Annotated in this window: 46 protein-coding genes (1 of these 46 only partly in view); 23 read left to right on the top strand and 23 right to left on the bottom strand. The window is 66.3% G+C overall.

Features of this window, described 5'->3' with window-relative positions; translation table 11 throughout:
- The 4 genes from U1H99_RS30260 to U1H99_RS28865 form a co-directional block, all read right to left on the bottom strand.
- Positions 1-156 (bottom strand): YMGG-like glycine zipper-containing protein (locus U1H99_RS30260; RefSeq protein ID WP_510980334.1); only part of this gene is annotated, 156 nt, incomplete at its 3' end.
- A 131-nt stretch (positions 157-287) separates the two neighbouring features.
- The gene (locus U1H99_RS28875; RefSeq protein WP_105378160.1) at positions 288-434 is read right to left on the bottom strand and encodes a lmo0937 family membrane protein; all 147 of its coding nucleotides are present in this window, start codon (positions 432-434) and stop codon (positions 288-290) included.
- A gap of 91 nt (positions 435-525) precedes the next feature.
- Positions 526-744 carry a hypothetical protein gene (locus tag U1H99_RS28870; protein ID WP_323144722.1) on the bottom strand — a complete coding sequence of 73 codons (219 nt, stop codon included), beginning with the start codon at positions 742-744 and terminating at the stop codon, positions 526-528.
- A 208-nt stretch (positions 745-952) separates the two neighbouring features.
- On the bottom strand, positions 953-1,756 hold the full coding sequence (locus U1H99_RS28865) for a glycine zipper 2TM domain-containing protein (RefSeq protein WP_323144723.1): 804 nt from the start codon (positions 1,754-1,756) through the stop codon (positions 953-955).
- 213 nt (positions 1,757-1,969) lie between these two features.
- Between U1H99_RS28865 and U1H99_RS28860 the strand changes: the two genes are divergently transcribed.
- The gene (locus U1H99_RS28860) at positions 1,970-2,701 is read left to right on the top strand and encodes a Crp/Fnr family transcriptional regulator (protein WP_323144724.1); all 732 of its coding nucleotides are present in this window, start codon (positions 1,970-1,972) and stop codon (positions 2,699-2,701) included.
- A 131-nt stretch (positions 2,702-2,832) separates the two neighbouring features.
- On the opposite strand, the gene U1H99_RS28855 is transcribed toward U1H99_RS28860, so the two are convergent.
- The 3 genes from U1H99_RS28855 to U1H99_RS28845 form a co-directional block, all read right to left on the bottom strand.
- On the bottom strand, positions 2,833-3,054 hold the full coding sequence (locus U1H99_RS28855) for a YMGG-like glycine zipper-containing protein (RefSeq protein WP_141828806.1): 222 nt from the start codon (positions 3,052-3,054) through the stop codon (positions 2,833-2,835).
- 29 nt (positions 3,055-3,083) lie between these two features.
- A complete protein-coding gene (locus U1H99_RS28850) occupies positions 3,084-3,398 on the bottom strand; it encodes a BON domain-containing protein (RefSeq protein ID WP_323144725.1) in 315 nt (104 codons plus the stop codon).
- 264 nt (positions 3,399-3,662) lie between these two features.
- Positions 3,663-5,732, bottom strand: coding sequence for an AsmA family protein (locus tag U1H99_RS28845; protein ID WP_323144726.1), 2,070 nt, complete (start codon positions 5,730-5,732; stop codon positions 3,663-3,665).
- Positions 5,733-5,914: 182 nt separating this feature from the next.
- On the opposite strand from U1H99_RS28845, the gene U1H99_RS28840 reads away from it, so the two are divergent.
- The 6 genes from U1H99_RS28840 (at position 5,915) to U1H99_RS28815 (ending at position 9,063) form a co-directional block, all read left to right on the top strand.
- Positions 5,915-6,313 (top strand): DUF4398 domain-containing protein, encoded by a 399-nt coding sequence (locus tag U1H99_RS28840; RefSeq protein WP_255517274.1) that lies wholly within the window; start codon positions 5,915-5,917, stop codon positions 6,311-6,313.
- Between the two features lie 31 nt (positions 6,314-6,344).
- Positions 6,345-7,268 (top strand): OmpA family protein, encoded by a 924-nt coding sequence (locus U1H99_RS28835; RefSeq protein ID WP_323144727.1) that lies wholly within the window; start codon positions 6,345-6,347, stop codon positions 7,266-7,268.
- A 64-nt stretch (positions 7,269-7,332) separates the two neighbouring features.
- Positions 7,333-7,869, top strand: a complete 537-nt coding sequence (locus U1H99_RS28830) for a ferritin-like domain-containing protein (RefSeq protein WP_141828809.1) — start codon at positions 7,333-7,335, stop codon at positions 7,867-7,869.
- Between the two features lie 44 nt (positions 7,870-7,913).
- Complete coding sequence (locus U1H99_RS28825; RefSeq protein ID WP_141828810.1) at positions 7,914-8,252, top strand: ElaB/YgaM/YqjD family protein; 339 nt, start codon at positions 7,914-7,916, stop codon at positions 8,250-8,252.
- Between the two features lie 21 nt (positions 8,253-8,273).
- Complete coding sequence (locus U1H99_RS28820) at positions 8,274-8,660, top strand: phage holin family protein (protein WP_141828811.1); 387 nt, start codon at positions 8,274-8,276, stop codon at positions 8,658-8,660.
- Positions 8,661-8,688: 28 nt separating this feature from the next.
- Positions 8,689-9,063: a hypothetical protein gene (locus U1H99_RS28815; RefSeq protein WP_323144728.1), complete on the top strand. Its 375-nt coding sequence runs from the start codon at positions 8,689-8,691 to the stop codon at positions 9,061-9,063.
- Positions 9,064-9,293: 230 nt separating this feature from the next.
- Here the strand turns inward: U1H99_RS28815 and U1H99_RS28810 are convergent, their stop codons facing one another.
- Both U1H99_RS28810 and U1H99_RS28805 read right to left on the bottom strand, forming a co-directional pair.
- Complete coding sequence (locus tag U1H99_RS28810; protein WP_323144729.1) at positions 9,294-9,674, bottom strand: hypothetical protein; 381 nt, start codon at positions 9,672-9,674, stop codon at positions 9,294-9,296.
- 91 nt (positions 9,675-9,765) lie between these two features.
- Entirely contained in the window at positions 9,766-10,233 is a 468-nt protein-coding gene (locus tag U1H99_RS28805; RefSeq protein ID WP_323144730.1) for an outer membrane lipoprotein, read from the bottom strand.
- Between the two features lie 214 nt (positions 10,234-10,447).
- On the opposite strand from U1H99_RS28805, the gene U1H99_RS28800 reads away from it, so the two are divergent.
- From U1H99_RS28800 to U1H99_RS28790, 3 genes are all read left to right on the top strand, one after another.
- A complete protein-coding gene (locus U1H99_RS28800; RefSeq protein WP_323144731.1) occupies positions 10,448-10,996 on the top strand; it encodes a hypothetical protein in 549 nt (182 codons plus the stop codon).
- A 91-nt stretch (positions 10,997-11,087) separates the two neighbouring features.
- On the top strand, positions 11,088-11,402 hold the full coding sequence (locus U1H99_RS28795; protein ID WP_323144732.1) for a BON domain-containing protein: 315 nt from the start codon (positions 11,088-11,090) through the stop codon (positions 11,400-11,402).
- A 47-nt stretch (positions 11,403-11,449) separates the two neighbouring features.
- The gene (locus tag U1H99_RS28790) at positions 11,450-12,742 is read left to right on the top strand and encodes an AI-2E family transporter (RefSeq protein ID WP_323144733.1); all 1,293 of its coding nucleotides are present in this window, start codon (positions 11,450-11,452) and stop codon (positions 12,740-12,742) included.
- Between the two features lie 15 nt (positions 12,743-12,757).
- Here U1H99_RS28790 and U1H99_RS28785 read toward each other — a convergent pair whose 3' ends face one another.
- From U1H99_RS28785 to U1H99_RS28770, 4 genes are all read right to left on the bottom strand, one after another.
- Positions 12,758-12,892 (bottom strand): hypothetical protein, encoded by a 135-nt coding sequence (locus U1H99_RS28785; RefSeq protein ID WP_323144734.1) that lies wholly within the window; start codon positions 12,890-12,892, stop codon positions 12,758-12,760.
- Between the two features lie 167 nt (positions 12,893-13,059).
- Positions 13,060-13,275 (bottom strand): hypothetical protein, encoded by a 216-nt coding sequence (locus U1H99_RS28780; RefSeq protein WP_323144735.1) that lies wholly within the window; start codon positions 13,273-13,275, stop codon positions 13,060-13,062.
- Between the two features lie 241 nt (positions 13,276-13,516).
- Positions 13,517-14,536, bottom strand: a complete 1,020-nt coding sequence (locus tag U1H99_RS28775) for a YihY/virulence factor BrkB family protein (RefSeq protein ID WP_323144736.1) — start codon at positions 14,534-14,536, stop codon at positions 13,517-13,519.
- Between the two features lie 98 nt (positions 14,537-14,634).
- Positions 14,635-15,666, bottom strand: a complete 1,032-nt coding sequence (locus tag U1H99_RS28770; RefSeq protein ID WP_323144737.1) for an OmpA family protein — start codon at positions 15,664-15,666, stop codon at positions 14,635-14,637.
- A gap of 601 nt (positions 15,667-16,267) precedes the next feature.
- On the opposite strand from U1H99_RS28770, the gene U1H99_RS28765 reads away from it, so the two are divergent.
- From U1H99_RS28765 to phbB, 5 genes are all read left to right on the top strand, one after another.
- The gene (locus U1H99_RS28765; protein ID WP_141828820.1) at positions 16,268-16,876 is read left to right on the top strand and encodes a winged helix-turn-helix domain-containing protein; all 609 of its coding nucleotides are present in this window, start codon (positions 16,268-16,270) and stop codon (positions 16,874-16,876) included.
- Positions 16,877-17,032: 156 nt separating this feature from the next.
- Complete coding sequence (locus U1H99_RS28760) at positions 17,033-17,839, top strand: glutathione peroxidase (protein WP_323144738.1); 807 nt, start codon at positions 17,033-17,035, stop codon at positions 17,837-17,839.
- Positions 17,836-18,708, top strand: coding sequence for a M90 family metallopeptidase (locus U1H99_RS28755; protein WP_323144739.1), 873 nt, complete (start codon positions 17,836-17,838; stop codon positions 18,706-18,708). Before U1H99_RS28760 ends, U1H99_RS28755 begins: the two co-directional genes overlap by 4 nt.
- A 137-nt stretch (positions 18,709-18,845) precedes the next feature.
- Positions 18,846-19,400, top strand: coding sequence for a hypothetical protein (locus U1H99_RS28750; RefSeq protein WP_323144740.1), 555 nt, complete (start codon positions 18,846-18,848; stop codon positions 19,398-19,400).
- 158 nt (positions 19,401-19,558) lie between these two features.
- The gene (gene phbB / locus U1H99_RS28745) at positions 19,559-20,302 is read left to right on the top strand and encodes an acetoacetyl-CoA reductase (protein ID WP_323144741.1); all 744 of its coding nucleotides are present in this window, start codon (positions 19,559-19,561) and stop codon (positions 20,300-20,302) included.
- A 105-nt stretch (positions 20,303-20,407) separates the two neighbouring features.
- Here phbB and U1H99_RS28740 read toward each other — a convergent pair whose 3' ends face one another.
- The 7 genes from U1H99_RS28740 to U1H99_RS28710 form a co-directional block, all read right to left on the bottom strand.
- Positions 20,408-20,764 carry a TraR/DksA family transcriptional regulator gene (locus U1H99_RS28740; RefSeq protein ID WP_323144742.1) on the bottom strand — a complete coding sequence of 119 codons (357 nt, stop codon included), beginning with the start codon at positions 20,762-20,764 and terminating at the stop codon, positions 20,408-20,410.
- A gap of 95 nt (positions 20,765-20,859) precedes the next feature.
- On the bottom strand, positions 20,860-21,471 hold the full coding sequence (locus U1H99_RS28735) for a hypothetical protein (protein WP_323144743.1): 612 nt from the start codon (positions 21,469-21,471) through the stop codon (positions 20,860-20,862).
- Positions 21,472-21,495: 24 nt separating this feature from the next.
- The gene (locus U1H99_RS28730; RefSeq protein WP_323144744.1) at positions 21,496-22,362 is read right to left on the bottom strand and encodes a hypothetical protein; all 867 of its coding nucleotides are present in this window, start codon (positions 22,360-22,362) and stop codon (positions 21,496-21,498) included.
- An 85-nt stretch (positions 22,363-22,447) separates the two neighbouring features.
- Positions 22,448-23,224: a 2-oxo-tetronate isomerase gene (gene otnI, locus U1H99_RS28725; RefSeq protein ID WP_323144745.1), complete on the bottom strand. Its 777-nt coding sequence runs from the start codon at positions 23,222-23,224 to the stop codon at positions 22,448-22,450.
- An 81-nt stretch (positions 23,225-23,305) separates the two neighbouring features.
- Positions 23,306-23,743 carry a MarR family winged helix-turn-helix transcriptional regulator gene (locus U1H99_RS28720; RefSeq protein ID WP_323144746.1) on the bottom strand — a complete coding sequence of 146 codons (438 nt, stop codon included), beginning with the start codon at positions 23,741-23,743 and terminating at the stop codon, positions 23,306-23,308.
- A gap of 292 nt (positions 23,744-24,035) precedes the next feature.
- A complete protein-coding gene (locus tag U1H99_RS28715; RefSeq protein WP_323144747.1) occupies positions 24,036-25,514 on the bottom strand; it encodes a DEAD/DEAH box helicase in 1,479 nt (492 codons plus the stop codon).
- 342 nt (positions 25,515-25,856) lie between these two features.
- A complete protein-coding gene (locus U1H99_RS28710) occupies positions 25,857-26,636 on the bottom strand; it encodes an inositol monophosphatase family protein (protein WP_323144814.1) in 780 nt (259 codons plus the stop codon).
- 181 nt (positions 26,637-26,817) lie between these two features.
- Between U1H99_RS28710 and U1H99_RS28705 the strand changes: the two genes are divergently transcribed.
- The 5 genes from U1H99_RS28705 to U1H99_RS28685 all read left to right on the top strand — a co-directional run bounded on the left by U1H99_RS28705 (position 26,818) and on the right by U1H99_RS28685 (position 31,265).
- The gene (locus tag U1H99_RS28705; RefSeq protein WP_323144748.1) at positions 26,818-27,576 is read left to right on the top strand and encodes an RNA methyltransferase; all 759 of its coding nucleotides are present in this window, start codon (positions 26,818-26,820) and stop codon (positions 27,574-27,576) included.
- 223 nt (positions 27,577-27,799) lie between these two features.
- Complete coding sequence (locus U1H99_RS28700) at positions 27,800-28,750, top strand: esterase/lipase family protein (RefSeq protein ID WP_323144749.1); 951 nt, start codon at positions 27,800-27,802, stop codon at positions 28,748-28,750.
- A gap of 35 nt (positions 28,751-28,785) precedes the next feature.
- Positions 28,786-29,487, top strand: a complete 702-nt coding sequence (locus U1H99_RS28695) for a TetR/AcrR family transcriptional regulator (RefSeq protein WP_323144750.1) — start codon at positions 28,786-28,788, stop codon at positions 29,485-29,487.
- A 9-nt stretch (positions 29,488-29,496) separates the two neighbouring features.
- Positions 29,497-30,060, top strand: a complete 564-nt coding sequence (locus U1H99_RS28690; protein WP_323144751.1) for an LOG family protein — start codon at positions 29,497-29,499, stop codon at positions 30,058-30,060.
- Positions 30,061-30,428: 368 nt separating this feature from the next.
- Positions 30,429-31,265 carry a DeoR/GlpR family DNA-binding transcription regulator gene (locus U1H99_RS28685; protein WP_323144752.1) on the top strand — a complete coding sequence of 279 codons (837 nt, stop codon included), beginning with the start codon at positions 30,429-30,431 and terminating at the stop codon, positions 31,263-31,265.
- On the opposite strand, the gene U1H99_RS28680 is transcribed toward U1H99_RS28685, so the two are convergent.
- On the bottom strand, positions 31,214-33,379 hold the full coding sequence (locus tag U1H99_RS28680) for a hypothetical protein (protein WP_323144753.1): 2,166 nt from the start codon (positions 33,377-33,379) through the stop codon (positions 31,214-31,216). The two genes, U1H99_RS28685 and U1H99_RS28680, sit on opposite strands and share 52 nt — an antisense overlap.
- Before the next feature lie 196 nt (positions 33,380-33,575).
- Here U1H99_RS28680 and U1H99_RS28675 point away from each other — a divergent pair, with 196 nt between their 5' ends.
- From U1H99_RS28675 to U1H99_RS28665, 3 genes are read left to right on the top strand one after another with little or no spacing between them, the layout of a single operon-like run.
- Positions 33,576-36,731, top strand: coding sequence for a TonB-dependent receptor domain-containing protein (locus U1H99_RS28675; protein WP_323144754.1), 3,156 nt, complete (start codon positions 33,576-33,578; stop codon positions 36,729-36,731).
- Entirely contained in the window at positions 36,731-38,278 is a 1,548-nt protein-coding gene (locus tag U1H99_RS28670; protein WP_323144755.1) for a glycoside hydrolase family 28 protein, read from the top strand. Before U1H99_RS28675 ends, U1H99_RS28670 begins: the two co-directional genes overlap by 1 nt.
- On the top strand, positions 38,275-39,930 hold the full coding sequence (locus U1H99_RS28665) for a glycoside hydrolase family 43 protein (RefSeq protein ID WP_323144756.1): 1,656 nt from the start codon (positions 38,275-38,277) through the stop codon (positions 39,928-39,930). Before U1H99_RS28670 ends, U1H99_RS28665 begins: the two co-directional genes overlap by 4 nt.
- Here the strand turns inward: U1H99_RS28665 and U1H99_RS28660 are convergent.
- Complete coding sequence (locus U1H99_RS28660) at positions 39,927-41,036, bottom strand: diguanylate cyclase (protein ID WP_323144757.1); 1,110 nt, start codon at positions 41,034-41,036, stop codon at positions 39,927-39,929. The genes U1H99_RS28665 and U1H99_RS28660 overlap by 4 nt on opposite strands.
- Positions 41,037-41,041: 5 nt before the next feature.
- Positions 41,042-42,932, bottom strand: partial view of a bifunctional diguanylate cyclase/phosphodiesterase gene (locus U1H99_RS28655; RefSeq protein WP_323144758.1) — the 3' portion only. The gene runs 812 nt beyond the window's last position; the window shows 1,891 of its 2,703 coding nt (coding positions 813-2,703); its start codon lies off the right edge, out of view — the gene reads right to left on this strand; the stop codon is at positions 41,042-41,044.

Raw genomic sequence — 42,932 nt, 5'->3', positions numbered from 1 at the left:
GCCGCCCGTGGTGGCGCCGAGCAGGGCGCCCAGTCCGGCACCGACGCCGGCGCCGGTTGCGGTGCCGCGCTGGGTGGCGTTCATGTCTGCGCAGCCGGAGGCGGCCACGGCGAAAGCGGTCGCGCACAGCGTCGACCGGATGAAAGTGATGTTCATCGTCGTTCTCCCAAAAAAAACATCCGTTTCGTGGTCACACTCTCGTTAGGGAGCCGTGATCGCGAAACGGATCGCAGGTAATGCGGGTCAGGCGGATGCCTGGCGTAATGAGTCGGGCTAGATGCCTCAGGCTAGATGCCTCGGCCACTGATCAGGCGCACCAGGATCATGATGACGGCGACGACCAGCAGGATGTGGATGAAACCACCGACGGTGTACGAAGTGACCAGACCGAGCAGCCACAGGATGATGAGAATGACGGCGATAGTGTAGAGCATGATAGTGTCCTCTTTTGATTGAACCGGCGCTGCGTGTGCCGTGAAATCAGTATCCGATCATTGCTGGCTACGCTCCGTTCGATGCCGTACATTACGCCAGATTTTTTTGTTCTTTTCGCAATCCCGGGATCCAGCCCATGAAGCCCATCAGGCCGACGCAACCGATGAGGCAAGTCAGCAGGCCGCCGCCGATCAGGAAGATGACATCCTGGGGCGCGAGCTCGCCGCCGGCCTGAGGCGCGCTTGCCAGGCCAAAACCCGTCAATAAAAGTCCCCAAAGGATGATACCGATCCATGCAAGGCTGTTCATGATGTGCTTCCTTTCCGTTGGTATCCGTCATTGTCTTTCGACGTGAAAGGATTCTTATATGCAATTAAAAACAGGTCCGTGCGCTGGCACACATTGCGAAAAAGAAAACGATTTGCCGCAAGGCAAATCGTTTTTCCAGGTGTTGGAGGCCGCTTCCCGCAACGCCGAAAGGGCCGGAATACGCCTATTCCAGAGGATGCATGACGGCTCAGGCCGCGCGCAGCGAACCCTTCACGATGCGCACGCGGTCGCCGTTGCGCCAGCGCGGGGCGCTCTGCTGGTGGAAGGTACGCAGGGTGCCGTCATCCAGGCGCACCCGGATCTCGAAGCTCTGGGTCGCCTTCATGTTGCCTTCGACCTGGTTGCCGACCACGGCGCCGCCGACTGCACCGGCAACCGTGGCCAGCTGCCGTCCGTGCCCGCCGCCGACCTGATTGCCGAGCAGGCCGCCCAGGATCGCGCCGCCGGCTGCGCCGACGCCGCTGGCGCGCGCACGCGTGCTGATGGTGCGCACCGACTCGACGTTGCCGCAGGTGCCACACCAGCGTGCGCCGGTATCGGCCTCGGCCGTGCGTACGGGCGTGGCCTCACGCACCGGTTCGGCGGGCGCTGACGGGTAGGCCGTGGCGGCGCCCGACACGGTCGCGCCCTGGCTGCCGCTGGCGCCGTACTGGACGCTGCCGGCAGGGTAGGCCGGCGCTGCCGGCGCGGCGGCCAGTGCCTGCACCGGCACGCCAGTTGCCGGCGCTAACGGCTGCGGCGGCATCGCTTGCGGGGCTGCCAGCGCCGGTGGCGGCGGGGCGTAGGCCGGCTGTGTCTCTTGCTGCAGGCCGGCCGTCAGCGCGGCGCGGTCGGTGTCGCTGAGCTGGTTGCGGCTGCTGCCTTTCGAGGCGGGCAACCAGCCCATGATGGCGGCGGTACCCACCGCGCAGAACAGGATCACCGCCAGGGCGGCGGCGATCAGGAGAGGGTGCTGGCGCGGCGTGGCCGGCCGTGGCTGGTGTGGGTTCATAAAGGTTCCTCAAAATATGGTGTTCAGTCCGGTTCCTCGATTGTCCTTGTCAACAACACCAGGTTCCGTGCGTCACCGTACATACTTCGCCCTGCACAGCCAGTACGCTGGTAACAAGTTGTTAGTTAACCTTAGTGCCTGGCGTATGTACTTGATTTTTAAAATGTTCTTGGTATTGATGCTGCGCCATTGCTGCCCAACCGTGAGGGTCCGATGAATTCTCCTGCTCCACCAGTGGTTGCCGAGCACAACGCCAATCTGCTGCTGGCCGCGCTCCCACTGGAGGAGCTGGACCGCATGCTGCCGGCGCTCGACCACGTCCAGGTGGAAGTCGGCGCCGTCCTGTGCGAACCGGGCGATCCGATTCGCCACATCTACTTTCCGCACGATTGCCTGATCTCGCTGATGGCCGTGGCTGAAGGGCGCATGACGCTCGAGGTCGGCCAAGTGGGGCGCGAAGGCATGCTCGGCGCCACTGTCGCGCTCGGCCACGACGTGACCCAGGTCCGCGCCGTGGTCCAGCGCGCCGGCAGCGCCAGCCGCATCGACGCTGCCCACCTGCGCGACGAATTCGCGCGCAATCCGTCGCTGCAGCGCGTGCTGTACCGCTATACCGATTCGCTGCTGGCCCAGGCGATCCAGATCGCTGTCTGCAGCCGTTACCACGTGCTCGAAGCACGGCTCGCGCGTTCGCTGCTGGTTACGCGCGACCGCCTGCACTCCGACCGCTTCCACCTGACCCATGAATTCCTGGCGCACGCGCTCGGGGTGCGCCGCGTCGGCGTCACCAAGGCCGCCAGCGCGCTGCAGCAGCACGGGCTGATCAACTACAGCCGCGGCAATATCGAGATCCTCGATCCCGCCGGCCTGGCGGCGGCGGCCTGCACCTGCTACGAAATCGTGCGCGAAGCCGGCGCCAGCATCGGTGCGCCGGCATTCGCCTGATCCCGCACATCCGTTTTTCCTGCCGTTGCCGGCGCTTGCTCACATAACAAAAACAAAAGCCCCATAACAAAAAGCCCCGCGTCTAGCGGGGCTTTTTGTAAATGTGGCTGGCAGGATATATGGCTGGCCGATCAGTGCGTGGTCTTGACCTGGTTGCCGATCACGCCGCCGACGGCTGCGCCACCCACGGTACCGACGGCGCTGCCACCGGTCAGGACGCCACCGATCACGGCGCCGGCGCCAGCGCCGACAGCGGTGTTCTTGTCATTTTGCGACATGCCGGCGCAGCCGGTCAGGCCGAATGCGACGGTGGCGATCGAAGCGGTAGCGATGATGTGTTTGATGGCTTTCATGATGTTCTCCTTTGATGAGGTTTTACTGCTTATTTGAGACGCAGGTCGTTCTTGACCGACTTGACGCCCTTCACGGTACGGGCCACCGATGCGGCGGTCGCCACATCGTTGGCCTGGCCGACGAAGCCGCTCAGCTGGACTACGCCCTGATAGGTTTCGACGTTGATCTCGGTCGATTTCAGGCGCGAATCCGCGAGGATGGCGGCCTTGACGTTGGTCGTCAGGCTGGCGTCGTCGATGTACTGGCCAACGCTTTCACGCTTGCCGCCGTCGCTGGCGCAGCCGGTCACCATGCCAAGCAGGAGGGCGGTTGCCAGGGTCGCGGTGGTACCGAAATGCTTCATGATGGAGTCCTTGAATTATTGTTTATGCGAGTTATTGTTCGTTCTTGCGGAGGCAGCGACGGGACATTCCCGCCGCACCACCATGACTGCAGAATAGTGCTCTTTTGACTACCGCTCTGTACGTCAAATAACACTCGGACGCACGGCAAGCCTGCTGCGCGTTGCGCTGACGGTCTGCGATGCTCACCGTACCTCCGTACAGTTGCGCTTCGCGACCGCCAGCGCTGCTGCTCGCTACGGTTTGCCGAGCGCATGTCCAACATGTCAGCGCTTGGCCGTCTTGCCCGGCGGCGGCGCTTCCGGCTTGGCACGCGCCTTGGCCAGCAGCGAGGAGCACGGGCTGTCGTGGCCTGGTCCAGTGTTGATCAGCGGCAGCAGGGCGGCGGCCGGTGCCGCGATCACTGCGAGCGCGGCCGCGGCGCCACCCTTGAGCGCCAGCACCTTCTTGTCGAGCGACAGGTCAGGCTTCTTGAAGGTGCCTTTGACGTAGAACGGCGTACGCAGGGTGAACAGGCGCAGTCCCTTGGTCTCGGGTTTCACGCGCAGGTTCATCTGCTCGTTGTTCAGGTTGACCCAGCCGTCGATGTCGACGATTGCTTCCTCGGTGTCGAGCACGAAGGTGCGCGTCTGCGCCACGCCGTTGGTCACGGCGAGGTCCGAGGCCAGGCAGTTCAGCTGCACCTGCTTGTCGCCGAACAGCTTGGTGATGATGACGTTGCCGACGTTCAGGCCGGCCTCTTCGAGCAGCAGCTTGCTGACCACGCCCTGGCTCACCAGGCCCTTCACTTCGCCGTTCGACTTGGCCAGCATCTCGGCGACGGAATCGCCGGTCGCGCTGAGCTTGGTCTCGGCATAGATGTCGCCGGCCGTGGCCTGCTGGATCTTCTCGACCGCCGGGAACAGCTGCTTGATCTTGATCTGGCGCGCGGTGGCGTCGAGCGTGGCCTTGATGGCGTCGCCCTTGGCGTTGCCGCCGCTGCTGCCGTCGAGCTTGATATGCGAGGTCACGCTGCCGCCGGCGAAATTGAAGTTCAGCGGGTTCAGGGTCAGCACCCCGTTGTTCATCACCAGGTGGGTGTTGAGCTTGCTGAGCGGCAGGTTGGCGGTCTTGATGATGCGGTCCGCCGAGAACTTGACGTCGGCGTCCAGCGCCTTCCATTTTTCAGTGTGGAATTTCTCGACCGGTAGCGCCTTGCCTTCCGGCTGGACGTCGGCCACGCCGCGCTTCTTCTTGTCGGCGTTGGAGTCGGCGCCGACCAGCGGACCCAGGTCCTCGAAGCGCAGCTGGTGCGACACCACGGTGGCGGTCAGCTTGTTGCGCGGTTTCTGGGCCGCGAAGCTGAGGGTGCCGCCGATGTCGGACTGGCCGACCTTGCCCTTGAACTTGTCGTAGGTCCAGCGGCTCTTGCCTTCCTCGCCGATCGAGCCGGTCAGGTGGCCCTCGGTCGAGAATGCCGGGGTCTCCGGCAGCACCACGCCGGTGAGGGCGTACAGGCGCGCCATGCTGGGGCCGGCCAGCTTCAGGTTGAGGTCGAGACCGGACAGCTTGGCCGGGCGCGTGACCGTGCCTTCCAGCGCGACGCGATAGGGGCCGCCATGCATGTCGGCCTGGACCGGGAAGGGCGCGTCCTGGTCCTGCAGCGACAGCACCGCGCCGGCCTTGCCGCCACCGCCGACCGGAACGTCGTTATAGGTGCCGCGCAGCTTCCAGCCGATGCCGTAGGTCGGATCGTTGTTCAGGGTATCGATGTCGGCCGTGACGTCGGCCTTGGTTATCGCATCCAGCACGTGGACCTGGCCACGCGACAGCACCAGGCGCTCGAGGTCGAGCTTCCACTTCGATTCCTTCTCTTCATGCTTGTAGACCCAGTTGTAGTGGGTTGCATCGGTGCGCAGCAGCTCGACACGCGGGCCGTCGAAGCGCAGCACCGGGATGTTGATGGTGTGCTTCAGGAGGGCAAATGGATTGAGGGAAAACGAAAACTGGCGCACGCTGGCCATGTCGCGCTGCGGCAGGCCGGCCGGGTTGCCGACGTGGACGTCATTGGCATACAGGTGCGGCCAGGGGATGTAGTCGCGCCAGGTGCGCTGGTTCGGGATGATGCTCTCCGACGGCCGCTCCCAGTGCACGGTCAGGTCGCCGACGATGGCGAAGGGGCGGTCGATGGCTTCGCTAACCTTGGCGTTGAGCCAGGGCTTGGCGCGGTTCCAGTCGAAGGTGAGCAGGATGATGATGGCGATGATCGGCAGGGCGATCAGGATACCGACGATGCTGAGGGTGATCTTCAGCGGGCGCGACATGTGTCTGGCCGGCTTGGTCTGCTGGTCTGTCATGGCTGTCCTCTATACGAGATGTTAGCCGCAGATTAACGTAAAGGTTTATCCGTCAATGTGCGGTGGCACACCGTGAGAGGGGGAACTGCTGGGTAAGCGGTGGGCAATGTGCGCCAGCGAACCGAAAGCGTCTATTAATAGGGTTATAACGTTACCAACACAGAAAGCTTGAACAGGAGGACATGATGCCAAAACAATCGATGAATCCGCTGCAGGTGCTGCTGCGGGTCGGCGCTGCCGCCGCCGTATTGTCGCTGGCTGCCTGCGCCAGCGAGGAAAGGACCCCGGCCACGGCCGCTGTCGCGGTGTCGCACAACGCCGTCGACAACGCGGTCTCGGCCGGCGCGCCGGAACTGGCGCCGCAGGAAATCAACGCGGCGCGCGACAAGATGATGCGTGCCAACCAGGCGCTGGCCGCCAAGGATTACAAGCTGGCACGCGAGCTGGCGGTGCAGGCCCAGGCCGACGCCAAGCTGGCCCAGAGCAAGGCCGCCTCGGCCAAGGCCACGGCCGCCGCCGACGCACTCAACCAGGACTTGCGCGTGCTGCGCCAGGAAGTCGACCGCGCCAATTCGCAATAAGAAAAACAGCACCGATAGAAAGGGATAGCACATGAAAGCGCATTTCACGAAGTCGCTGATGCTCGCCGGCAGCGTATTCCTCGCCGCCTGCAGCTCGGTGCCGACCACTACGCCCACCCTGGACGAGGCGCGCGCCGACTTCGTCGCCGCCAACAACAACCCGCAGGTGTCGAGCTACGCGCCGAACGAATTCCGCCAGGCCACCGACGCGCTCGACCGCGCCAACCAGGCCGCCGCCAAGCGCGAGAGCCTGGACACCATCGACCGCCTGGCCTACGTGGCCAAGCAGCGCATCGCCACCGCCCAGGAAGTGGCGAAGGCCAAGACCGCCGAAGCCGAGATCGCCAACGCCAGCCGCGAACGCGATCGCGTACAGCTGGAAGCCCGCACCGCCGAGGCCGAACGTGCCAAGCGCGACGCCGCTGCTGCCCAGGCCCAACTTGCCACCGCCCAGGCCCAGGCCGCCGATGCCCAGGCACAGGCCCAGGCGGCGCAGCAGCAGGCCGCCCAGCTGGCCGAGCGTTCGGCCCGCCTGGAAGCCATCCTGGTCGAGCTGCATGCCCAGAAGACCGACCGCGGCATGGTCGTGACCATCGGCGACGTCCTGTTCGGCACCGACCGTGCCGAACTGAATGCGAACGGCGTCGCCACGGTGCGCAAATTGGCCGAGGTCATGGCGCAGAACCCGGACCGCACGGTCCTGGTCGAAGGATTTACCGACAGCACCGGCGGCTCGGCCCATAACAAGGACCTGTCCGAGCGCCGCGCGGCGTCCGTGGCGCAGGCCCTGACCGGCCTGGGCGTGCCGCGCGAACGCGTGGCCACGCGCGGCTACGGCGAGGCCTACCCGGTCGCCGCCAACGACACGGCGGGCAACCGCCAGCTCAACCGCCGCGTGGAAATCGTGCTGTCGAACCAAGGCGCGGCGATTCCGCCGCGCGCAGCGCAACGTTGAACTGCGCGCTGAACCGCGCGCTGAACCGTCTTAACCCAAGCAAAAGAAATAAGGAAGAGTCATCATGAACGAAACGAATTCCAACCTCGGCCACGGCTTCGACGTCGCTGAGATCCGCCGTGCCGCCGCCAACCTCGAAGACGGCGCGGTCACCGACGGCTACGCCGCCGACCGCGAGGCCGTGATCTCGATGCTGAACGCCGCGCTTGCCACCGAACTGCTGTGCGTGCTGCGCTACAAGCGCCACTACTTCACCGTCAGCGGCCCGAACACCGGCCACATCAAGGCCGAGTTCCTCGAGCACGCCCAGCAGGAGCAGGACCACGCCGACCGTATCGCCGAGCGCATCGTCCAGCTGAACGGTTCGCCGAACTTCAACCCGGCCACGCTGACCCAGCGCAGCCACGCCGAATACGACGATTCCGACGACGTGCAAGCAATGATCCGCGCCGACCTGATCGCCGAGCGCGTCGCCATCGAATCCTATCGCCAGATGATCCAGGCGATCGGCGACAAGGACCCGACCACCAAGCTGATGCTGACGGAAATCCTTGCCACCGAAGAAGAGCACGCGGACGACATGAGCGACCTGCTGGCCTGAACCAGAATCGATTACAAACCACCCACCAACAACAGGAGTAGAACATGCTGAACAATATCCGCGCCACTGCCAACGAAGCCGCCGTCAACAGCAAGCTGGACGATGCCAACACCGACGTGAAAGCCCTGGTCAAGGACGCGCAGTCGCTCCTGACCGCCGCCGCTGCCCTGACCGGCACCAAGGCCGACGATCTGCGCGAGCGCGGCATGGCGCTGCTGGATTCCGCGCTGGGCAAGGCTGGCAAGTACCAGGATCAAGCCGTCGTCAAGAGCAAGGAACTGGCGAAGACAGCCGATGTCTATGTCAAGGATAACCCGTGGCGTACCGTCGCCGTGGCGGCCGGTGTCGGCCTGCTGGTCGGCGTTGCATTAGGACGTAAATAATAGCGGACGGGGGCAGCAGCCATGGATAACCAAGAAAACGTCGTGCACAGCCCCGGCCTGCTGGGTGGCATCACCGCGCTGGCCAAGAACGTGGTGGGGCTGTTGGTCTCGCGTGCGGAACTGGCCGCGCTCGAAATGGCCGAGGTGCGCAACCACCTGATCGAACTGGTCGCCATCTTCGCGGTGGCGGTCATGGCGACCTGGTTCGCGCTGGCCTACGGCACTGCGACGATCGTGGCGCTGGCCTGGGACGAAATGGGCTGGAAGATCCTGCTGGTCATGTTCATCGTGTTCGTCGTCCTGACCGCCGTGCTGGTCATGAAGGGGATCTCGATGCTGAAACAGGGCAAGCTGACTTTCCCGGAAACCATGAAGGAACTGCGGAACGACCGCGACATGTTGCTGTAAAGCGCTGATGTAAAAGGAGAGTGTTCCCATGCAAGCAAAAGACTACCACGTCAGCCCCGGCCACAACGGTTCTCCCGAAGAGCGCAAGCGCGCGTTGCTGCGCGACGGCGAGTTCTACCGCGCGGGCGTGGCCCACGCGCGTGCCCAGATCACGCATTCGGCCCGTCCGGAAGTGATGTTCCACTCAGTGCTGGACCACGCGACCTGGGTGCTGCGTACCCGCGCCGATGCGCTGCTGAAGCCGACCGGCACCAGTGTGTCGGTGCTGGCGCCGTACGCGCTGACCGCGATCAGCTTCATCCGCAAGCGCAAGCTCGGCAAGCAGGCACTCGGCGCCGGCCTGCTGGTTGGCGCGATCGGATGGTATTTGCAGCGCAAACGCGCGCAGCAAGTGTCATACTGAGGTATGCTGATCCCGTAGCGCGCACTTTGCAGCTTCTTTCCGGCTGCAGGGTACGCGCAGCCGCCGGGCCGATGCGTCGGTCCGGCGCCGCAGTTTATGGCAAGGCATGACACGCACGACAAGGTGTGGGGCCATGCCGCAATGCATATGGTGGGGCTTGAGCGGCGCCGCAATCTCCGATTGGGCGCCGTCTTTTTGTCTGCCGCTTGCGTGCCCGGGCGCCCGTGCGCTTACCGCACGCCGGGTTCGGCGGTCGCCGGCGTGGTCGTCACGCTGGTGGTGCTGGTGTCGCCGACGGTGGTGGTCCTGGTCGTCGTCACGCTGCCCATGCCACCCGCGGCCTGTACCTGGGCCGGTGCCGCCTTCATGTCTTCCTGCCGGGTCTGGCGCGCCTTCTGCAGGCAGGCACTGCGCTCGTTCGCCGGTCCCCTGGCGCAGGCGCGCTTCGCTTCGTCGTAGGCCGCGCCGATTTCCTTCTGTAATGTTTTCAAGCCTGCCTGGCGACCTTCGCTTTCCGCCTTGGCGGCGTCGTTTTGCGCGTGGGCGGCGCCGCTCAGTGCGAGGGCGCAGGCCAGTGCCAGGCTACACAAGGTCGGGATCGATGTGCGCATCGTGCCTCCTTCACATTTCCGTTTGCTCATGAAAAAGCCGGCGCAGGCGCCGGCGGGTAGGATTGCGCTTCGTTAGCGGCTCAGTAGCGACTCAGTACCGGTAAACGCGGCCGTCGACGATGCGCACGCGGTTGCCTTCGCGCAGGTCATACACGCTGTCCTGGGTCACGTCGCGGTACTCGCCATTGTCCAGGCGGACCCTGACCAGATACATCTGCTGGCCTTCGGCATTGCGGTTGGCTTCGACCCGGTTGCCGATCACGGCCCCGGCCACGCCGCCGGCCACGGTGGCCGCGGTACGGCCGCCGCCACTGCCGACCTGGTTGCCCGCCAGCGCACCGACCACGCCGCCGAGGAGGGCACCGCCGCCTCCGGTGCGACCGTCGCCGCTGCTCACCTGGATCGATTCGATCGTGCCGTAGCCTGCCGATGCCGTGTTGTCGTAGCCGTGGCGGTAGCCGTCGTTGCTGCCGTAGTAGGGTTGCGGATTACTGCTGGCGCAGCCGCCGAGGATCGCGCTGGCCGCGACGAGTGCGACCAAGGTATGAGGTGCTTTCATGACTTGTTCTCCTGGCAAAAATGTCAGTTCAGCTTAAGCACTCGTCGCACCAGGGTCTGTGCGATGGCTAACCGTGTCTTTATACGCTAGGGCTATAGACTTTTATCAGCTTCTAGTGGGATTCGGATGCATGTGTACGGCACCGAACAGAAAGCTTCCTTACGGCAGAGTAAAACGTCATCAAGGACTGAAAAGAACGAAAACAGGAGTCGTGATGCGAACACCCCATATGATCTTGCTGCTGGCCGCCGCCCTGTTGTGGGCGGCCGGGCATGCGCGTGCGGCCACCCCCGAGGCCAAGCTGGCTTACCAGCAGGCACGCGATGCCGCCGGCGCCTCCTACAAGAATGCGCGTGCCCGCTGCGATGCGATCACCGGCAATCCCAAGGACATCTGCGTCGCCGAGGCCAAGGCCCAGCGCGTACAGGCCGAGGAATCCGCCCGCGCCCGCTATGAAGACACGCTGAAGGCCTTTACCCGCGCCCGCGTGCGCATCGCCGCGGCCAATTACCAGCGCGACCAGGCACGCTGCGCCGGCATGACCGGCAACGACAAGGATGTCTGCAAGGCCCAGGCCAAGGTCACGCTGGTCGCGGCCGAAGCCGACGCCCGCGCCGACCAGAAGACCATCGAGGCGCGCAACGATGCGCGCGCCGACAAGCTTAGCGCGGCCTACCGCGTCGAGATGGAGAAATGCGATGCCTTTGCCGGTGCCGCCAAGGACCAGTGCGTCTCGGCAGCCCGGACGGCATTCAACAGGTAACGAGGAATCGTTTCAACGAAGGGCGGATCGCTCCGCCACCCGCTCACCAGAGCTCAACCAGCAACACATCATCAACAACAAGGAGTCCACCATGAACATGACCAAACGCGTCGCTACCGCCATCTTCACCGCTACCGTTGCCTTCACCATCGTCGGCTGCTCGTCGACCGGCACCCGCGAATCGACCGGCGAATACGTCGACGACTCCGTCGTCACCGGTAAAGTCAAGGCCGCGATCTTCAACGAGCCGAGCCTGAAGGCAACCGAGATCAACGTCGAGACCTACAAGGGCGACGTCCAGCTGTCGGGCTTCGTGGCTCAGGCGCAAGATGCACAGAAAGCCGCTGAAGTCGCACGTGGCATCAAGGGCGTGAACTCGGTCAAGAACGACATCCGCGTCAAGTAAGCAGTCTACAATGCCGGTCGATCCGGCATTTTTATCAGGCAGGACATATGCAGCTCGCCAAACCAGGCCCGGTATCTTCCGAGGCAACCGAGCCGGCGGACCCGGCGACGACCGCCGCGGAACCCGAGCCGGAGGCGGCTGCACGCGCCGCCGGCCTGTTGTCGCCGGCGGGTGCGCCCACCGGCGAAGCGCTGGGCGCCCAGCATGGCGGGCTGCGCCTGCCGATGCACGTCAATGCGCGTGGGCTGTCGCTCGGCATCATCGCCACGGTGGCCTTCGTCTACGCCCTGCAATGGGCCAAGAATTTCTTCGTGCCGCTGTTACTCGGCATTTTCATCGCTTACACGCTCAGTCCGGTCGTGCGCTGGCTCGAGCGCTGGCACATCAAGCGCGCCATCGGCGCCACCCTGGTCACCGGCCTGATCCTGGCCGGGCTGGCGCTCACCGTGCAGCGCGTACAGGGCGAAATATTCAATATCGTCGACGAACTGCCGGCCCTGACGCACAAGGTGACCAAGCTGATCACCCAAGCCTCGGACGGCACCCCGTCGACCATCCAGCAGATGCAGGCCGCGGCGGCCGAGATCGAGCAGGCGGCGTCGAACTCCGGCGCCGATGCGCGCCGTGCGGCGCAGCAGCGGCGCGCGGTGGCAGCGGCCGCCCAGCAGGCGGCCAGTGCCGGCTCGAGCAACTTCCGTATCATGGACTGGCTGCTGGCCGGTTCGGTCGGCCTCGCCAGCTTCCTTTCGCAGGCGACCATGGTGATCTTCCTGGTGTTCTTCCTGCTGCTGGCCGGTAATACCTTCAAGCGTAAGCTCGTCAAGCTGACCGGCCCCTCGCTGACCAAGAAAAAAGTCACCGTGCACATCCTCGAGGACATCAACACCTCGATCCAGAACTATATGTTCATGCTGCTGGTCACCAACGTGCTGCTGGCGCTGTTCATGTGGGTGGCGCTGCGCCTGATCGGTCTCGAGAATGCCGGCGCCTGGGCCATCTTTGCCGGCGTCGCCCACGTGATGCCGTATTTCGGCCCGCTGCTGATCACCACCGCCACCGGCCTGGTCGCCTTCCTGCAGTTCGAGTCGGTGCGCATGGTAATCCTGGTGGCCGGCGCCTCGATGGCGATCGCCACCCTGGTCGGCATGGTGGTTGCCACCTGGATGACCGGCAAGATCGCCAAGATGAACCCGGCGGCCGTCTTTGTCAGTCTGCTGTTCTGGGGCTGGCTATGGGGCATGTGGGGCCTGCTGCTCGGCGTGCCGATGGTCATGGTGATCAAGGTCGTCGCCGAGCGCGTGGAAGGGATGGAAGTGGTGGCGGAGCTGCTCGGCGAATAGCGTTGCCATTTACCGTCAGGTTAGCGTGCGGCACAGCAAGCCCATCCCGACCGCGCCCATGGCGGTGAACAGGACGGCAATGCATTCGGCCTGGGTGGAATGCACGCCGTAGAGCGCGAACCTGACGTTGATCCGGATCTGCTCGATCACCGGATCTGCTCGATCAACAGACGCTCCATGCCGGCCAGCAGCAGACAGCCTGAGAACAGCCGGCCTGTCACGGATGCCTGCGCAGCGCCCACAGCACGCCAAAGTAGGACAGGGCCATCGCCGATTCGTAGACCGGGGTCGGATAGACGCCGGGGGTAGCGATCAGCTCACAGGCCGCCGAATACGCTCGGTCCCGAGCGGCTGGAGATCAGCACCAGCGGATCGCGCCAGAACAGGTCGCCGTTTTCCAGGACATGGAACAGGCGCGCCCCGCCGATGCCCGCGCACAGCACGACCATCGTTACATCGCCGACCAGCGTATGCGGGGCATGTTCGACCGCGATGCGCCGTCTCTCGCCGTCTTTCGCGAAGCGCCTGGCCATGCCGATGCGCCCCTCGGCGTGCAGCCGGCGTAATTCGCGGTCGCAAGCAGGCTGCGGCAGTCAAGGTCGCCAGAGCGACCAGAGGGCGAAGGTGGCGAAGGGCAGGGGCAGGCGCACCCTGGTCAGGAAATAGACGACGTTGCCCAGGTAAGGAAATGACGTGCTTTTCCTCGATTGAATAAAAAAACTCCGCGAAGGTGGCTTTCACCGTTCGCGGAGTGCTCGCCGTCAGGCGCTGCGGTCAATGCGTATGGCTGACTGCCACGCCGAGCCGCCGGTCCTGGCCGGTGTTACCGCGGCGGTCGCGCGAGCCCGGGCTGCGGCGTTCGCGGATGCGGCGTTCCGGGCGGCCGTCGGGCAGGGTGGCCATCGCCGCGGACGTGTGGCGGTCTTTCTTGCTCAGGCTGCCCATCTGGAGCGCGTACTGGCGTGCGAATTCTGCGCCGAGGAAGAAGATTTGTGCTGAGTAATATACCCACAGCAGCAGCGCAATCAGCGAGCCGGCCGCGCCGAAGCTGTCGGCGGTGCCGCTGTTACCGATATACAGTCCAATTCCGAATTTGCCCAGCGTAAACATGACGGCGGTGCCGAGCGCGCCGATGGTCACGTCGTGCCACGACAGGTGGATGCGCGGCAGCAGCTTGTAGATGGCGCCGAACATGGTGGCGATGACGAGGAAGCCGAATGCCCATGCCACCCAGCCGAGGATGACGGTGGTGGAGTGCCAGATCCCGCCCAGGTATTTTTCGACCAGGGTCAGTGCGGCGGAAACGACGAGCGAGGTCATCAGGAGCAGGCCCAGGGTCAGGATCAGGCCGAACGAGAGCAGGCGCGTGCGCACCGTGTCCCACCAGCTGGCATCCTTGGGCGGCGGCACGCCCCAGATTTCATCCAGGCTGTCCTTCAATTCCGAAAAGGCGCTGGTCGCGCCGACCACCAGCAGGACCGAGGCGAGGATGGTCGCGAACAGGCCGCTGTCCTTGTTTTGGGCGCCGGCCAGGATCGCCTGGATGGTAGTGGCCCCTTGCGGGCCGACCAAGCCGCGCAATTCGTTAAGTAACTGCCCTTGAGCAGCTTCGCGACCGTAAAAAAAGCCGGCCACGGCGATCACCAGCACCAGGATCGGTGCCAGCGAGAACAGCGAATAGAATGCCAGGGCTGCGCCCTTGCTGGCCGCGCGATGGTCTATCCACTCCGTGATGGCGCAGCGCATCACATGGATGAGCTTGCGCATGTACGGCATAAAGTTTTTTACTTCCATAGCGCATCTCCAAAAGACGAACGCGCCCGAAGGCGCGTTCTCGGGCCTACGCCCACTCGACTGGCGCCCGGGAGGGCGCCGTCAATTCAAGCCAGCAATTACTGCACGCGGCGTTCGATGGTGATCTGCTCGACTTCCACGCGGCGGTTCGGTGCCAGGCAGGCGATCAGGTCCGACTTCTTCTTCTGCTTGCAATCGGTCACGATCGGGTTGGCCTTGCCTTTGCCCGAAGCGCGCAGACGGCTGCCGTCGATGCCCTTGGCGACCAGGTAGTCACGCACGGCGTTGGCGCGGCGCTCCGACAGCTTCTGGTTGTACTTGTCCGAACCCAGGCGGTCGGTGTAGCCGGTGACGTCGACGTTGCTGATCGAGGTGTCGGCCTGCAGGGCAGCGGCGATCTCGTCCAGTTGCGGTGCCGGGGTGATCACGGTGGCGCTGTCAAAACCGAAGGTCTTGTTGGCGTCCAGGGTGACTTTCTCGAAACGTGCCGGCGGCGGCGGCGGCGGAGCGACCGGTTCCGGCTGAGCGACCGGCGGCGGGGCTTCGACGACCGGGGTCGGGGCTGCGACCGGGACCGGCTGCGGTGCCGGGCTCAGGGCGTAGTTCAGGCTGACCGAAGCGTACTTGGTCAGGGACTTGTTGAAGCCGTACTTGTCGTCGTCACGCAGGTTCGATTTCACAGCGCGCACGTCGGCTTGCAGCGCGAGGCGGTCGTTGATGCCGACCTGGAAGCCCAGGCCTGCAGTCGCGTATGGCGACCAGCCCGAAGCGCGGCGCAGCGGGGTGCTCATGTGGTCACGTTGACCACCGACGCCCAGCAGCAGGAACGGGCGGAAGTTCTGGCGCGACAGCATCAGCAGGGAGTCGATACCGACCAGGGTCTGGCGGTAGTCGTTGCCGTTATCCTTGGCACGGGCGTGGGTTGCGCCGATCTGGATGTCCCACAGCGGGTGCACAGGCTTACCGAATTTCAACCCGCCGCCCCAGTCCTTGTCATCGACGCCGAAATCCGCGTCCGGCTTGATACCGACGACGGTCGGTGCAATGTACCACGACGGATTGATGACTTCTTGTGCCAGCGTGGAACCGGCCGAGCAGAGGATGGCGGCAGCCAGAGCGATCTTCTTCATGTTATTCACAGGTAACTCCCATAAGTTGTAAAGGTACTGACATCGCATGCCTTGCAGTGATGTTGATGTCAAGCTTACAAGTCGTTCCTCGTTGAGGTCCGTGCGCTAGCGCACCTAGGAACGGCTGGTGTGGAAATTTTACAACGTGAGCGGTTACAAACTGTCGAGTGAGTGTTTCCGAATGTTACGGAATTAAGTGTTTTTGTCCATATTTGCAGTCAGATATTGCTCCATATGTAAGCAATCTGCCTATATAGAGCCTACATAAGCGTGCAAGATGTCATAAAACCGACATGTTTGCCCATTCACAATTTTTTTTGAGCGCCAACAAAATATTTGGTCCGCATGTTGTTTTCTTGTCGTTTCAATCGTGCGAAGGTGTGCTGGCCAGGTGTTCGGGCATAGTGGAGAGCGTTAGCTCAGCCATTTCCTACTCGTTCGGAATTTTCCGGCAATGTTGGATGGCGCACAGACCAGGCGTGATGACACAGGCAATCTTGTATCCAGTTAAGCGGAACCGCCGTGTTGTCATTAGGTCATAAGACAGACGATGGGCCCGCAGCCTCACCAGAACACTGTCTTTTATACGGAGCAAACCAATATGCATGCAGCGACTCACCACAATGCGGTGCAAGGCGATCTCAACGCAGTGCACACGTCCAGCAACTCTGCACTGATCGAACGTGTCCCGCCGCAACCGACCGAACGCTCCCCGATTTCGCTGGCGCCGATCGAACGTGTGCGGTCGACTTCCGCTACCCAGCGCCGTATCGAGAACATGCAGAAGCTGATTGGCGAGCTGCAAACCCATGAAATGCTGGCCGACGAAATCGCCTGGTTCCTGAAGTTCTCGCCGTCGGGTGCCCGTAAGTACATCCGCGACCTGCGCGAAGCCGGCGTGATCGAGCTGGCCCGCTATATCGAAGGCACCGCCACCTACCTGGGCAAGGCCGTGTACCGCATCTCGCCGGATCCGGACCGCGTCAAGACCTTCCTGGGTGCGATCTGCCAGCCGAAACGCGAAGGCGCATCGCCGCGCAAGGAACGTCCGGGCCTGCGCGAGCAGAGCATGGCTGGCACCGGCCGCCACTTCCACATCCTGGCCGACGACACTCACTACGCGATCCGCGTGAACCGCAGCCCGGTCACCCGTGACCCGCTGGTCGCCGCACTGTTCGGCCCGGCCCCGGGCCAGACCGTCGCCAAATAAGCTTGCTTGGCAGGAGCGCAGGCCGCTCCTGAGCGCAGTTCTCCCATAAGCGCCACCCTGCTTCGTGCAGGGTGGCGTTTTTTTTCATTGAAAACCTGGCAATGGCGCGCATATGCAGGCGAACGCGGCATCTTGTCCGCCCATCCAGGAGAGAAAATGTTACCGACTGCCGCTTCATTGCAAGGAAAACCTGTTCCACAAGTCACGTTCAAGACGCGCAGCGGCGGCCAGTCGCGCGATATCACCAGCGACGAGCTGTTCAAGGGCAAGACGGTGGTGGTGTTCGCCCTGCCGGGCGCCTATACGCCGACCTGTTCGTCGGCTCACCTGCCGCGCTATAACGAACTGGCGCCAGCCCTGCGCGGCCACGGCATCGACGATATCATCTGCATCTCGGTCAACGACGCCTTCGTGATGGACGAATGGCGGCGTGGGCAGGAAGCGGAGCACGTCACCATGATCCCCGATGGCAATGGCGAATTCACCGCCGGCATGGGCATGCTGGTCGACAAGCGCGCGCTCGGCCTGGGCCAGCGCTCCTGGCGCTATTCGATGCTGGTGCGCGACGGCGTCGTCGACACCATGTTCATCGAGGCCCAGGACGAGAACGACCAGGAAGCCGATCCGTTCGAGGTATCCGACGCCGACACCATGCTGCGCCACATCGCGCCCGATGCCAGTGCGCCGGAACCGGTGGTGATGTTTTCCAAGCCGGGCTGCCCGTTCTGCGCGCGCGCCAAGGCGGTGCTGAAGGCGCGCGGCATCGACTTCACCGACATCTCCCAGGACAGCAAGATCACGACCAGCGTGCTGCGCGCCGTGTCCGGCGGCACCACCTGGCCCCAGGTATTCGAGGGCGGGCGCCTGATCGGCGGCGCCGACGAGGTGGTGGCCCATTTCGGGCCGGCGCCGGTGGTGCAGCCCGAGGCCGAGGCTGCAGCCAGTGCCGGCGGCGGGGCATGATGGAAGACGCACTGGTTCCCACGCTGCTGGCCCTGGCGCTGCTGGGGGTCTGGCTGACGCCGCGCTGGCGCCTGCGGCGGGCGCTGGCGCGTCCGCTTACGCCGGCCCAGCTCGCCATCATCGAGCACAACGTGGCGCAATACCGCGGCATGGCGGCGGCCCGCCGCAGCGAGCTGCAAGACCTGGTCAAGCGCTTCCTGCATCACAAGACTTTCGTCGGCTGCGCCGGACTCGAGGTCACCGAAGAGATGCGGGTGACGATCGCGGCCCAGGCCTGCTTGCTGCTGCTGGGGCGGCCCGGCAAGGTGTACCCCGGCCTGCATTCGGTGCTGGTGTATCCGGGCGCCTTCCTGGTGCCGCGCAACGAAGTCGACGCCGCCGGCGTGGTTACCGAGACGCGCCAGGACCTGCTGGGCGAATCCTGGGGCGACGGCCGCGTGATCCTGTCGTGGGAACACGTGCGCCGCGCCGGCCACGAGGCCGAGGGCACGCACAACGTGGTGCTGCACGAATTTGCGCACCAGCTCGACAGCGAGTCGGGCAGCACCAACGGCGCACCCTTCCTCGGCAGCGCCGAACGCTACCGCAGCTGGTCGGAAACGCTGGGGCGCGACTTCGCGCTGCTACGGCGCGACACTGCCTGGGGCTACCGCGACGTGCTCGATCCGTATGGCGCGACCAACCCGGCCGAGTTCTTCGCGGTGGCGACCGAAACCTTTTTCGAATTGCCGCACGCGCTGGCAACACGCCATCCCGAACTGTATGCCGAGTTCCAGGCCTACTTCCGGGTCGATCCGCGCGAGTGGCTGGCGGCGCCACCGCGGCTTGAACCCGAGCCCTGGGGCGTGGTCTATGGACAATGGCAGTAGCAGCGGCGTGACTCGACGTACGCCGCCGTGGCGGCACCGGCTGCGTGCGTTCGCGTACAGAACGGTCGAGCTGGCACGCGCATGCTGGGCGTGTCCGCGCGCCGACTGTGGCGTGCACCACCGTCGACGGAGGAACCATGTCCAATATCATTGCAGGTCATTTCCAGCTCCAGGATGAGGTCGAGACCGCGCGCCGTGCGCTGGTCGATGCCGGCTTCGCCAGCGAGCGCATCAGCGGTTTCTACCTGAGCCAGCCGGGCCAGCACGACATGACGCCGATCGGCGGCGACCACCTGCACTCGCCGGGCGCCAAGGAATCGCCCGAAGGCGTGGTGCAGGGCGCAGGTGCCGGGGCCGCCGTGGGGGCGGTGGCCGGTGCCGCCACGGCCCCGATCACCGGTCCGCTCGGCGCCGTGGTCGGTGGCCTGGTCGGCGCCCACGTCGGCTCGCTGTTTAGCTTTTCCAAGATGAAGGATGCCGGCGAAAAAGAAGAGGGCGGCCGCGCGCCGGTCGAGAACCGTCCGGCCGGGATGCTGGTCGCGGTGGCCTTCGACGATGCGGGCCGGGAACAGGAGGCGGTCGCGCTGCTGCGGCGCCTGGGCGCCCACCACATCGAGCGCGCGCAGGGGAATATCGTGGATGGCGACTGGGCCGATTTCGATCCGTCGAGCATTCCGGATATCATTCGCTGAATCAATTTATTTTGCTACTCGCTCATGCCATCGCTGGCAAGCGGGTTCATCCCATTGCCGGTTTGATCCTGATCAAAGTCCGGCGCTGACGCCGTCCTAGACTCGTCGTTTCATGCCGCGCATCCAGCGCAGCTGACACGATAAGACAGGAGACGATCATGGACAACCGGGTGGCGTTGGTGACTGGAGGAATGGGCGGATTGGGCACGGCGATCTGCCGGCGGCTGCATGCGGATGGCTTTCGGGTGGCCACGACTTTTTCGCCCGGCAATACGACGCCGGACGCCTGGCTGTCAGCCCAGCGCGACGAAGGCTACCGTTTTTCCGCCTACAAAGTCGACGTCGGCGATTACGCCGACTGCGAATGGATGGTGCAGAAGCTGCTGGCCGAGTTCGGGCGCCTGGATGTGCTGGTGAATAACGCCGGCATCACGCGCGACCGTAGCCTGCGCAAGATGGACCACGAAGACTGGCAGGCCGTGCTGCGCGCCAACCTCGACAGCGTGTTCAACATGAGCAAGCAGGCGATCGAGCCGATGATGGCGCAGCGCTGGGGCCGCATCGTGAACATTTCGTCGGTCAATGGCCAGCAGGGCGCCTTTGGCCAATGCAATTACTCCGCGGCCAAGGCTGCGATGCACGGTTTCACCAAGGCGCTGGCACTCGAGATGGCGCGCCACGGCGTCACCGTCAACACCGTCTCGCCCGGCTACCTGCGCACCAAAATGGTCGAGGCGGTCCCGGCCGAGGTCATGAGCGGCAAGATCCTGCCGCAGATCCCGATGGGGAGGCTGGGCGAACCGGACGAGGTGGCGGCATTGATCGCTTACCTGGTGTCAGAGGACGCCGGCTTCATGACCGGGGCCAACCTGGCGATCAACGGTGGGCAGCACATGTACTAATATAAGTAGCGCCTGAGACAGCTTCCAGGGCAAGGCGCAGCGTCGAAGACAGTACATTAGTACGTCGAGACGCTGCAACGCCGCCATGGCGGCTGTATCGGGCGCTCAGCGTTTTTCGGCGCGCGTCTGGCAGGCGATGCACAGGCGGGCTTCGGGCCGCGCCAGCAGGCGCGATACGCCGATCGGCTGGCCGCATTCCTCGCACATGCCGTAACTGCCATCCTCGAACTTGGCCAGCGCGTGGCGCAGCACCTGTACCTGGGCGGTGTGCTGGCCGGCCGCTTCCAGCGTCAGGTCGTTGAGCAGGCGCGCGGTGGCGCGGTCGAGCGGCGACGCTTCCACCTCCGACACCGGCAGGCCGCTTTCGCGCGCCGCCGGTTCCCCGACCCGCACCAGCGCATCCAGGCGCTGCGCCAGCATCGAGCGCAGCAGGCCGAGCTGCTCCTCGGTCAACGTGTCCATGGTGATGCCTCCCGGCGCTGGTCCGATTGCGCGACCAGTGTAGCGCACCGCGCGGCGCGGCCCAAGCGCCATGCGGAGCGCGAGGGCCGGCCGGTTCAGGCGTCGGAGGCGGGGGTGTTGGCGTCTGCCGCCGGCTTTGCCGACGAGCTTGCCGATGCGGCGGGATTGTGGAGGGCGATCGTGTCGAGCTGGAGCTTGAGCGCGCCGACCGCAGCCAGGATCGGCATGACCTGGCCGCTGGCCGCGGCCGCCGCCAGGCCGAGCAAACGGGCGACCAGGGTGATGCCGTCGCTGATGCGCGTGATCTGCTGGATTTTTGCGGCGGCATCGATGGTGAGCTGCACCAGCTTCTGCTGCGACTGGCCCAGCGACGACACGATGCAGGCGGCCGCATCCGCATACAGGCGGTTGGCGCGCTGGCGCAGTTCGATCTCGGCGTCGAGCAGGGCGCGCGCCACCGCCTGCTCGGCCTCGGGCACCTCGCCGCCGCCATGGCGCCGGATGTCGGCCATCACGCGCGCGTGGATGCTGTCGGCGCAGGCGGACAGCTTGTCGGCCAGCTCCTCGACCTGTTTCGCGGTGGCCAGCGCCTCAGCCGGCACCGGCGGCTTTGATGCGGGTGCCGCGGCAGGGGGTGGAGCGGCGGGGCTTGCAGCGGCCGCGGCGCCGGCGGCACCGGGCTGGCGGGGGGGGGATTCGTTTGCCATGCTATCTCCTTGCCTCGTAAAGGCTCAATCCGACAGGGCGTCGCGCAGCGCCACCAGGTCGCGGCCGTAGGTGGCCAGCAGCTTGCGCATCTCGTCACCCGTCAGGTTGTTCAGATTCTCGCGCATGCGCTGGTGGCCCTGGGCGACCTTGGTCAAGCCCTGCAGGGCCAGGTCGTAGCGTTTGTCGACCAGCTTGTATTCGGTGGCCTTGTTCAGGTAGTGGACCTTGGCCAGCGTCACCAGCATGCGGTCCTGGTTCTTGGCCGAAAACGGGATCTCGACGTCGAAGATGCCGAGCACGGTCTTCTTCTCGTTGTCGTTGGTCTTGGCGTACAGCCGGGTCAGGGTGATCATCGCTTCCAGCAGCGCCTGCACGTCGCCATCGCCGTCGCGGACCATGGTCGCCACGCTGCGGTTCTGGTAGCCGGACGCGATCACGCGCGTCAGCAGCCGCGTCAAGCCGGTGTAGGCGGCGATGTGGCGCCCCTGCAAGCCGGACTCGGCATTGGCCTTGAGGCCGGTGCCGAGGTCGTCGAGCTGCGTCGAGAGGTCGTAGCGCGCTTCGCCGGCGAGCAGGCTCAGGGTCTGCATGTAGAGCACCAGGCTTTTCTGGATACTGACGAAGTCGTCGTAGACGGCACGCCGGCGCGCATCGTTTTCCTTGGCGATGCGGTCGGCGGCCGGCGACAGGTAGGGCTGTTCGCGCTGGTAGGTGTCGCGGTAGCGGCGCGACAGTTCGCCATAGCCGCCGATGCGGGCCGAGGCATCGGCGAACTGGCGCACCTCGTACAGGCTGACCGGGCCGCTGGTGGGGGTGGCGCAACTGGCCAGCAGCAGGCTGGCGGCCAGGGCGAGGAGGGCGGGAAGCGAAAGAAAGCGGCGCAGGTTCATGGGTCCTTTCTGGACGGCAAAAGGCCGTGCCCGAAACGTCCCATTCTTCCAAAAGTTTTACCTAGAGATATTGCCCGCTATCAAGTCAGCGCACGGTGTCGCGCCATCCCAGGCCGGCGACGGTATCGCCCTGCGGAATGTATTCGCAACCGACCCAGCCGTCATAGCCGATCTCGTCGAGCACCCGGAACAGGTAGGGGAAGTTGATCTCGCCGGTGCCCGGTTCGTGGCGTCCCGGCACGTCGGCCAGCTGGATGTGGCGGATCAGCGGCAGGCGTTCGCGCAACGTGTTGGCAAGTTCGCCTTCCATGCGCTGCATGTGATAGATGTCGTATTGCAGGAACAGGTTGTCGACGCCGGCATCGCGGATCACCTCGGCTGCCTGGGCGGTGCCGGTCAGGAAGTAGCCGGGGATGTCGCGGGTGTTGATCGGCTCGATCAGGACGTCGATGCCGTGCGGCGCCATCTTGGCGGCGGCGAAGCGCAGGTTGTCGACGAAGGTGGCGTGGGCGCGTTCCGGCGCCACCGCCGGGTGCAGCCGGCCGGACAGGCAATGCAGGCGCTTGACCCCGAGGTCGGGCGCATATTCGAGCGCCAGCTCGACGCTGTCCTGGAATTCGTTGATGCGGCGCGGATCGCAGGCGAAGCCGCGCTCGCCCGCGGCCCAGTCGCCGGCCGGGAAATTGAACAGCGCCAGCTCCAGGTTGTAGCGTTGCAGGCGGCCGGCGATCTGTTCCGGCTCGAAGGCGTAGGGAAACAGGAATTCGACCGCGTCGAAGCCGGCCGCGCGCGCGGCGGCGAAGCGGTCGAGGAAACCGAGCTCGTTGAACATCAGGCTCAGATTGGCGGCGAAGCGTGGCATGACAGGGCTTTCTCGGGTTGGACAGCCCGCCATGCTAAACGATCCGGCGCAACTTAGCCCACGAGATCGGCCTCGTGGTTATTACTGCGACACGCCGGCCAGCTGGGCCATCAGCGACGAGGCCGCCTCGATCCGGTCGCGCCCGGGACCGACGAGGGCGTTGCGGCTGACGTTGTCGACCACGACGGTCGCATTGGTCACCAGTTCGCTGCCGGTCGGCGTGATCAGCGCATAGCCGACACGGGCGTCGCGCGGATCGCTCTGGCGCGTGACCAGGCCGATCTTTTCCAGCGGCAGCAGGGAGCGGGTGACGCCGGAGGCGGTCAGCCCCAGTTTTTCAGCCAGGTCGACCCGGCGCAGGCGGCCGCCGGGGGCGCGGTGCAGTTGCAGCAGCAGTTGGTAGTCGGAAAAGCTGATGCCGTGGTGGCTGCCGAGTGCGCTGTCGAGGCGACGCGACAGGGTGGCCCAGGCGCGCGAGAGGCGCAGGCAGAATTCGGTGGTGAGGGTGTCGGTGGACATGGCAGGCTCCTTTTGTGGATTGGTACTTGATTTGTCAAGTATAGGCATGGCTTTAATTATGCGCAAGTACTTGAGTGATCAAATATATAGTGCCATGTCGGGGGCGGTTGACATGCGCCGGCGGTGTGAGCACCGACACAATAAAAACGTCGTCCCTGCGAAGGCAGGGACCCAAGTTGCACGCATATCGTGAGTGCTTGCAGAACTTGGGTCCCCCGCCTGCGCAGGGACGACGTGCTGGGGCCGACTACGATAAACGCTGTCAGTCAGCGCTTATCGCCACCCCAAAAAATCAACGCTCGCCGCTACCCGAGCGTGCCGACGCCGGGCGCGGACCGCGGTTCTGCGGACGGCCGCCGTTGCCGCCGCCATTGCCGCCATTGCCGCCACGGTTACCCGGCTGGCCGCCACGGCCGCCGCCGCCGCCGTTGCCGGCCGGGCTACCGCTGCGCCCGCCCGACGGGGCGCCGGCCGCGCTGCGCGGCTTGTTGCCGCCGTTGCCCGCACCATTACCGCCGCCGTGTGCGCGGCCGCCACCGTTGCCGCCCGGACGGCCGCCACGGCCGGTGTGGCCCGGCGCGCCGCTGCGCAGCTGGATCGGCTGTGCCTTGGCGGTCGGATCCGGCTCGAAGCCCGGGATCACTTCACGCGGCAGGGTCTGCTTGATCAGCTTTTCGATGTCCTTGAGCATCTGGTGCTCGTCGACGCAGACCAGCGACACGGCTTCGCCGGTGGCGCCGGCACGGCCGGTACGGCCGATGCGGTGGACGTAGTCTTCCGGGACGTTCGGCAGGTCGTAGTTGACCACGTGCGGCAGCTGGTCGATGTCGATGCCGCGTGCCGCGATGTCGGTGGCGATCAGCGCCGTCAGGCTGCCGTCCTTGAACTCGGCCAGCGCCTTGGTGCGCGCCGACTGGCTCTTGTTGCCGTGGATCGCCATCGCGCCGATACCGTCCTTGGCGAGCTGCTCGACCAGCTTGTTGGCGCCGTGCTTGGTGCGGGTGAACACCAGCACCTGCTTCCAGTCGTTGGTCTTGATCAGGTGCGCCAGCATCGGGTGCTTCTTGTCGCGGTCGACCGGGTGGATGGTCTGGGCGATCACTTCCACGGTCGAGTTGCGGCGGGCCACTTCGATCAGCGCCGGATTGTCCAGCAGCTTGTCGGCCAGGGCCTTGATCTCGTCCGAGAAGGTGGCCGAGAACAGCAGGTTCTGGCGCTTCGGCGGCAGCACGGCCAGCACTTTCTTGATGTCGTGGATGAAGCCCATGTCGAGCATGCGGTCGGCTTCGTCCAGCACCAGGATCTCGACCTTGTCGAGTTTGACGGTGCCCTGGCCGACGTGGTCGAGCAGGCGGCCCGGGGTGGCGACCAGGATGTCGATGCCGTTCGCCAGCAGCTTGATCTGCGGGTGGATGCCGACGCCGCCGAAGATCACGGCCGAATTCAAGTTGGTGTACTTGGCATAGGTGCGGATGTTTTCCTCGACCTGGGCCGCGAGTTCGCGGGTCGGGGCCAGCACCAATGCGCGGATCGCGCGTTTGGAAGTTTTATTGGTCAGCGCCGCGCCCACCTTGTCGGTCGACAGGCGGTGCAGCACGGGCAGCGTAAAACCGGCGGTCTTGCCGGTGCCGGTCTGCGCGCCGGCGAGCAGGTCGCCGCCCTTGATGACGGCGGGGATGGCCTGGGCCTGGATCGGCGTCGGCGCGGTATAGCCTGCTTCAGTAACGGCGCGCACGATGGCGTCGGTAAGACCGAGAGTATTGAATGACATAGTTTTCTGGTAGGGATCGGCGCGTCGCCCGTTGTTGACCTGGGCGCCAGTCCAGCCGATCGGATTACACAAGCAGGGCGGCCGGTACTGGTGCCGGGACGCCGAGACGCGGCTCAATGAAGCCACGTAGCATTATATTTTAAAAATGTTTCGCTATGGAAATTTAGCGCAGCCCGTGCCGATCAGGGCAGGGCCGGTGGAAGCGGGAGGCGCGGCACCTCATGGGGGCCGGAAGCGACAGGGCTGGGCAGCGGTCATGCACGCATCAGCGCGTGCAGACCGCTACCGGGTGATCCAGACTTACACAGACTCTATTTTACGCGAAAGACCGGATGTGCGTTTTTATGCGAACGGTTTCAGCAGGGCCACCATGTTGGCGAACACCTTCGGACCGGCGGCGATGATGTCGCCCTTGTGCAGGTAATCCGATTCGCCGCTGAATTCACCGACGATGCCGCCTGCCTCGGTCACCAGCAGCGAGCCGGCGGCGATGTCCCAGACCTTCAGGCCTTTTTCGAAAAAGCCGTCGGTGCGGCCGGCGGCCAGGTTGGCCAGTTCCAGCGCGGCCGAACCGCTCGAGCGCACGCCGTGGCAGCGCGAGGCGACCACTTCGTACATGCGCAGGTACTCGGCCAGCGCGCGCGGGTCGGCACCGTGGCCGGAACCGATCAGGGCCTTGTTGATGCGGTCCGGATTGCGCACGCGGATGCGCTTTTCGTTGAGGTAGGCGCCGGCGCCCTTGGTGGCGGTGAACAGGTCGTTGCGGACCGGGTCGTACACCAGCGCGTTGGTGATCACGCCGCGCTGCTGCAGCGCGATCGAGATGCAGAAGTTGGGGTAGCCGTGGAGGAAGTTGGTGGTGCCGTCGATCGGATCGATGATCCAGACGTTTTCGCTCTCGTCGTTCAGGTTCTTGGAAGCGCCGCTTTCCTCGGCGAGGATGGCGTGATCCGGGTAGGCTTTCAGCAGGGCTTCCACGATCACCTGCTCTGCCAGCTGGTCGATATTCGTGACGAAGTCGTTGTGGTTCTTTTCGCTGACCGTAATGCGGTCGAGGTCGAAGGAGGCGCGGTTGATCTCGCTTGCAGCGCGGCGGGCGGCCTTGATGGCCGTGTTGAGCATTGGGTGCATAGGGCTTCCGTGAAAAATGCTGACGCCCACGGCGAACAGGCGCAGTGAACGTGACGAACGATGAGAATGACAAAGAGCAAAGCGGTGCCGAAACCGTTAAAATCGCGAGCCGGATCGACAAGACCCTGGCCCGATTTCAACTGCTCGTCACCGCGCGATAGCGCTATTTTAAATGAACCCGACCGAAACTGACACATCTCTTTTCCGACGCCTGCGCTTCGTGCTGGTGGAAACCAGCCGCGCGGGCAACGTCGGCTCGGTGGCGCGCGCCATGAAGACCATGGGATTTTCCGACCTGGTGCTGGTGACGCCGCGCTGCGAGGCGCCGCTGCGGGATGCGGAAGCGGTTGCCTTTGCCAGCGGCGCCATCGACGTGCTGGAAGGGGCGCGCATCGTCGGCAGCGTGGCCGAGGCACTGGAAGGCTGCAATTTCGCGGCGGCGGTGTCGGCGCGCCTGCGCGAGTTCTCGCCGCCGGTGTGGTCGCCGCGCGACTTCTCCAGCCATGTCGCCGACGGGGCCGAACTGCGCCCGGCGCTGATCCTCGGCAACGAGCGCTTCGGCTTGCCGAACGAGATCGTCGAGGGCTGCAACGTGCTGATCAACATCCCGGCGAACCCCAACTATTCGTCGCTCAACCTGTCGCAGGCGGCCCAGGTGCTGGCCTACGAGTGCCGTCTGGCCGCCCAAGGTGAAAATCGGACCCAGACCGGCGTCGGCTTCCACGGCGAAGCCGCCAGCCTGGCCCAGATCGAAGGCATGTATGCCCACCTCGAAGAAGCGCTGGTGGCGATCGGCTTCCTCGACCCGGCCAACCCGAAAAAGCTGATGCCGCGCCTGAAGCGCCTGTTTGCCCGCACCGGGCTCGAAACCGAGGAAGTCAACATCCTGCGCGGCATCGCCCGCCACATGCAGGGCCGGCGCGCACCCTGATTCGGGGTCAGAGCAGAAATTCGGGGTCAGAGCACTTTGCTGTGCAAGTTCACGTAGTAGCGCGGCAAAGAAGATTCGCCGCCACGCTCATCCATGTACACCCCACGCGAGGTTTGCGTCAAAATGACATCGCTTGTTTGCCGCCGGGCGCCGGCCAGTTTTTGCTCTGACCCCGAATTGGCAGAGATTGCGCTCTGACCCCGAATTTTCAGGAGATAGCAGGATGAGCGTGCGCTGGATGACCCGGATCCTCCTGCTGGCACAGGCCGCGGCTGCATTGCTGATCGGATGGTGCCTGCAGCGCTGGGCTGGGCTCACGGCGGGATGGGCGATCTTCGCCGGGGTCGCCGCCGTGGTCGCGCTGCGCCTGCTGATTAACATGAACAATTTTTTGCTGGCGGCCTGCTTTGCCAGCCCGACCCCGGCCGCGTTCCGGCTCGGCCCGGCGGCGCGCCTGCGCCTGCTGGCCGAAGAGTTCTGCGCCAGCATGCTGACCACCTCGTGGCGCATGCCGCGCGCCGTGGCCGGCATGCGCATCCATCCGGACAGCGTCAATGTGCCAGTGCTGCTGGTGCACGGCTACGGCTGCAACAGCGGCTACTGGGTGCGCCTGCTGCCGCTGCTGGACGCCGAACGCATCAGCCACGCCACGGTCGACCTGGAACCGATCGGCGGCGACATCGACGCCTACGCGGCCCAGGTACAGCGGGCGGTCGAGCAATTGTGCGCGGCCAGCGGCCAAGGCCAGGTGGCCATCGTCGGCCACAGCATGGGCGGGCTGGTGGCACGCGCCTGGATGCGCGCCTGCGGCACGGCGCAGGTGGCGCGCGTCATCACGCTCGGCACGCCGCACCACGGCACCGCGCTGGCCGGCTTCGGTCCGGGCGCCAACGCCAGGCAGATGCGCTGGTCGCGAACAGATGGCGCCTCGGCCTGGCTGCAGCGCCTCGGCGCTGGCGAAGACCCGGCCACGCGCGCGCTGCTCACTTCGCTCTACAGCCACCACGACAACATCGTCGCCCCGCAGCTGTCCAGCGTGCTGCCGGGGGCGCGCCACGTCGCATTCGGCGGCGTCGGCCATGTGGCGCTAGGCGGCAACCGGCGCGTGCTGGCCGAGGTCATGCGCGAGTTGAGTGCGCTGAATGTCGCGGTGGCCCGGTTGCGCGCGCAATGATATGCTTGCGACTGAATCCAACCATGCCGCCTTCCATGCAACAAAAAGCCCCACGCCGAACGCGCGAACGCATCCTCGAGCTGTCGCTGCGGCTGTTCAACGAGTTCGGCGAGCCGAACATCACGACCACCGTGATCGCCGAAGAGATGAATATCTCGCCGGGGAACCTGTATTACCACTTCCGTAACAAGGACGACATCGTCAATTCGATCTTTGCCCAGTTCGAGGCCGAGATCGAGCGCATCCTGACCGTGCCGGCCGGGCGCCGCTCGAACATGCAGGACGTCTGGTTCTACCTGCACCACATGTTCGAGCTGATCTGGCGCTACCGCTTCTTCTACCGCGACCTGAACGACCTGCTGTCGCGCAACCGCAAGCTGGAACTGCGCTTCAAGGCGATCCTGGCCCACAAGATCAAGGTCGCGCGCCAGCTGTGCGAAGACCTGCGCAGCGAAGGCTCGCTGGAAGCCGGCGACGCCGAGATCGGCGCCATGGCCACCAACATGGTGGTGGTGGCGACCTATTGGCTGTCCTACGAATACGTGCGCAACCCAAGAAAATACAGCGAGCAGCAGGCGATCGCCGATGCCCTGGCGCGCGGCTGCTACCAGGTGCTGTCGATGGTCGGCCCCTACCTGCGCGGCGAGACCCGCGCGCTGTTCCAGCGCCTGTCCGACGATTACCTCAAGAAGCTGCCGCCGGAAGCCCTGCATGCCGACGCCGGCGCGGCCAACTAGAAAGCCTCCATGAAATCCATCGCTGTCTACTGCGGCGCCTCTCCCGGCGCCGATCCTGTCTATGCCGACGCCGCGCGCAGCCTGGCGCGCGTACTGGTCGAACACAATATCGCGCTGGTCTACGGCGGCGGCAAGGTCGGCCTGATGGGCGTGATCGCCGACGAAGTGCTGCGCCTTGGCGGCGAAGCCAGCGGCGTTATTCCAAAAGCTTTGGTCGAGCGCGAAGTCGGCCACGCCGGCCTGACGCGCCTGTTCGTGGTCAAGGACATGCACGAGCGCAAAGCCATGATGTCCGACCTGGCCGACGGCTTCATCGCCATGCCGGGCGGGATGGGCACGCTGGAAGAACTGTTCGAGATGGTGACCTGGGCCCAGCTCGGGATCCACGCCAAGCCGATCGGCCTGCTGAACGTCGACGGCTTCTACGACGGCCTGGCGCGTTTTGTCGAGCACATGGTGGGGCAGGGCTTCGTGCGCCCGGCCCACGCCGAGCTGCTGACGCTGGACGCCAGCCCGGATGCGCTGGTGCAGCGCCTGATGCAGCGCGCGGTCCCCGGCACCGCCGCCGGCTGATGCCGCCGCCGCGGCGTCCGTCTGCGGCCATCGTGTTTGCGCAATCATCCAAATGGCGCCGGCACTGCGGCGGAACGCTCGGGCGCGCCCGGCGCCCGTCAACTACCCACGATTCATGAAATCGATTTCGCGATGGGCCGGTTTTGCGGCCCGCCGGCAACGCTCGCGAAGACGATTGATCGGCGCTGGAATAACATACTCCTAACATTTTTGAGCGCGCTATCATCAGTAGCGCGGCAGTTTCCACGTTGATCGTTCGGCGAACGGTCGCCGGGCGCTGGCGTCCAGGCCCGGCTGGCCGAAAACAGGAGCGTGCCGACACGCCTGAACGAACGCGCCCGAAGGCGTGCACAGTGGAGACAAACACGATGATCAACAAGCGCCGCAACGACTTGCTGAAGCTGCTCGCCGACCGCCAGTCGGCCACCGTCCACCAGCTGGTGGAAACCCTGGACGCCTCGCCGTCGACGATCCGGCGCGACATCAGCTGGCTGGCCGCGCGTCACCTGCTGTCGCGCACCCGCGGCGGCGCGCGCACCCTGCAGCAGAAAAAACGCCTGGGCAGCATCGCCGGCGACAGCTTCGAGCAGAACGTGCGCTGCAACGCCGAGCGCAAGCTGGCCATCGCGCGCCGCGCCGCCGCCATGTGCGGCGATGGCGAGACCGTCATCATCAACGGCGGCAGCACGACCTTCATGATGGCCGACTTCCTGGCCGGTAAGAGCCTGAAGATCATAACCAATTCCTTCATGATGGCCGAGCACCTGCTGCGCACCAGCCAGAACGAAGTCGTGATCCCGGGCGGGCGGATCTACCGCGACCAGAACGTGATCCTGTCGCCCTTCGACAACGACGCCACCGGCGACCAATATGCATCGAAGATGTTCATGAGCGTGTACGGCCTGTCGATGCTGGGCCTGGTCGAGTCGGATCCGATGCTGATCCGCGCCGAGAAGCGCCTGATCGGCCAGGCCGAAAAGCTGATCGTGATGGTCGACAGCTCGAAGTTCGCGCGCCGCGCCGGCCTCATCCTGTGCAGCCTGAAACAGGTGCACACCGTGGTCACAGACAGCGGCGTCAGCGACCTGTCGGTGCAGTGGCTGGAGCAGGCCGGGATCGAGGTGATCGTGGTGCCCCCGGCCGATGCCGCGCTTCAGGGCAAGGGCTGCAAGCCTTCGCTGCGGACCACCCAGGTCCCGTCCTGAGGAAAGCCCGGCGCCGCCCCGGCCGGCGCGCCGTCCCAGCCGCCGGCCATCATCGCCACCGCCGCCAGCAGCGCGCCGTTGCCCGGCAGGTAGACCGGCAGCTCGGTGTTCGGGTTGTGCCCGGCCGCGGTGTAGGCGTTGTTGGGGCCATCGGTCTTGAGCAGCACGTCGACCGCTTCGCGCCCCATGCCGAGGCGGGCCGCGGTCATCGCGATCATCGGATAGTCCCAGCCCCAGATCTTGGTGTTCCAGTCCCAGCGCGCCAGCACCGCCTCCAGCGTGCGGCGCATGGTCGCGCGGTCGACGCCGACGCCGGGCAGCTGGCCCAGCGCCATCAGGAAGGAGGGGTGGTCGTGGCGGCTGGCCGGGTTGTCCCAGGTGTCGGGGATCGATTCGATGGCGACGTACCTGCCGTCCTTGACGGGCAGCGCCGACAGCTGCTTGCGCTGCGCGTCCCAGATAGGGTTCGGTGCCAGTCCGAGGCGCCGGCGCCAGCGCTGCGCGATCTCGAGCCCGGTCGACCAGTAACTCAGTTCGTAGGCCGGGTTCATGCTGGCCGCCGGATCGTGGATCTCCTGGGCGATCCACAGCGGCGGGCCGAGCACCCAGCGCGATCCTGCCGCGTCCCAATGCAGCATCGACGACATTGCGTTGGCGCTGGCGAACACCAGTTCGCGGTAGCGCGCCAAGGTGGCGCGCGTGGGCGCCTGGCGGTACAGCAATTCCGCCAGGTGGATAGTGTGTGGCTGGTTCCACACGATCAGCGGATTGCCGCCCGGGCTTTCGCGTCCGCCGGGACCGGTCATCTTGGGCCAGCGCGCGCCGTCGAGTCCGCGCGCGCGGGCGATCACGCGCGCGGCCGGCAGCGTGTCCTGGAACCAGCGCAGCGCGTTTTCCAGGTACGCGGGACGGCCCCACAGCGCGAAGTGCGCGGTGTGCCACCAGATCATCTCGGTGTGGTGCTTGCCGTACCAGGTGGACGTCGTCAGGCCGCTTTCCTGCGGCGGTAAAAAGGCATGCGCGGTGCCGCCGAACTGGATCGCGGTCAGGTACTGGGACAGCACCACGCGCCGCTCGAGTTCCTGCGCGCGCGGATCGCTACTGCCGCTGAAGTCGACGGCGCCGCCGCTTTGCCAGAAAGCCCGCCAGTGGGCCGCGCTGTGCCCGATCACCGCTTGCGCTGAAGCGGATTGCGCGGCCTGCTTCCGCGCCGCGCCGTACGACAGCGTGAATTCGAGCACCGCCCCGGCCGCCGGCTTGAGCTGGAACACGTGCGGCGCCGGGGCCGTGACCGTCAGCGGCATGCCGGCCCGCAGCGCCGCGGCGTAGCGGGCGCCGTCGCGCACGTGTTCCAGCACCAGCGTGCGGGCATCCTGCGTGACGACCGTGGTGGTGTGCGAGGCCGGTTGCGACCAGTCGAGCGGCGGATTCTGCTTGATGCCGCCGACATACCCGCGCGGCAGCGCCAGGCGCAGCGCCAGCGCGCCGCTGGCCAGCAGCGGCGATTCGACCCGCACCGCCAGCGTGTCGTGCGCCGGGCTGGCGGCCGTGGTCACGGCGACCGGCTGGCCGTCGATGGTGTAGCGGCTGGTCAGGACGCCGCGCCACAGGTCCAGGGTCTGGTCGATGTCCTTGATGTCGCCCGGCGCCAGCGGCGTGCCGTCCGGATGGGTGTAGGCGAGGCCCAGCTGCCCGAGCGGCTGCGGGTGCGGATTCTCGCGCAGCCAGTTCGCCGCCGGCACGTCGAGCCGGGTCGGATAGTTGACGGTGCGGCCGTGCGCCGTGTAGGGCTGCTCGGTGTCGGCCAGCGTGTAGCCCTGCGGATTCGCATCTTCGTGCCAGGACCAGCGCGCCTGGGTCTCGAGGCCGATACCGTGGCTGCGGTAGTGGTCGGGGAAGGTCTGCAGGCCGGTGACGTCTGCCGTGAAGCAGAACTGGCCGTTGCCGACGCTGAGCGGCGCCCAGGGATCGATCGCCTTCAGGTGCGGCGCATGGCGCGCGACCAGCGCCTGGCGGTCGATGCGCCGGGCGGGCGGCTCGGACGCATGGGCCGCCATCGGCAGCAGGGCCGCGAGAGCGGACGCAAACAGCAGGGCAGGAGGCAGGCGCGGCATCGGCGTTTCCATGATTGATTGTTGTACGCAAGCAATCATAACGCGGCCCTGCGATACGGATTTCGACATTGCGATCACGTTTTTGACCACATCTCGTTTTGGTCATCCCGGTGAGCGCTCGCCGATTGACCGGTTTTCACGCACCTGCCTACCATCGATTTGATGGAGACGAAGCCCCTAATAAAAGGATCGCACAATGAAAACCAATCATCGCAAGCACTCTGGAGCGCGCAGCCGAGCCAGGCGCGCAGGCTCGCTGTCGGCCATGCTGATCGCGGCCAACCTCGGCTGCCAGGCCAGCGCGCAGACTGCGGCACCGCCGCCCGACCTTGCCACTGCCACCACCGATGCGCCGGCCGCCGACACCAGGCCGGCCGTGACGGGCGAACAGAACAAGGTCGTCGTCACCGGCACCCGCCTGATCAACCGCGGTTTCCTGGCGCCGACCCCAGTCACCACGGTCGACCAGCAGGAACTGCAGCTGAGCGGCACCCAGAACCTCGAAGTCATGCTGTCGGACACGCCGCAATTCACGGCCAACCAGTTGAGCAGCCCGACCGCCAACACCGTGCAGCCGGGCCAGCCCTCGGGCACCTCGACGCTCAACCTGCGCAACCTGGGACCGACCCGTAACCTGGTGCTGGTCAACGGCCGCCGCTTCGCCATCACCGGTCCCGACTTCACGACCGACATCAACACGATTCCCTCGGCGCTGGTCAAGCGCGTCGAAACCGTCACCGGCGGGTCGTCCGCGGTGTACGGCTCGGATGCGATCTCCGGCGTGGTCAACTTCATCCTGCGCGACAATTTCGAAGGCGTGGAAATCAACGCCCAGCACACGGCCGACCAGCCGACCCGCACCCCGACCAACAGCCTCGACCTGACGGTGGGCGGGAATTTCGGCGGCGGCAAGGGCAACGTCGTGTTCTCGCTGAACTACATGAACCGCGAAGGCTTCACCCGGGGCGAGCGCGGCGGCTGGGCGCTGCCTTCGCTGGGCGACGGCTGCGTCACCGCGGATTCCTGGTCGGCCACCGGTCCCGGCACGCCGCTGACGGTGCCGTCCGGCCAGACCTGCCAGGGCGCCGGCGGCCGGCCCGGCCTCATCTACAGCGGCTCCTCGAACGTGCCGAACGGGCGCATCGGTAACCTGCCGCTGGTCGGCTCCGCCGCCAGCAACCCGGCCCTGAACGCGGCCCTGATCGCGGCCGGCCTGCAGGGCATGGGCACGCTCGGCGCCGTGTTCGACCCCACCGGCAAGACCGTCCGCCCCTACGTGGCGCCCGGCGACGCCTACGACCTCGGCCCGCTGTCGTACATGGTCACGCCGCAGAAGCGCTGGATGAGCAATGCATTCGCCCACTACGATTTCCATGAACGCGCCATCGGCTACATGGAGGCGCACTTCAGCAGCAACACGGCCAACGTCCAGATCGGACCGACCAGCGCCAGCGGCAACTTCCTGTTCAACACCAACAACCCCTACCTGAGCGCGCCGATGAAGGAAGTGCTGCGCCAGCTCGACCTGCGCGAGAGCGGCACCACGCGCGTCACCAACGGCACCTCGTCGATCACCACGGTGCCTGGCGACGGCCTGGCGGTGCTGAACTACAACCGCCGCTTCTCGGACCTCGGCGGGCGCGTGGCCGACACCGACCACCAGGTGTACCGCATCGCCCTCGGCCTGCGCGGCACGCTGCCGGACGTCTCCGGCAGCTACCTGCGCGACCTGCGCTACGACGTCTACGCCACCCGTGCGCGCACCAAGGAGACCCAGGACCAGGGCGGCTCGATTTCGCTCAGCCGCTTCCAGAATGCGATCCTGTCGCAGAACGGCGCGGCGCCGGTGCTGAACCCGTTCGGCCAGAACCTGACCCAGGCGTCGGGCAACGCCATCGCGGTGTCCTCGAAATCGACCATCCTGGCCGAGCAGAACGTGGCCGCCGCCAACCTCACCGGCCAGTTGATGGAGCTGCCGGCCGGCGCGGTCGACTTCTCGACGGGGCTGGAGCGCCGCTATTCCTATAGCGAGTACAACCCGGACGTGTTCCTGGCCTCGGGCGACGTCTCGGGCTGGAACGCGGCGCGCGCCACGCGCGGCTCGACCACCGTCAAGGAAATCTTCGGCGAGGTGCGCGTGCCGCTGCTGGCCGACCAACCCTTCGCCAAGAGCCTGAGCGTCAGCGGCGCCTTCCGCCGTTCCGACTACGACATCGCCTCGGTCGGCAAGGTCTGGACCAGTTCGATCGGCTCGGAATGGGCACCGGTGCGCTCGCTGACCTTCCGCGCCCAGAAGCAGAAGTCGATCCGCGCGCCCAATGTCGGCGAGCTGTTCGGCGGGCAGGGCACCAACGGCCCAAGCGCCACCGACCCGTGCTCGAACCGTGCCCCGCTGGCCCAGCAGACCGCCGCCGTGCGCGCGCTGTGCGAGGCCACCGGTGTGCCGGCCGGCCGCGTGTTCGACGCCTCGGTCCAGCCGACCAATTTCATCACCCAGGTCGTCGGCGGCAACCCGGCACTGCACGCCGAAGACTCGCACACCACCACCGTTGGCGTGGTGTACATGCCGACCGCCGTGCGCGGCCTGCAGATGAGCGCCGACTTCTACCGGATCACCGTCAACGATGCCATCTCGACCCTCGGCGGCGGCGGCGTGCAATCGGTGCTCAACCTGTGCTACAACACGATCCAGAACGCGGCCAGCGTGTACTGCCGCGCCATCAACCGCGACCCGATCACCGGCCAGATCGCGGCCCCGACCTATGTGACCACGACCGCCGCCAACATCGGCGGCATCCTCACGCGCGGTGTCGACCTCGCGGCCCATTACGGCTTCCGCACCAGCCAGGGCTGGGCCGGTCGCGGCTATGGCTCCGACATGCAGTGGAACCTCGACACCAACTGGACCTTCACCGACGAGCTGACCTTCACGCCGATCCAGGAACTGCCGGACCTGAAGAACCGTTGCGTCGGCACCTGGGGCGCCACCTGCGGCCAGCCGGTGCCGCGCTGGAAGGGCACGGCGCGCGTCAGCATGAAGACCGGCCCGCTGCTGCTGTCGGCGCGCGCCCGCTACACCGGCGGCGTCACGGTCGACACCTATGCGCTGGCCGCCAACCCGCCGGCGCTGGACAGCCTGACCAATCCCAAGATCAAGGGCTACACCTACCTCGACCTGACCGCCGGCTACGAATTCAACCGCACGGTGAACCTGCTGGGCGGCGTGCGCAACGTGCTGGACAAGGACCCGCCCATCCTCGGCTCCTCGCAGCTGCCGTCGAATAACACGGTGCCGGCAACCTACGACACGCTCGGCAGGTCCTTCTTCGTCACCCTCAACGTCAAGCTGTGATGAAGAGGCCGACGATGGATGTGGATGCGCCGGCAAACCCGCGCCGGCGCCGGCTGGGCATGGTACTGGGCGCCGCGACCGCTGCGGTACTCACCGCACCGTGGCCGCGGCCCGTGGCGGCGGCAGCGGATTGCGGCCCGGGTCCCGGCTGGGCCGATGCGCTGCGGCGCGACCTCGATGCGATGGCGCAGGATTTGACGCGCAGCCTGCGTCCCTGGCCGGTACCATCACGGGTGTTCCGGCCCGAGGACTACGGGCGCCAACCCGGCATCCTCGCCACCGGCGCGATCCAGCGCGCCGTCGATGCCTGTGCGGCCGCCGGCGGCGGCGTGGTGCGACTGGCCGGCGGCGACTACGTCAGCGGCACGATCGACCTGCGTTCCGGGGTGATGCTGGAAATCGGGGAGGGCGCGCGCCTGCTGGCCAGCACCGATCTCAAGGACTACCCCGAGCGGCGTGCGCGCCGGCCCACGGTCATGGACAGCAACATGGGCATGCACCAGTCGCTGATCTTTGCCGAAGGCTGCGAGCGGGTCGGCATCCGCGGCAAGGGCACGATCGACGGGCGCGGCACCCATGACAACTTCCCGGGCGAGGAAACCATCGGCGCCACGCCGGGCCGGCCCTTCCTGATCCGCATGCTCGACTGCCGCCAGGTCGTGATCCAGGATGTGCGGATGCGCGATTCGCCGTGCTGGATGCAGAACTACCTGAACTGCGAGGACTTGCTGGTCGAGCGCATCCACGTTGAGAACCAGGCCAACCACAACAACGATGGCCTCGACATCGACGGCTGCCGCCGCGTCATCGTGCGCGATTGCTTCATCAGCGCCGAAGACGACGCCCTGTGCTTCAAGGGCGCCGGCGGACGGCCGATGGAGCAGGTGCTGGTCGAGCGCTGCCGCCTGTACAGCACCTGCAATGCGCTGAAGTTCGGCACCGATTCGCAGGGCGACTTCCGCAACGTGCTGGTGCGCCACGTCGAGGTGGGCGGACCGTCGAAAGAGATGCGCGCGCTGAAGCGGCGCAAGGCCGACGGCGGCATCTCCTGGGAGTCGGTGGACGGCAACACGATCGAGCGCGTGCTGGTGCACGACGCCCATATCGTGCGCGCCGAGAGCCCGCTGTTCCTGCGCCTGGGCGACCGCGGCCGCGTCATGCCCGGCCAGCCGCGGCCGCCGGCCGGGCGCCTGCGCCGGCTGGTGTTCGACCGCGTCAAAGGCGACGACAATGGCGTGCGCGGTTCCTTCTTCACCGGCCTGCCGGAACGCCCGATCGAGGACGTGCTGCTGCGCGACGTCGACGTGGCGATGGATGCCGCCATCACGCCGGCGGCGCGTGCCGACGCCATCCCGGAAGCGCGCGCCGACTACCCGGACCCGCACATGTTCTCGGCGGTGATGCCGGCCTACGGCCTGTGGACGCGCGACGTGCGCGGCCTGAGCCTGGCGCGGGTGCGCTTCCGCAGTCCGGGCGGCGACCCGCGCCCGATGCTGCTGCCGCTGCGCACCACGACAAACGATCCTTCCCGCCCATGCAAAGAATGAAGACCCTCTCGGCACTGCTGGGTGCCTGCCTGCTCGCCGGCGCGTTCTCGCACGCCGCCCAGGGCGGGGCCGTCCAGGCCGCCGCCGGCTACCGCAACCCGATCCTGTACGCCGACTATTCGGACCCGGACGTGATCCGCGTCGGCAAGGATTACTGGCTGGTCGCCTCCAGCTTCCACTTCGCGCCCGGCATCCCGGTATTGCACTCGACCGACCTGGTGCACTGGCGCATCGCCGGGCACGTGCTGCCGCGCCTGCCGTTCCACCCCGCCTACGACATGGTGCCGCCCTACAGCCTGACCGACGCCATCTCGAAGCCGGTCGGCAGCGGCCAGCGCTACGCCGGCGGCGTGTGGGCGCCGTCGATCCGCCATCACGGCGGCCGCTTCTACGTGTACTGGGCCACGCCCGACGAGGGCATCTTCATGAGCAGCGCGCTTGACCCCGCCGGTCCGTGGAGCGCGCCGGTCGCGGTGCTGCCCGGCGCCGGCTACGAAGACCCGTGTCCGTTCTGGGACGACGACGGCAAGGCGTACCTGGTCCATTCGAAGGTCGGCGCCGGCCCGCTGGTGCTGCATGCGATGAGCGCGGACGGCACCCGCGTGCTCGACGCCGGCAAGACCATCGTCGAGGACAAGGTCAACCTGCCGGTGCTGGAAGGGCCGAAGCTGTACAAGCGCAACGGCTATTACTACATCTTCGCGCCGATCGGCGGCGTGAGCACCGGGCCGCAGGCGGTGCTGCGCGCGCGCCGGCTGGACGGGCCCTGGGAGCAGCGCAAGGTGCTGTTGCCGGGGAACGGGCTGGATGGGCCGCACCAGGGCGGCTGGGTCGAGACGCCGTCCGGCCAGGGCTGGTTCGTCCACTTCGACAGCACCGGCGCCTTTGGCCGTATCGGCCACCTGCAGCCGCTGGTGTGGCGCGACGACTGGCCGGTGATCGGCGCACCGGCAGACGATGGCACTGCGGGGCTGCCGGTGGCCGGCGGGGCCATGCCCGATACCGGCGCCGCACCGTCGAGCGAGCGCCTGCAGGACAGCGACGAATTCTCGAGCGGGCGGCTCGGCTTGCAGTGGTCCTGGAACCACAATCCGGACGACGCGCGCTGGAGCCTGGCGCAGCGGCCCGGCTACCTGCGCCTCGAAGCCGGCCAGGCACGCTACCTGGTCGGGGCGCGCAACGTGCTGACCCAGGTGCTGCAGGGGCCGGCCTCGCAGGTCACGGCGCGCCTCGAACTCGGCGGACTCGGCGAGCAGCAGCGCGCCGGACTGGCGCTGTTCGGCGTCAAGGTGCCCTGGATCGGCATCGTCCGCGAGGGCCAGGCGAATTTCCTCGCCTGGGCCAATGCCGGTGAAGAAACCCGTGTGGCGCGCGTCGAGGGCAAGGCGATCCTGTTGCGCGCCACGGTGAGCGCCGCCCAAGACGTCCAGTTCGCCTGGGCGCCCGACGCTTCGGCAGAGCGCCGCGCGCACTTTGTCGACGTCGGTCCGGCGATCCCGCTGGCGCCTTTTTCATGGTGGAAGGGCAGCCGGCCGGCCCTGTTCACTTATATCAAGGCGGAAACCGATGCGCCGAAAAGCGCGGAGGCCGGGCATCGCATCGAGCAGAACTACGTCGACGTCGACTGGGTGCGGGTGGCACAGCCGCGCTAGTCGGCCACCACCCGGTCGCGCCCGGCGGACTTGGCGCGGTACAGCGCCTTGTCCGCGCGATTGATGGTGTCAGCAAACGACTCGCCGGCGGCGCGCACGCACAGGCCGCCCGAGAAAGCGATGCGCAGCCCGTCCAGGCCGGCCACGGCGAGCGCGGCGACGTCGAGGCGGATACGTTCCAGCAGCGCCGCCGCCTGCTCGGCGCCGGTGTCCGGCAGAAGCAGCAGGAATTCCTCGCCGCCCCAGCGGGCCACCACGTCGCCGTCGCGCAGGCCGTCGCGCAGCGCGGCCGCGAAGCTGCGCAGCACGGCGTCGCCGGCGGCATGGCCGTGGCGGTCGTTGATCTGCTTGAAGTGGTCGATGTCGAGCAGGGCGATGCAGGTGCCGGCGCCGCCGGCGGCGGGCTGGCGCCGTTCCTCGGCCGCCAGCACCTCGTTCATGTGGCGGCGGTTGGCCAGCGCGGTCAGTTCGTCGACGGTGGCCAGCTTGCGGATGGTGTCGAGCGCTGTTGCCAGCTCCTCGCGCTGGCGCGTCAGGCGCGCGCGCAGCTTGGTCATCTCGCCGGTGAGGAAGGTCACCGCCAGCGAGCAGGCCGCCATGATCGCGAAGGTCACGCCTTCCACCGCCGGCGGATAATGCAGCGGATCGTGGGCCTGGTGCCACCACATGGTGAGGCCCATGCCGGACAGGCCGGCGAAGGCCAGCGCCAGGGTCTGGCGCGGGCGCAGCGCGAAGGTGCAGAATACGACCACCACCATCAGACCCATCAGCGTGGTGCCGCGCAGCGGGCCGGCGATCGAATACGCCCACATGTTGCAGCCGATGCCGAACAGGCCCTGCGCCACCGCCAGCGTGGTGGGTTTCAGGCCGAGCACGCCGCTGGCGCGCACCAGCAGGTAGAAGGCGGCGATGCCGCCGCCGGTGTACAGCGCCAGCGCATCGACCGCCTGCGATGCGGCGGCGATCCGCTGGTTGTAGAACAGGAAAAGGAAAAAGCCATACAGCACGGCCGTCGCCGCCCAGTACTGCAGCATCCGGTGCAGCTTGGGATCCGCCCCGAACAGCAGGCGCGCAATCGTGAAGCGGGTCTGTGTCGTGGGGCGCATGGCGTTCATGCTACCAGTTTTGCGGGCGGCGGGCTTGGCCTGGGCAGGCCCCCCGGCTGGTCATGCAGCAGCGCGGCGATGCGCTGCGCCGGTACCGGTGGACTGAACAGGTAGCCCTGCATCTCGTCGCACTCGTGGGCGCGCAGGAAGTCGCGCTGTTCCTCGGTCTCGACGCCCTCGGCGATCACCCGCAGGTCGAGGCGGTGGCCGAGCGAGATCACGGCCAGCGCGATCGCCTGGTCGTCCGGGCTGTCGGCCAGGTCGCGCACGAAGGACTTGTCGATCTTGAGGGTGCTGATCGGGAACGACTTCAGCGCCGACAGGCTCGAATAGCCGGTGCCGAAGTCGTCGATCGACAGCGACACGCCCATCGCCTTGAGTTCTTCCATGCGGCCGAGGGCGCCGTTCAGGTCGCGCATCAGCAGGCTCTCGGTGACTTCCAGTTCGAGCGCGCCGGGCGGCAGTCCGGATGCCTGCAGCGCCGCGGCGACGCGTCCGACCAGGTGCTTTTCCTCGAACTGGCGCGCCGAGACGTTGACCGACACGGTAAAGGATTCCATACCGTCCTGCAGCCAGGCTTGCGCCTGCCGGCACGCGGTGCGCAGCACCCATTCGCCCATGGCGACGATCAGGCCCGACTCCTCGGCCAGGCCGATGAAGCGCGCCGGCGAGACGATGCCATGCTCCGGATGGTGCCAGCGGATCAGCGCCTCGACCCCGAACAGGCGGCCGCTGCGCAGGTCGATCTTTGGCTGGTATAGCAGGTGGAAGCCGTTGCCGTCCGGGCTGCCCTGGCCTGCGGCCTCGGCCGCCAGCGTGGCGTCAAGCGCCTGGCGCAGGCCTTCCATCAGCACCAGCTTTTCCTCGAGGCTGGCGTTCATCTCGCGCGTATAGAACTGGAAGTTGTTCTTGCCCAGGTCCTTGGCGCGGTACATCGCGGCATCGGCATTCATCATCAGGGTCTTGGGGTCGGCGCCGTCGCGCGGGTACATCACCACCCCCATGCTGCAGCCGACCTGCACCGCCTGGCCGTCGACCAGCACCGGCGCGCCGACCGCGTCGCGGATAGTTTCCAGCAGCGGGTTCAGGGCTTGCGCGCTGTCGCTCACGTCGGGCAACAGGATCACGAACTCGTCGCCGCCCAGGCGGCCCAGCGTGTCGCCGCCGCGCAGGCAGCCCGACATGCGCGCCGCGATCGCCTGCAGCAGCGCGTCGCCGGCGTTGTGGCCGAGGCCGTCGTTGACCAGCTTGAAACCGTCCAGGTCGACGAAGGCCAGTGCCAGGCAGCCGCCTTCCTCGCGCGCCTTGCGCATCGCCTCTTCCAGACGGTCGCGGATCAGGGTGCGGTTGGGCAGGCCGGTCAGCTCGTCATGGTGGGCCAGGTGGCGGATCCGGTCTTCGGTCAGCTTGCGCTCGGTGATGTCGCGCACCGTGGCCACCACGCCGTTCTCGACCTGCACCACCTGGCGCTGCAGCCAGCGGCCGGTGGCCGGCGGCGTTACCGCCTGCCATTCGCCCTCGGCCACGCCGCCGTGCACGGCCACGCGCGCCAGCTCGTCGAAGATGCCGTTGCCCAGGTACGACGGCATCAGCTCCGACAGGCAGCGGCCGCTCATCACGTTCCTGGCGTAGCCGGTCAGCGCCTCGCCCGGGCGGTTGGTTTCCTCGACCGTGAAGTCGCTCACGGCGCCGTCCGCGCCGTAGACGCAGCGCAGCACGAAGATCGCGTCCAGGCTGGCCTCGGAGGCGGCCGCATAGGTCTCGTGGGCTTGCCGTTCGCGCCGGCGCGCCTTGGCCAGCTGCCACGACCAGGCGCTGACCAGGCCGGCCAGCACTACCAGCAACAGGCTGCCGGCCAACGCCGCTGTGAGGTAATTGGCGCGGCGCTGCTCGAAT

Source organism: Massilia phyllosphaerae, from assembly GCF_034659755.1.
Lineage (GTDB): Bacteria > Pseudomonadota > Gammaproteobacteria > Burkholderiales > Burkholderiaceae_D > Telluria > Telluria phyllosphaerae.
This window is presented reverse-complemented; position numbering and strand designations above follow the sequence as displayed.

Excerpts from the sequence above, each read along its gene's own strand:
- U1H99_RS28875 (WP_105378160.1), bottom strand. The coding sequence starts at position 434 with ATGCTCTACACTATCGCCGTCATTCTCATCATCCTGTGGCTGCTCGGT.
- U1H99_RS28870 (WP_323144722.1), bottom strand. The coding sequence starts at position 744 with ATGAACAGCCTTGCATGGATCGGTATCATCCTTTGGGGACTTTTATTG.
- U1H99_RS28865 (WP_323144723.1), bottom strand. The coding sequence starts at position 1,756 with ATGAACCCACACCAGCCACGGCCGGCCACGCCGCGCCAGCACCCTCTC.
- U1H99_RS28860 (WP_323144724.1), top strand. The coding sequence starts at position 1,970 with ATGAATTCTCCTGCTCCACCAGTGGTTGCCGAGCACAACGCCAATCTG.
- U1H99_RS28855 (WP_141828806.1), bottom strand. The coding sequence starts at position 3,054 with ATGAAAGCCATCAAACACATCATCGCTACCGCTTCGATCGCCACCGTC.
- U1H99_RS28850 (WP_323144725.1), bottom strand. The coding sequence starts at position 3,398 with ATGAAGCATTTCGGTACCACCGCGACCCTGGCAACCGCCCTCCTGCTT.
- U1H99_RS28845 (WP_323144726.1), bottom strand. The coding sequence starts at position 5,732 with ATGACAGACCAGCAGACCAAGCCGGCCAGACACATGTCGCGCCCGCTG.
- U1H99_RS28840 (WP_255517274.1), top strand. The coding sequence starts at position 5,915 with ATGATGCCAAAACAATCGATGAATCCGCTGCAGGTGCTGCTGCGGGTC.
- U1H99_RS28835 (WP_323144727.1), top strand. The coding sequence starts at position 6,345 with ATGAAAGCGCATTTCACGAAGTCGCTGATGCTCGCCGGCAGCGTATTC.
- U1H99_RS28830 (WP_141828809.1), top strand. The coding sequence starts at position 7,333 with ATGAACGAAACGAATTCCAACCTCGGCCACGGCTTCGACGTCGCTGAG.
- U1H99_RS28825 (WP_141828810.1), top strand. The coding sequence starts at position 7,914 with ATGCTGAACAATATCCGCGCCACTGCCAACGAAGCCGCCGTCAACAGC.
- U1H99_RS28820 (WP_141828811.1), top strand. The coding sequence starts at position 8,274 with ATGGATAACCAAGAAAACGTCGTGCACAGCCCCGGCCTGCTGGGTGGC.
- U1H99_RS28815 (WP_323144728.1), top strand. The coding sequence starts at position 8,689 with ATGCAAGCAAAAGACTACCACGTCAGCCCCGGCCACAACGGTTCTCCC.
- U1H99_RS28810 (WP_323144729.1), bottom strand. The coding sequence starts at position 9,674 with ATGCGCACATCGATCCCGACCTTGTGTAGCCTGGCACTGGCCTGCGCC.
- U1H99_RS28805 (WP_323144730.1), bottom strand. The coding sequence starts at position 10,233 with ATGAAAGCACCTCATACCTTGGTCGCACTCGTCGCGGCCAGCGCGATC.
- U1H99_RS28800 (WP_323144731.1), top strand. The coding sequence starts at position 10,448 with ATGCGAACACCCCATATGATCTTGCTGCTGGCCGCCGCCCTGTTGTGG.
- U1H99_RS28795 (WP_323144732.1), top strand. The coding sequence starts at position 11,088 with ATGAACATGACCAAACGCGTCGCTACCGCCATCTTCACCGCTACCGTT.
- U1H99_RS28790 (WP_323144733.1), top strand. The coding sequence starts at position 11,450 with ATGCAGCTCGCCAAACCAGGCCCGGTATCTTCCGAGGCAACCGAGCCG.
- U1H99_RS28780 (WP_323144735.1), bottom strand. The coding sequence starts at position 13,275 with ATGGCCAGGCGCTTCGCGAAAGACGGCGAGAGACGGCGCATCGCGGTC.
- U1H99_RS28775 (WP_323144736.1), bottom strand. The coding sequence starts at position 14,536 with ATGGAAGTAAAAAACTTTATGCCGTACATGCGCAAGCTCATCCATGTG.
- U1H99_RS28770 (WP_323144737.1), bottom strand. The coding sequence starts at position 15,666 with ATGAAGAAGATCGCTCTGGCTGCCGCCATCCTCTGCTCGGCCGGTTCC.
- U1H99_RS28765 (WP_141828820.1), top strand. The coding sequence starts at position 16,268 with ATGCATGCAGCGACTCACCACAATGCGGTGCAAGGCGATCTCAACGCA.
- U1H99_RS28760 (WP_323144738.1), top strand. The coding sequence starts at position 17,033 with ATGTTACCGACTGCCGCTTCATTGCAAGGAAAACCTGTTCCACAAGTC.
- U1H99_RS28755 (WP_323144739.1), top strand. The coding sequence starts at position 17,836 with ATGATGGAAGACGCACTGGTTCCCACGCTGCTGGCCCTGGCGCTGCTG.
- U1H99_RS28750 (WP_323144740.1), top strand. The coding sequence starts at position 18,846 with ATGTCCAATATCATTGCAGGTCATTTCCAGCTCCAGGATGAGGTCGAG.
- phbB (WP_323144741.1), top strand. The coding sequence starts at position 19,559 with ATGGACAACCGGGTGGCGTTGGTGACTGGAGGAATGGGCGGATTGGGC.
- U1H99_RS28740 (WP_323144742.1), bottom strand. The coding sequence starts at position 20,764 with ATGGACACGTTGACCGAGGAGCAGCTCGGCCTGCTGCGCTCGATGCTG.
- U1H99_RS28735 (WP_323144743.1), bottom strand. The coding sequence starts at position 21,471 with ATGGCAAACGAATCCCCCCCCCGCCAGCCCGGTGCCGCCGGCGCCGCG.
- U1H99_RS28730 (WP_323144744.1), bottom strand. The coding sequence starts at position 22,362 with ATGAACCTGCGCCGCTTTCTTTCGCTTCCCGCCCTCCTCGCCCTGGCC.
- otnI (WP_323144745.1), bottom strand. The coding sequence starts at position 23,224 with ATGCCACGCTTCGCCGCCAATCTGAGCCTGATGTTCAACGAGCTCGGT.
- U1H99_RS28720 (WP_323144746.1), bottom strand. The coding sequence starts at position 23,743 with ATGTCCACCGACACCCTCACCACCGAATTCTGCCTGCGCCTCTCGCGC.
- U1H99_RS28715 (WP_323144747.1), bottom strand. The coding sequence starts at position 25,514 with ATGTCATTCAATACTCTCGGTCTTACCGACGCCATCGTGCGCGCCGTT.
- U1H99_RS28710 (WP_323144814.1), bottom strand. The coding sequence starts at position 26,636 with ATGCTCAACACGGCCATCAAGGCCGCCCGCCGCGCTGCAAGCGAGATC.
- U1H99_RS28705 (WP_323144748.1), top strand. The coding sequence starts at position 26,818 with ATGAACCCGACCGAAACTGACACATCTCTTTTCCGACGCCTGCGCTTC.
- U1H99_RS28700 (WP_323144749.1), top strand. The coding sequence starts at position 27,800 with ATGAGCGTGCGCTGGATGACCCGGATCCTCCTGCTGGCACAGGCCGCG.
- U1H99_RS28695 (WP_323144750.1), top strand. The coding sequence starts at position 28,786 with ATGCAACAAAAAGCCCCACGCCGAACGCGCGAACGCATCCTCGAGCTG.
- U1H99_RS28690 (WP_323144751.1), top strand. The coding sequence starts at position 29,497 with ATGAAATCCATCGCTGTCTACTGCGGCGCCTCTCCCGGCGCCGATCCT.
- U1H99_RS28685 (WP_323144752.1), top strand. The coding sequence starts at position 30,429 with ATGATCAACAAGCGCCGCAACGACTTGCTGAAGCTGCTCGCCGACCGC.
- U1H99_RS28680 (WP_323144753.1), bottom strand. The coding sequence starts at position 33,379 with ATGCCGCGCCTGCCTCCTGCCCTGCTGTTTGCGTCCGCTCTCGCGGCC.
- U1H99_RS28675 (WP_323144754.1), top strand. The coding sequence starts at position 33,576 with ATGAAAACCAATCATCGCAAGCACTCTGGAGCGCGCAGCCGAGCCAGG.
- U1H99_RS28670 (WP_323144755.1), top strand. The coding sequence starts at position 36,731 with ATGAAGAGGCCGACGATGGATGTGGATGCGCCGGCAAACCCGCGCCGG.
- U1H99_RS28665 (WP_323144756.1), top strand. The coding sequence starts at position 38,275 with ATGAAGACCCTCTCGGCACTGCTGGGTGCCTGCCTGCTCGCCGGCGCG.
- U1H99_RS28660 (WP_323144757.1), bottom strand. The coding sequence starts at position 41,036 with ATGCGCCCCACGACACAGACCCGCTTCACGATTGCGCGCCTGCTGTTC.